Source organism: Vibrio sp. 1069 (genome assembly GCF_033340555.1).
This window is the reverse complement of sequence record NZ_JAWOWP010000014.1, coordinates 1-57,671: the sequence shown is the minus strand read 5'-3', so window position 1 is coordinate 57,671 and position 57,671 is coordinate 1. Positions and strand designations below refer to the sequence as shown.

52 protein-coding genes and 4 pseudogenes (1 of these 56 running past the window's edge) are annotated in these 57,671 nt (G+C 44.6%); 26 read left to right on the top strand and 30 right to left on the bottom strand.

The window, feature by feature from the left end:
- The 3 genes from atpD to glmU form a co-directional block, all read left to right on the top strand.
- Positions 1 to 967, top strand: partial view of a F0F1 ATP synthase subunit beta gene (gene atpD / locus R7040_RS18685; RefSeq protein ID WP_005378933.1) — the 3' portion only. Its footprint begins 437 nt before the window's first position; the window shows 967 of its 1,404 coding nt (coding positions 438–1,404); its start codon lies beyond the left edge, outside the window; its stop codon occupies positions 965 to 967.
- Between the two features lie 18 nt (positions 968 to 985).
- Positions 986 to 1,408 (top strand): F0F1 ATP synthase subunit epsilon, encoded by a 423-nt coding sequence (locus R7040_RS18680; RefSeq protein ID WP_005378937.1) that lies wholly within the window; start codon positions 986 to 988, stop codon positions 1,406 to 1,408.
- A gap of 149 nt (positions 1,409 to 1,557) precedes the next feature.
- Entirely contained in the window at positions 1,558 to 2,919 is a 1,362-nt protein-coding gene (gene glmU, locus R7040_RS18675; RefSeq protein WP_005378938.1) for a bifunctional UDP-N-acetylglucosamine diphosphorylase/glucosamine-1-phosphate N-acetyltransferase GlmU, read from the top strand.
- 69 nt (positions 2,920 to 2,988) lie between these two features.
- Here the strand turns inward: glmU and R7040_RS18670 are convergent, their stop codons facing one another.
- Positions 2,989 to 3,729, bottom strand: a complete 741-nt coding sequence (locus tag R7040_RS18670) for an amino acid ABC transporter permease (RefSeq protein ID WP_005383852.1) — start codon at positions 3,727 to 3,729, stop codon at positions 2,989 to 2,991.
- 115 nt (positions 3,730 to 3,844) lie between these two features.
- Here R7040_RS18670 and R7040_RS18665 point away from each other — a divergent pair, with 115 nt between their 5' ends.
- Positions 3,845 to 4,621, top strand: coding sequence for a transporter substrate-binding domain-containing protein (locus R7040_RS18665; RefSeq protein ID WP_062730792.1), 777 nt, complete (start codon positions 3,845 to 3,847; stop codon positions 4,619 to 4,621).
- Positions 4,622 to 4,665: 44 nt separating this feature from the next.
- Here the strand turns inward: R7040_RS18665 and punC are convergent, their stop codons facing one another.
- Positions 4,666 to 5,871, bottom strand: a complete 1,206-nt coding sequence (punC, locus tag R7040_RS18660; RefSeq protein ID WP_054579443.1) for a purine nucleoside transporter PunC — start codon at positions 5,869 to 5,871, stop codon at positions 4,666 to 4,668.
- 152 nt (positions 5,872 to 6,023) lie between these two features.
- Between punC and punR the strand changes: the two genes are divergently transcribed.
- The gene (gene punR, locus R7040_RS18655) at positions 6,024 to 6,926 is read left to right on the top strand and encodes a DNA-binding transcriptional activator PunR (RefSeq protein ID WP_005378948.1); all 903 of its coding nucleotides are present in this window, start codon (positions 6,024 to 6,026) and stop codon (positions 6,924 to 6,926) included.
- A 54-nt stretch (positions 6,927 to 6,980) separates the two neighbouring features.
- Here punR and ilvA read toward each other — a convergent pair whose 3' ends face one another.
- From ilvA to ilvG, 5 genes are read right to left on the bottom strand one after another with little or no spacing between them, the layout of a single operon-like run.
- Positions 6,981 to 8,528 carry a threonine ammonia-lyase, biosynthetic gene (gene ilvA / locus R7040_RS18650; protein WP_017635600.1) on the bottom strand — a complete coding sequence of 516 codons (1,548 nt, stop codon included), beginning with the start codon at positions 8,526 to 8,528 and terminating at the stop codon, positions 6,981 to 6,983.
- A 2-nt stretch (positions 8,529 to 8,530) separates the two neighbouring features.
- The gene (ilvD, locus tag R7040_RS18645; protein ID WP_132937262.1) at positions 8,531 to 10,372 is read right to left on the bottom strand and encodes a dihydroxy-acid dehydratase; all 1,842 of its coding nucleotides are present in this window, start codon (positions 10,370 to 10,372) and stop codon (positions 8,531 to 8,533) included.
- A 13-nt stretch (positions 10,373 to 10,385) separates the two neighbouring features.
- Positions 10,386 to 11,324, bottom strand: coding sequence for a branched-chain-amino-acid transaminase (gene ilvE, locus R7040_RS18640; protein WP_025768922.1), 939 nt, complete (start codon positions 11,322 to 11,324; stop codon positions 10,386 to 10,388).
- 12 nt (positions 11,325 to 11,336) lie between these two features.
- A complete protein-coding gene (ilvM, locus tag R7040_RS18635) occupies positions 11,337 to 11,621 on the bottom strand; it encodes an acetolactate synthase 2 small subunit (RefSeq protein ID WP_005378958.1) in 285 nt (94 codons plus the stop codon).
- A gap of 11 nt (positions 11,622 to 11,632) precedes the next feature.
- On the bottom strand, positions 11,633 to 13,279 hold the full coding sequence (gene ilvG / locus R7040_RS18630) for an acetolactate synthase 2 catalytic subunit (protein WP_005378960.1): 1,647 nt from the start codon (positions 13,277 to 13,279) through the stop codon (positions 11,633 to 11,635).
- Positions 13,280 to 13,743: 464 nt separating this feature from the next.
- On the opposite strand from ilvG, the pseudogene R7040_RS18625 reads away from it, so the two are divergent.
- The 5 genes and pseudogenes from R7040_RS18625 to R7040_RS18605 form a co-directional block, all read left to right on the top strand.
- Positions 13,744 to 14,655, top strand: a pseudogene (locus tag R7040_RS18625) (YifB family Mg chelatase-like AAA ATPase); the annotation flags it as partial.
- A 151-nt stretch (positions 14,656 to 14,806) separates the two neighbouring features.
- On the top strand, positions 14,807 to 17,149 hold the full coding sequence (locus R7040_RS18620; RefSeq protein WP_131170361.1) for a hypothetical protein: 2,343 nt from the start codon (positions 14,807 to 14,809) through the stop codon (positions 17,147 to 17,149).
- Complete coding sequence (locus R7040_RS18615; protein WP_157629942.1) at positions 17,143 to 19,554, top strand: integrase; 2,412 nt, start codon at positions 17,143 to 17,145, stop codon at positions 19,552 to 19,554. The genes R7040_RS18620 and R7040_RS18615 overlap by 7 nt, the downstream gene beginning before the upstream one ends.
- A gap of 11 nt (positions 19,555 to 19,565) precedes the next feature.
- Positions 19,566 to 20,093, top strand: a pseudogene (locus R7040_RS18610) (hypothetical protein); the annotation flags it as partial.
- Positions 20,094 to 20,152: 59 nt separating this feature from the next.
- Positions 20,153 to 21,520: a tyrosine-type recombinase/integrase gene (locus R7040_RS18605; RefSeq protein ID WP_131170363.1), complete on the top strand. Its 1,368-nt coding sequence runs from the start codon at positions 20,153 to 20,155 to the stop codon at positions 21,518 to 21,520.
- Positions 21,521 to 21,643: 123 nt separating this feature from the next.
- On the opposite strand, the gene R7040_RS18600 is transcribed toward R7040_RS18605, so the two are convergent.
- From R7040_RS18600 to R7040_RS18590, 3 genes are all read right to left on the bottom strand, one after another.
- The gene (locus tag R7040_RS18600) at positions 21,644 to 22,330 is read right to left on the bottom strand and encodes a hypothetical protein (protein WP_318096929.1); all 687 of its coding nucleotides are present in this window, start codon (positions 22,328 to 22,330) and stop codon (positions 21,644 to 21,646) included.
- A gap of 81 nt (positions 22,331 to 22,411) precedes the next feature.
- Positions 22,412 to 22,963, bottom strand: coding sequence for a YfbU family protein (locus R7040_RS18595; RefSeq protein ID WP_100661857.1), 552 nt, complete (start codon positions 22,961 to 22,963; stop codon positions 22,412 to 22,414).
- 13 nt (positions 22,964 to 22,976) lie between these two features.
- Positions 22,977 to 23,477 (bottom strand): hypothetical protein, encoded by a 501-nt coding sequence (locus R7040_RS18590; protein WP_100661858.1) that lies wholly within the window; start codon positions 23,475 to 23,477, stop codon positions 22,977 to 22,979.
- 271 nt (positions 23,478 to 23,748) lie between these two features.
- On the opposite strand from R7040_RS18590, the pseudogene R7040_RS18585 reads away from it, so the two are divergent.
- Positions 23,749 to 24,188 (top strand): annotated as a pseudogene (locus tag R7040_RS18585) (transposase); the annotation flags it as partial.
- An 87-nt stretch (positions 24,189 to 24,275) separates the two neighbouring features.
- Positions 24,276 to 24,737 carry a hypothetical protein gene (locus R7040_RS18580; RefSeq protein ID WP_318096928.1) on the top strand — a complete coding sequence of 154 codons (462 nt, stop codon included), beginning with the start codon at positions 24,276 to 24,278 and terminating at the stop codon, positions 24,735 to 24,737.
- Between the two features lie 231 nt (positions 24,738 to 24,968).
- On the opposite strand, the gene R7040_RS18575 is transcribed toward R7040_RS18580, so the two are convergent.
- Complete coding sequence (locus tag R7040_RS18575; protein ID WP_318096927.1) at positions 24,969 to 25,235, bottom strand: hypothetical protein; 267 nt, start codon at positions 25,233 to 25,235, stop codon at positions 24,969 to 24,971.
- 391 nt (positions 25,236 to 25,626) lie between these two features.
- Between R7040_RS18575 and R7040_RS18570 the strand changes: the two genes are divergently transcribed.
- Complete coding sequence (locus R7040_RS18570) at positions 25,627 to 27,264, top strand: P-loop NTPase fold protein (protein ID WP_023622828.1); 1,638 nt, start codon at positions 25,627 to 25,629, stop codon at positions 27,262 to 27,264.
- Positions 27,265 to 27,498: 234 nt separating this feature from the next.
- Here R7040_RS18570 and R7040_RS18565 read toward each other — a convergent pair whose 3' ends face one another.
- The gene (locus R7040_RS18565) at positions 27,499 to 27,798 is read right to left on the bottom strand and encodes a hypothetical protein (RefSeq protein ID WP_031858044.1); all 300 of its coding nucleotides are present in this window, start codon (positions 27,796 to 27,798) and stop codon (positions 27,499 to 27,501) included.
- A gap of 429 nt (positions 27,799 to 28,227) precedes the next feature.
- Between R7040_RS18565 and R7040_RS18560 the strand changes: the two genes are divergently transcribed.
- Positions 28,228 to 28,404: a hypothetical protein gene (locus tag R7040_RS18560; protein WP_153904563.1), complete on the top strand. Its 177-nt coding sequence runs from the start codon at positions 28,228 to 28,230 to the stop codon at positions 28,402 to 28,404.
- Positions 28,405 to 28,466: 62 nt separating this feature from the next.
- Here R7040_RS18560 and R7040_RS18555 read toward each other — a convergent pair whose 3' ends face one another.
- From R7040_RS18555 to R7040_RS18545, 3 genes are all read right to left on the bottom strand, one after another.
- A complete protein-coding gene (locus tag R7040_RS18555; protein ID WP_025767079.1) occupies positions 28,467 to 28,712 on the bottom strand; it encodes a DUF1040 family protein in 246 nt (81 codons plus the stop codon).
- A gap of 702 nt (positions 28,713 to 29,414) precedes the next feature.
- The gene (locus R7040_RS18550) at positions 29,415 to 31,205 is read right to left on the bottom strand and encodes a UvrD-helicase domain-containing protein (RefSeq protein ID WP_131170444.1); all 1,791 of its coding nucleotides are present in this window, start codon (positions 31,203 to 31,205) and stop codon (positions 29,415 to 29,417) included.
- 2 nt (positions 31,206 to 31,207) lie between these two features.
- Complete coding sequence (locus tag R7040_RS18545; RefSeq protein WP_131170443.1) at positions 31,208 to 33,418, bottom strand: ATP-dependent nuclease; 2,211 nt, start codon at positions 33,416 to 33,418, stop codon at positions 31,208 to 31,210.
- Positions 33,419 to 33,922: 504 nt separating this feature from the next.
- Here R7040_RS18545 and R7040_RS18540 point away from each other — a divergent pair.
- Positions 33,923 to 34,561: pseudogene (locus R7040_RS18540) on the top strand (ATP-binding protein); the annotation flags it as partial.
- 55 nt (positions 34,562 to 34,616) lie between these two features.
- On the opposite strand, the gene R7040_RS18535 reads toward R7040_RS18540, so the two are convergent.
- A complete protein-coding gene (locus R7040_RS18535) occupies positions 34,617 to 35,573 on the bottom strand; it encodes a DUF2860 domain-containing protein (RefSeq protein ID WP_005379034.1) in 957 nt (318 codons plus the stop codon).
- A 149-nt stretch (positions 35,574 to 35,722) separates the two neighbouring features.
- On the opposite strand from R7040_RS18535, the gene R7040_RS18530 reads away from it, so the two are divergent.
- Complete coding sequence (locus R7040_RS18530; protein ID WP_017821568.1) at positions 35,723 to 36,601, top strand: acyltransferase; 879 nt, start codon at positions 35,723 to 35,725, stop codon at positions 36,599 to 36,601.
- A gap of 46 nt (positions 36,602 to 36,647) precedes the next feature.
- Here R7040_RS18530 and R7040_RS18525 read toward each other — a convergent pair whose 3' ends face one another.
- From R7040_RS18525 to R7040_RS18505, 5 genes are all read right to left on the bottom strand, one after another.
- A complete protein-coding gene (locus tag R7040_RS18525; protein ID WP_005379036.1) occupies positions 36,648 to 37,250 on the bottom strand; it encodes a thiol:disulfide interchange protein DsbA/DsbL in 603 nt (200 codons plus the stop codon).
- Between the two features lie 34 nt (positions 37,251 to 37,284).
- A complete protein-coding gene (locus R7040_RS18520; RefSeq protein WP_005379037.1) occupies positions 37,285 to 38,271 on the bottom strand; it encodes a serine/threonine protein kinase in 987 nt (328 codons plus the stop codon).
- Between the two features lie 53 nt (positions 38,272 to 38,324).
- Positions 38,325 to 39,746: a cytochrome c oxidase accessory protein CcoG gene (gene ccoG, locus R7040_RS18515; protein WP_318081522.1), complete on the bottom strand. Its 1,422-nt coding sequence runs from the start codon at positions 39,744 to 39,746 to the stop codon at positions 38,325 to 38,327.
- 308 nt (positions 39,747 to 40,054) lie between these two features.
- Positions 40,055 to 40,321, bottom strand: coding sequence for a YihD family protein (locus R7040_RS18510; protein ID WP_005379040.1), 267 nt, complete (start codon positions 40,319 to 40,321; stop codon positions 40,055 to 40,057).
- Positions 40,322 to 40,487: 166 nt separating this feature from the next.
- Positions 40,488 to 40,655, bottom strand: coding sequence for a hypothetical protein (locus R7040_RS18505; protein WP_005379043.1), 168 nt, complete (start codon positions 40,653 to 40,655; stop codon positions 40,488 to 40,490).
- Between the two features lie 296 nt (positions 40,656 to 40,951).
- Between R7040_RS18505 and R7040_RS18500 the strand changes: the two genes are divergently transcribed.
- Together R7040_RS18500 and trhA are read left to right on the top strand one after the other, a co-directional pair.
- Positions 40,952 to 41,758, top strand: a complete 807-nt coding sequence (locus R7040_RS18500) for a sporulation protein (RefSeq protein WP_025768919.1) — start codon at positions 40,952 to 40,954, stop codon at positions 41,756 to 41,758.
- A 70-nt stretch (positions 41,759 to 41,828) separates the two neighbouring features.
- Positions 41,829 to 42,482 carry a PAQR family membrane homeostasis protein TrhA gene (gene trhA / locus R7040_RS18495; protein WP_025768918.1) on the top strand — a complete coding sequence of 218 codons (654 nt, stop codon included), beginning with the start codon at positions 41,829 to 41,831 and terminating at the stop codon, positions 42,480 to 42,482.
- 33 nt (positions 42,483 to 42,515) lie between these two features.
- On the opposite strand, the gene R7040_RS18490 is transcribed toward trhA, so the two are convergent.
- The 6 genes from R7040_RS18490 to def all read right to left on the bottom strand — a co-directional run bounded on the left by R7040_RS18490 (position 42,516) and on the right by def (position 48,887).
- Entirely contained in the window at positions 42,516 to 43,100 is a 585-nt protein-coding gene (locus R7040_RS18490) for a DUF3157 family protein (RefSeq protein WP_005379050.1), read from the bottom strand.
- 26 nt (positions 43,101 to 43,126) lie between these two features.
- Positions 43,127 to 44,572 (bottom strand): TrkH family potassium uptake protein, encoded by a 1,446-nt coding sequence (locus tag R7040_RS18485; protein ID WP_017821575.1) that lies wholly within the window; start codon positions 44,570 to 44,572, stop codon positions 43,127 to 43,129.
- Between the two features lie 9 nt (positions 44,573 to 44,581).
- Entirely contained in the window at positions 44,582 to 45,958 is a 1,377-nt protein-coding gene (gene trkA / locus R7040_RS18480; protein ID WP_005379062.1) for a Trk system potassium transporter TrkA, read from the bottom strand.
- Positions 45,959 to 46,021: 63 nt separating this feature from the next.
- A complete protein-coding gene (rsmB, locus tag R7040_RS18475; RefSeq protein WP_064354425.1) occupies positions 46,022 to 47,305 on the bottom strand; it encodes a 16S rRNA (cytosine(967)-C(5))-methyltransferase RsmB in 1,284 nt (427 codons plus the stop codon).
- An 82-nt stretch (positions 47,306 to 47,387) separates the two neighbouring features.
- Entirely contained in the window at positions 47,388 to 48,335 is a 948-nt protein-coding gene (fmt, locus tag R7040_RS18470; RefSeq protein ID WP_064354424.1) for a methionyl-tRNA formyltransferase, read from the bottom strand.
- A 33-nt stretch (positions 48,336 to 48,368) separates the two neighbouring features.
- Positions 48,369 to 48,887 carry a peptide deformylase gene (gene def / locus R7040_RS18465; protein WP_064354423.1) on the bottom strand — a complete coding sequence of 173 codons (519 nt, stop codon included), beginning with the start codon at positions 48,885 to 48,887 and terminating at the stop codon, positions 48,369 to 48,371.
- Positions 48,888 to 49,025: 138 nt separating this feature from the next.
- Between def and R7040_RS18460 the strand changes: the two genes are divergently transcribed.
- The 4 genes from R7040_RS18460 to R7040_RS18445 all read left to right on the top strand — a co-directional run bounded on the left by R7040_RS18460 (position 49,026) and on the right by R7040_RS18445 (position 52,343).
- The gene (locus tag R7040_RS18460) at positions 49,026 to 50,120 is read left to right on the top strand and encodes a LysM peptidoglycan-binding domain-containing protein (RefSeq protein WP_017821578.1); all 1,095 of its coding nucleotides are present in this window, start codon (positions 49,026 to 49,028) and stop codon (positions 50,118 to 50,120) included.
- Positions 50,104 to 51,213 carry a DNA-processing protein DprA gene (gene dprA / locus R7040_RS18455; RefSeq protein ID WP_149192458.1) on the top strand — a complete coding sequence of 370 codons (1,110 nt, stop codon included), beginning with the start codon at positions 50,104 to 50,106 and terminating at the stop codon, positions 51,211 to 51,213. The genes R7040_RS18460 and dprA overlap by 17 nt, the downstream gene beginning before the upstream one ends.
- Before the next feature lie 2 nt (positions 51,214 to 51,215).
- Positions 51,216 to 51,695 (top strand): DUF494 family protein, encoded by a 480-nt coding sequence (locus tag R7040_RS18450; RefSeq protein WP_031823674.1) that lies wholly within the window; start codon positions 51,216 to 51,218, stop codon positions 51,693 to 51,695.
- Between the two features lie 78 nt (positions 51,696 to 51,773).
- A complete protein-coding gene (locus tag R7040_RS18445) occupies positions 51,774 to 52,343 on the top strand; it encodes a type I DNA topoisomerase (RefSeq protein WP_213967861.1) in 570 nt (189 codons plus the stop codon).
- Positions 52,344 to 52,406: 63 nt separating this feature from the next.
- Here R7040_RS18445 and R7040_RS18440 read toward each other — a convergent pair whose 3' ends face one another.
- Together R7040_RS18440 and purE are read right to left on the bottom strand one after the other, a co-directional pair.
- The gene (locus tag R7040_RS18440) at positions 52,407 to 53,540 is read right to left on the bottom strand and encodes a 5-(carboxyamino)imidazole ribonucleotide synthase (RefSeq protein WP_213967860.1); all 1,134 of its coding nucleotides are present in this window, start codon (positions 53,538 to 53,540) and stop codon (positions 52,407 to 52,409) included.
- 4 nt (positions 53,541 to 53,544) lie between these two features.
- Positions 53,545 to 54,030 (bottom strand): 5-(carboxyamino)imidazole ribonucleotide mutase, encoded by a 486-nt coding sequence (purE, locus tag R7040_RS18435; protein WP_064354421.1) that lies wholly within the window; start codon positions 54,028 to 54,030, stop codon positions 53,545 to 53,547.
- A 199-nt stretch (positions 54,031 to 54,229) separates the two neighbouring features.
- Here purE and R7040_RS18430 point away from each other — a divergent pair, with 199 nt between their 5' ends.
- The 4 genes from R7040_RS18430 to R7040_RS18415 all read left to right on the top strand — a co-directional run bounded on the left by R7040_RS18430 (position 54,230) and on the right by R7040_RS18415 (position 56,954).
- A complete protein-coding gene (locus R7040_RS18430) occupies positions 54,230 to 54,787 on the top strand; it encodes an L-threonylcarbamoyladenylate synthase (RefSeq protein WP_005379084.1) in 558 nt (185 codons plus the stop codon).
- Positions 54,788 to 54,834: 47 nt separating this feature from the next.
- Positions 54,835 to 55,752 carry an oxygen-dependent coproporphyrinogen oxidase gene (hemF, locus tag R7040_RS18425; RefSeq protein WP_054579451.1) on the top strand — a complete coding sequence of 306 codons (918 nt, stop codon included), beginning with the start codon at positions 54,835 to 54,837 and terminating at the stop codon, positions 55,750 to 55,752.
- A gap of 101 nt (positions 55,753 to 55,853) precedes the next feature.
- Positions 55,854 to 56,687, top strand: a complete 834-nt coding sequence (gene aroE, locus R7040_RS18420) for a shikimate dehydrogenase (RefSeq protein WP_017821584.1) — start codon at positions 55,854 to 55,856, stop codon at positions 56,685 to 56,687.
- Positions 56,688 to 56,690: 3 nt separating this feature from the next.
- Positions 56,691 to 56,954, top strand: a complete 264-nt coding sequence (locus tag R7040_RS18415) for a DUF1488 domain-containing protein (RefSeq protein WP_064376867.1) — start codon at positions 56,691 to 56,693, stop codon at positions 56,952 to 56,954.
- A gap of 7 nt (positions 56,955 to 56,961) precedes the next feature.
- On the opposite strand, the gene R7040_RS18410 is transcribed toward R7040_RS18415, so the two are convergent.
- Complete coding sequence (locus R7040_RS18410; RefSeq protein WP_005379096.1) at positions 56,962 to 57,510, bottom strand: gamma carbonic anhydrase family protein; 549 nt, start codon at positions 57,508 to 57,510, stop codon at positions 56,962 to 56,964.
- Positions 57,511 to 57,671: the final 161 nt, after the last annotated feature.

Here is a 57,671-nt window from a genome sequence, read left to right as displayed (position 1 = left end):
CGGTCTATTCGGTGGTGCAGGTGTAGGTAAGACCGTTAACATGATGGAACTTATCAACAACATCGCACTACAGCACTCAGGTCTATCAGTATTTGCTGGTGTTGGTGAGCGTACTCGTGAAGGTAACGATTTCTACTACGAGATGCAGGAAGCGGGCGTTGTAAACGTTGAGAAGCCTGAAGAATCAAAAGTAGCGATGGTTTACGGTCAGATGAACGAGCCACCAGGTAACCGTCTACGTGTTGCACTGACTGGTCTAACAATGGCAGAGCGTTTCCGTGACGAAGGTCGTGACGTACTACTGTTCATTGATAACATCTACCGTTACACACTTGCAGGTACAGAGGTATCAGCACTACTAGGTCGTATGCCTTCTGCGGTAGGTTACCAGCCAACTCTTGCAGAAGAGATGGGTGTACTCCAGGAGCGTATCACGTCAACGAAATCAGGTTCTATCACGTCTGTACAGGCGGTATACGTACCAGCGGATGACTTGACTGACCCGTCTCCAGCAACAACGTTCGCGCACTTGGATGCAACGGTTGTACTTAACCGTAACATCGCTGCAATGGGTCTATACCCTGCGATCGACCCGCTAGATTCAACATCTCGTATGCTTGATCCACTAGTCGTTGGTCAAGATCACTACGAAGTTGCTCGTGGTGTTCAGCAGACTCTTCAGCGCTACAAAGAGCTGAAAGATATCATTGCTATCCTAGGTATGGACGAGCTATCTGAAGAAGATAAGCAAGTTGTATCTCGTGCACGTAAGATTGAGCGTTTCCTAACTCAGCCTTACCACGTAGCAGAAGTATTTACAGGTGACCCTGGTATTTACGTACCTCTAAAAGAGACTCTACGTGGCTTTAAAGGTCTACTAGCTGGTGAATACGACGACATTCCTGAGCAGGCATTTATGTACTGCGGTAGCATCGACGATGCTATTGAGAATGCGAAGAAGCTATAAGGCTAACTAGGAGGCGATATGGCAGCAATAACCTTTCACCTAGACGTAGTAAGCGCTGAGAAGAAAATCTTCTCTGGTCGTGTTGAAACGTTTCAGGTGACCGGTAGCGAAGGTGAACTTGGTATTTTCCATGGTCACACACCGCTGCTGACCGCTATCAAGCCTGGTATGGTGCGTATTGTGAAACAGCACGGCCACGAAGAAATTATTTATGTTTCTGGTGGTATGGTAGAGATTCAGCCTGGTACAGCGACTGTACTAGCTGATACAGCTATCCGTGGTGAAGAGCTAGACGCAGCGAAGGCAGAAGAAGCCAAACGCCGCGCTGAGGAGCAAATCCAGAATCAGCATGGTGACATGGACTTCGCACAAGCGGCCAGTGAACTGGCTAAAGCCATTGCTCAGCTACGAGTTATCGAGCTGACAAAAAAGCGTCGCTAAGCTCAATTAGCAACGTTGCATGAAAAAAGGCGGCCAATTGGTCGCCTTTTTGATTAATTTTAGTTGGAAATTTACATCCCACCATTAACTAATCCTTCCAAGGTGTTTAAAATAACGCCCAATTAAAATAGAACGTCAATAGGTTATTAATGAAATTCAGTGCTGTGATCCTTGCTGCGGGTAAAGGTACCCGTATGTATTCAAACATGCCTAAAGTGCTACACACTTTGGCAGGGAAGCCAATGGCAAAACATGTTATCGATACATGTACAGGTCTTGGCGCACAAAACATCCACTTAGTATATGGTCACGGTGGTGATCAAATGCAGCAAACGCTAGCAGAAGAGCCTGTAAACTGGGTACTGCAAGCGGAGCAACTAGGTACAGGTCATGCGGTTGATCAAGCGTCTCCGAAGTTTGAAGACGATGAAAAAGTACTGGTGCTTTACGGTGATGTTCCACTGATTTCAGCTGAAACGATTGAAAACCTATTAGATGCACAGCCAACAGGCGGTATTGCACTACTAACAGTGATTCTAGATAACCCGACAGGCTACGGTCGTATTATCCGTAAAAATGGTCCTGTTGTTGCGATCGTTGAGCAAAAAGATGCAACAGAAGAACAAAAACAAATTAAAGAGATCAACACTGGCGTGATGGTTGCGACTGGTGGGGATCTTAAGCGTTGGTTGTCTGGCTTAAACAACAACAACGCACAAGGCGAATACTACCTAACTGACGTTATTGCAGCTGCACACGATGAAGGTCGTGCCGTTGAGGCAGTACACCCAGTCAATGCCATTGAGGTGGAAGGGGTCAATGACCGCGCGCAGCTTGCTCGTCTAGAGCGTGCTTTCCAGTCAATGCAAGCTCAGAAGCTGCTAGAGCAAGGTGTCATGCTACGCGATCCAGCACGCTTTGATTTGCGTGGTGAGTTACAGTGCGGTATGGACTGTGAAATCGACGTGAATGTTATCATCGAAGGTAATGTTTCACTGGGTGATAACGTGGTTATCGGTGCGGGTTGTGTACTGAAAGATTGTGAAATCGACGACAACACCATCGTTCGCCCTTACAGTGTGATTGAAGGTGCAACGGTTGGTGAAGAATGTACGGTTGGTCCATTTACTCGCCTTCGTCCTGGGGCTGAAATGCGTAACGATTCCCATGTGGGTAACTTCGTTGAAGTGAAAAATGCGCGCATCGGAGAAGGTTCAAAAGCGAACCACCTAACTTACTTAGGTGATGCAGAGATCGGTCAACGTACTAACATCGGCGCAGGTACTATCACTTGTAACTACGATGGTGCGAACAAGTTTAAAACCATCATCGGTAATGATGTTTTTGTTGGTTCTGATAGCCAGCTGGTGGCGCCTGTCACTATCGCTGATGGCGCAACCATCGGTGCAGGCACGACACTAACAAAAGATGTTGAAGAAGGTGAGTTAGTAATTACTCGCGTCAAAGAGCGCAAAATTACTGGCTGGCAGCGTCCTGTAAAACAGAAATAAGCATTACCTACACTCTGTCAAAGCCGCTCAACAAGAGCGGCTTTGTTGTTTCTAGCTAAGGCTTCATCGCTAGTAGCTAGGAATGGCAATACGTTTTTCGAGCCAACGAACGGCTTGAGATACAAATAGGATGAGCAACAAGTACTCCAAAACGAGGAAGGTATAAATCTCTAAGGGTAAGTACTCATTCACCACCAGCTCATTAGCACGGCGAGTGAGATCGCTTAAACCAATCACGCTGACTAAAGAACTCATCTTGAGAATGTAGACAAATTGATTACCCAGTGGTGGGAGAATTTGCCGAAACGCTTGGGGAAGAATTACCAAGCGCATCTTTTGCCAATAGCTTAAGCCCAAAGATTCAGCCGCTTCATGCTGGCCACGGCTGATAGCTTGTATTCCACCGCGAAATACTTCCGCCATAAACGCGCTCTCAGCGATAGTCAGTGCAATAACACCCGCCCAAAAGTGATTGAGTGAGACATCCAATAGCGTAGGCATGCCGTAATACACCCAAAGTAGTAAGACTAAAACTGGCACTGAACGGATCACCTCGACATAAATACGGTTTATCCACTTCAGAGAGGCTGAGTCCGACAGAGCGGGTAACGCAACGATCAGGCCCAAGCTCATCGCAAATAACATACTGAGGAGTGATACCTGAATGGTGTCATTAAACCCAGCGATTAAAAACTTTAGATTGGTGAGTCCTTGATCCGTCGAAGGGTCAAGTACATACCAGCCCCATTGATAATCTGAACAACCAGTGAGTAATAGCAGTGAAAACAGCCATAGAGTTCGAAACGTCACATTTACTCCCTGAATTAACTAAAAAACTTCCTTTGTTGCTGCTATGTTATCAGTAGAGCTCTAATAAAGGTTAATTATTAAACCGTATAAGGTCATTATTTTTAAGGGAATAAAAATGAGAAAGATTTTACTAGTGCTAGGAATGTGTTTGCTTGCTGCGACTCAAGTCGCTCACGCTGAAAGCCGTCTTCAATCCATTTTAGACAATGGCGTACTCCGAGTTGGAACGACGGGAGATTGGAATCCGATGACGATGAAAGACCCCGCGACAAACAGTTATCGTGGCTTCGATATCGATGTAACAACAGAACTTGCTAAAGATCTCGGTGTAAAAGTGGAGTATGTGCCCACGGATTGGAAGACGCTAGTTAATGGCATTACCGCCAACAAATACGATATTACTGGCAGCGCATCTCTGAACATGTCTCGCGCGAAAGTAGCTGGATATAGCCAGCCATATTTCTACCTTGCCTTTGTACCTGTGGTGCAAAAGAAAGATCTCGCCAAATTCTCTGATTGGGCGGATTTTAATAAACCAGAAGTAAAAGTCGCGGCGACGTTAGGTACGGTACAAGAAAAAATGGTGAAAGAGTTCTTCCCGTCTGCTCAGCATATTGTTATTGAAGCGCCAGCGCGCGACTTCCAAGAACTACTATCTCGCAGGGCCGATGTATCGGTGACGTCCAATGTGGAAGCAGCGACGTTGGTGGATAAGTTTAAACAATTGGCGATAGTGCCAGTGACCGCACCGCGTAAACCAACCCCAATTGCTATGTTGTTGCCGCAAGACGATCAAGTATGGATTAATTACATCAATCACTGGGTAGAGTTGAAAAAGACTCAAGGCTTTTTTAAGCAGACTGCCAAGAAATGGGGGTTGAAAAGCTTATAAACAGAAAGAGCCGCATTGCGCGGCTCTTTTTATTATCTGAACGATTAAAGTTCGTCTTCACTCACGACTCGGGCGTTGTCAGGAGTCGTAAAGTGCTTGGATAATTCGCGATTCGACAGAATGTATCCCATCCACAGCCCACCCATACAGATGATGATTGCGATGCCAGTAACCATCTGAGCTTGGCTTGCCATTGCGGCTACCAATGCACTTGAGAAGCTACTTACACAGATTTGCAGGCTGTTTTGCAGACCTGCTGCTGTTGCAGGGCTCTGTTGTGCGCTGGCCAATGCACGGTTTACCACGATTGGGTACAGCGCGCCGTTAGCAACGGCAATCAAACAGAATGGCGCAAGAATAGGCCAAATCGATGACAGATCCCACTGTGAAGCAATGAAAATCATTAATGCCGCGACACTAAATAGGCCAATCAGTTGGCGCAGAACCTTTTCATCACCAAATTTTCGAACGCCTACTTTACCTAAGTAGCCACCAGCCATAAACGCGATGGTTTGTGGGATAAAGCTCAAACCAATATCTTTTGCTTCGTAGCCCAGTTGCGCCATGATTTCTGGCATCCCAGTTAGGTAAGCAAAGAATGCAGCTGAAGCCGTCGCAAACATAAACACGTTGCCAAGGTATTTTTTAGAACTCAGCAGCGCTTTGATGTCGGCAGACATACTGGTTTGTTTGATTTCTGCTTTCTCGTCTTTTTGTGCCATGGTCGCAAAGACCAAAAAGACACCAACCAGTGTTAGCGTAATAAAGATACTGTGCCAGCCGAAGTTATCTGCCAACACTACCCCTAATTGAGGTGCTAGTGCTGGTGATAGCGCGACGAGTGGCATGATTGTCGCAAAAATTTGTTGGCTACTGCTTGAGTAGCGTTTAATGACCATAGCCTGCCAGATCACGGCTGGTGCACACACACCGATAGCTTGGATAAAGCGCAGTGTGAGTAGTTGCCATACTTGATCACAGAAAGCCAAACCGAATGACGCGATAGTAAATAGCACCAACCCGGCTGCGAGTGTATTACGATGGCCAAATTTATCGGATGCCAATCCCCACATTAGCTGGCCAATCGCCATACCAACGAGGAATACCGTTAAAGAGAGCGCAATTTGCTCAGGGCCTGTTGCAAAGTCGATTTCCATCGCTTTGAATGCTGGCAGATACATATCGGTAGCAACGAAGCCAAGCATCGATAATGCTGCCAGATAAATGAGCTGTAGTTTTGAGATTTTCATGATTCAACCAGTCAAATTATTTAATCATTTTTTAATCAACATCAGTTGGCGCCAACCCTGATTTATTTACCTTATTATTCTATTTTTCGATTTTGAGAAAATAAAACGCTAAAATTGTTGGTTATCAATCAAATTTTTTGAAAGGTTAAATCATGTTCTCTAAAGCGTCTTTGGAAATGCTGGATACGGTTGCCCGTTTAGGCAGTTTCACCGCTGCGGCTGAGGTATTGCATAAAGTCCCCTCAGCCATCAGCTATGGAGTAAGGCAGGTCGAGCAAGATTTAGATGTGGTGCTGTTTCGACGTTTACCAAGGAAAGTCGAGCTAACTCCAGCGGGTGAACTTTTTATGGCCGAGGCGCGCTCTTTGCTGCGTCAAATGGAAGAGGTGAAAGCACAAACGCGGCGAGCGGCTCAAGGATGGAAAAGCACGTTAAAGCTGACCTTAGATAACGTGGTGAAGTTAGAAAAACTCAAACCTTTGGTGGAAGATTTCTATCGCGAGTTTGAATTTGCTGAATTGCAGATCAATATGGAGGTCTTCAATGGTTCTTGGGAAGCCATAGCACAAGGTCGAGCCGACATTGTCGTTGGCGCGACATCTGCGGTTCCCGTTGGGGGAGATTTTGAAGTCAAAGATATGGGCGTATTAGATTGGGCATTTGTAATGTCACCCGCTCATCCTTGCGTTCGACAACAAGTGCTTACTGAAGCGTTTGTGAGTCAATTTCCGGCGATCTGTCTTGATGATACTTCGAACGTGCTGCCAAAACGCCATACTGGCCATTATCCGCAACAGCGCCGATTATTATTGCCCAATTGGTATAGTGCGATTGAATGTTTAAAAAATGGGGTGGGCGTGGGTTACATGCCACGTCATATTGCAACACCCTTAATCAATGATGGTGTGCTGGTGGAGAAGGTCATGCCGGATGATAAACCGCTCAGTCACTGCTGCTTAGTATGGCGCAAAGATGATAATCATAAATTGATCCAGTGGATGGTGGACTATCTTGGGTCGCCTAATCAGCTACATAAAGATTGGTTACAGTCATAAAAAACACCTCGCATTAGCGAGGTGTTTTCATTGATATGTTTAAAATGTGGCGTTTTATGACAAGAAAAACTTATACGATGGGTTGTCTGTCTCGTCTTTGCATTGATAGCCAAGTTCACGTAAATGTGCAGAAAACTGAGCTAAATCGCTTTCATCTAACTCGAAACCACATAAAACACGTCCGTAGTCAGCGCCGTGGTTACGGTAGTTGAACAAGCTGATATTCCAATGAGTACCGAGTGTGCTTAAGAACTTGAGTAGCGCTCCCGGATATTCTGGGAATTCAAAGCTGTAGAGGCGCTCTTTAAGCGGCTTAGACGGCTTACCACCAATCATGTAGCGCACGTGCAGCTTCGCCATTTCATCATCAGACAAATCAACCACTGGGTAGCCACCATCACGTAAGTCGTGAATGATATGTTCTAGCTCTTCCTGACCGCCTTGCAAACGCACACCGACAAAGATATTTGCCAATGCGTCATCGTTGTAGCGGTAGTTAAACTCCGTTACGGCGCGGCCGCCAATGAGGTTACAGAACTCAAAGAAGGCACCTTGACGCTCAGGAATGGTGACGGCAAGCAAACCTTCACGTTTCTCACCAAGCTCGCAACGCTCAGAAACATAACGTAAGCCATGGAAGTTAGTGTTGGCACCAGACAGCACAGTACCTAAATTCTTACCTTGCAGTTTGTTTTGCTCAGCAAACTTCTTCAAACCCGCCAGAGCAAGCGCGCCAGAAGGCTCTGCAATCGCACGGGTGTCTTCAAAGATGTCTTTTACTGCTGCGCAGATTTCATCGCTAGAGACGGCAATATGGCCATCAATGTACTTTTGGCATAGACGGAAAGTCTCTTCGCCAATGCGTTTTACAGCGACGCCATCGGCAAACATGCTGACTTGGTCTAGTACTACTGGCTCACCAGCATCCAAAGCAGCTTTGAGGCATGACGAATCTTCTGGCTCAACTGCAATCACTTTGATTTCTGGCATGAGCTGCTTCACAAGTACCGCAACACCCGCAGCCAAACCGCCACCACCGACAGGGACGAAAATGTAATCAAGGTGACCATTTTGCTGCAGCATTTCCATGCCGATGGTGCCTTGACCTGCAATCACCAGTGGGTGATCGAAAGGAGGGACAAATGTGTACCCATGCAGATCAGAAAGGCGTTCCGCTTCCGCTTTTGCCTCATCAAAGTTGCTGCCGTGCAGCACTACATTGCCACCGAAGCCACGTACCGCATCGACTTTGATGTCTGGTGTGGTTTTAGGCATCACGATGGTGGTTTTGATGCCTAGCTTAGTACCAGAGAGCGCCATGCCTTGAGCGTGGTTACCTGCCGATGCTGCAATGACACCAGCGGCTTTTTGTGCTTCAGATAAACTCGCCACCATGTTGTATGCACCGCGCAATTTGAACGAGTGTACGGGTTGGCGATCTTCACGCTTGATCTGCACGTTATTCCCGATACGTGCAGATAAACGAGGCATTTCTTGCAGTGGCGTCACTGTTGCTACTTCATAAACAGGTGCGCGAAGGATTTGGCGCAGATAATCTGCGCCAGTTTGGTTCACTTGTTTTTCGGGTTGAGCTTCCATCATTGCTAGCCCTCTAGCTTCGACTTGTCTCGTACTGCACCCTTGTCAGCACTGGTTGCCATACTCGCGTACGCTTTGAGTGCAAATGAAACTTCACGTTGGCGGTCAACTGGTTTCCAGCCTAGTTCGTCTTGTTTTGCACGGCGCTCAGCAAGTTCTTGTTCAGACACTTGGAGTGAAATTGAACGGTTTGGAATATCAATTGCGATTATATCGCCTTCTTTTACCAGGCCAATTGCACCGCCGTTTGCTGCTTCAGGAGAGGCGTGGCCGATAGAAAGACCTGATGTGCCGCCAGAGAAACGGCCGTCAGTCAGAAGTGCACACTCTTTGCCAAGGCCCATCGATTTTAGATAAGTGGTTGGGTAAAGCATTTCTTGCATGCCCGGACCACCTTTAGGGCCTTCGTAACGGATAACAACCACGTCGCCAGCTTTTACTTTGCCGCCTAAGATGCCTTCTACGGCGTCTTCTTGGCTTTCGAAAACTACGGCTGGGCCAGTGAATTTATGAATGCTCTCATCCACACCAGCAGTCTTAACGATACAACCATCTAATGCGATGTTGCCTGATAGAACGGCTAGGCCACCTTCTTGGCTAAAGGCATGATCGATAGTACGAATACAGCCTTCCGCACGGTCGTCATCAAGGCGATCCCAGCGGCAATCTTGTGAGAACGCTTGAGTAGTACGAATTCCCGCAGGACCTGCGCGGTAGAACTTAAGTACTTCTTCGTCTTCAGTTTGGATGATGTCGTATTTCGCCAGCTGCTCTTTCATCGAAAGGCCAAGCACGGTGCGCGCATCATTGTGTAGAAGACCTGCACGATCTAACTCACCAAGAATTGCCATGACGCCACCAGCGCGGTGTACGTCTTCCATGTGATATTTCTGGGTAGATGGTGCCACTTTACATAGGTGTGGTACTTGGCGTGATAGGCGATCGATATCTTCCATATCGAAATCCACTTCACCTTCTTGCGCTGCAGCCAACAGGTGCAAAATGGTGTTGGTTGAGCCACCCATTGCAATATCCAGTGCCATCGCATTTTCGAACGCATCAAACGTAGCGATGTTGCGTGGCAGTGCTGATTCGTCATCTTGCTCGTAGTAACGACGAGTCAGTTCAACGATACGACGACCTGCATTAAGGAACAGTTGTTCACGGTCAGCGTGCGTTGCCAGCATAGAACCGTTACCTGGTTGAGAAAGACCCAGTGCTTCCGTTAGACAGTTCATTGAGTTTGCAGTGAACATGCCTGAACACGATCCACACGTTGGACATGCGCTGCGTTCGATCTGCTCGCTTTGCTCATCAGACACTTTTGGATCCGCGCCTTGGATCATCGCATCTACAAGGTCTAGTTTGATGATCTGATCAGAAAGCTTGGTTTTACCCGCTTCCATTGGACCACCAGAAACAAAGATAACCGGGATGTTGAGACGCATAGATGCCATCAACATTCCCGGAGTGATTTTGTCACAGTTAGAGATACATACCATGGCATCGGCACAGTGCGCGTTGACCATGTACTCCACAGAGTCTGCGATCAGTTCGCGTGAAGGCAGTGAGTACAGCATGCCGCCGTGACCCATTGCGATACCATCATCAACCGCGATGGTGTTGAATTCTTTTGCGATGCCGCCGGCTTTTTCGATTTCACGCGCTACAAGCTGGCCCATGTCTTTCAGGTGTACGTGACCCGGAACAAATTGAGTAAACGAGTTTACAACGGCGATGATTGGTTTACCGAAGTCTTCTTCTTTCACACCCGTTGCACGCCACAGTGCTCGTGCACCCGCCATGTTACGACCATGTGTGGTGGTAGCTGATCTATATTTTGGCATTTCCTAATCCTTCTTACTTCTGTTCTGGGTACACATAGTCTAACCAGCCCCACTTATCTTCCGTGGTGCCGTCAAATAGGCCAAAGTAGGCTGCTTGTAGTTCTTTAGTGATTGGGCCGCGTTTACCAGTGCCCACTTCAATCTTGTCGATGGTTGCCACTGGTACAATCTCAGCCGCAGTACCTGTCATGAAGACTTCATCGGCAAGGTAAAGGGCTTCACGAGCAATGTTCGCCTCACGTACTTTGTAGCCTTTATCGCGTGCAATTGTCATGATCGAGTCACGAGTGATGCCCGGTAGAATCGCGCTAGTTGCTGGTGGTGTAGTGATTACGCCATCTTTGATAACGAAGATGTTTTCACCAGCCCCTTCCGATAGGTAACCATCTACGCTTAGCGCAATACCTTCGTCGTAACCGTGACGACGCGCTTCACCACCAACCAGTAGTGAAGATAGGTAGTTACCGCCTGCTTTAGCCGCAGTTGGGATGGTGTTTGGCGCAGCGCGATTCCAGCTTGAAATCATCGCATCGACACCTTTTTCTAGCGCTTCTTCGCCTAAGTAAGAGCCCCAAGGAAATGCTGCAATGATTAGATCCATCTCAGTGCCAACTGGTGGACATACGCCTAAGCCAACATTCCCGACAAAACCCAATGGACGAATGTAAGCGCTGTCGAGTTTGTTTTGGCGCAGTGTTTCGCGGGTCGCTTCCATGATTTCTTCTACAGAGAAAGGGATCGGAAAGCGGTAAATCTTGGCAGAATCTTTTAGACGTTGTGCATGCTCACGGTGACGGAAGACAATTGGGCCTTTTGGTGTGTTGTAACAGCGCACGCCTTCAAACACGGATGTACCATAGTGCATTGCGTGAGTCAGAACGTGAACGTTCGCCTCTGCCCATGGAACCATCTCACCATTAAACCAAATGAAATCTGCAGTTTTCGTTGCCATTTGTTGCCTTCCTTATGCACTTACGTGTTGTTGTAAGTTGTGATTTGGCAGTTCATCGTTGCGGATTTTTAGCACCTCAACCTTACGAACGTCCCACAACTTCTCTATTTGATTGATCAAAAACGAGATTGGTCGATCGCTGTCGACGATGATCTCGACGCTGGCTACTTTGCTTTCGTGGTTTTGCGTAGCAGCGACTTGTTTGATCACGAAACCTCGGTGACGAATCACACGTAGAACGCGCTCCAACAGTACCGGTTTGTCATCGGCTTTGATGTCGAGTAAATATCTGTCCATGCGATTGTCTCCTATGTATTTTCCAACATATCACTGTTTGATGCGCCAGGTGGCACCAATGGCCACACGTTTTCTTCTTCATCAATCAAAACGTGAAGCATGTAAGAAGTTTCACTCGCTAGCATCTCTTTGAGAGCAGGTTCGACTTCTTCTTTCTTGGTGATGGTTTTGCCCGGGATATCGAATGCTTTTGCTAACATCACGAAATCTGGGTTGTCATCAAGAATGGTTTCACTGTGGCGACCGTCAAAGAACAATGACTGCCATTGGCGAACCATGCCAAGACGTTGGTTATTAAGAAGGACAATCTTCACTGGAATCTGCCGACGCTTCAGCGTGCCCAATTCCTGAACGTTCATCATAAATGAACCGTCACCTGTAATAAGGATAGACTGATCATCAGGACGTGCGACTGCAGCGCCCATCGCTGCTGGCAAGCCAAAGCCCATGGTGCCAAGGCCAGCAGAAGTGATAAAATTTTGTGGTTCGCGTGGCTGGATATGTTGCGCTGCCCACATCTGATGCTGACCGACGTCGGTCGAGACAATTGAGCTATCTGGCATCATGTCAGACAGTTGTTTAAGCAATAGCGGTGCGTAGATTAACTCGCCTGGGTGGTCGTAACGCCACTTAAAGCCGCTGCGCAGACTTTCACTGTGATGAACCCACGGTGAGATATCTTGAGTCAGCTCTAGCTGAGGAAGAATGGTGTTGATGTCGCCACGTAATGGTGCGTTGGCGTGGCGCAGTTTATGAATCTCCGCAGCATCAATGTCGATGTGAATCACTTTCGCATTTGGTGCAAACGTATCGAGCTTACCCGTCACACGGTCATCAAAACGCGCGCCAACCACGATCAATAGATCGGCTTCTTGAACCACTAGGTTGGCGGCTTTGGTGCCATGCATACCCAACATACCAAGATAGTGGGGATCATGGCGTTCAATGGTACCGAGGCCTTTTAATGTGCTAACTGCAGGCATTGGGTTTAAGCGAAGAAATTCGCGTACTGCATCGGTTGCTTTCGCAAGTTGCACGCCACCACCAACATACAACACTGGGCGAGTAGATGCTGCCAGCACATCTTGCGCACGTTTGATATCTTCAGCGCTGACATCTTCGATTGCTGGTGCTATGTATGGAGGAAGAAGGTCTGTAGGTGCTTGAGCGAGTTGAACGTCTTTGGCGATATCGACAATGACAGGACCCGGACGACCGGTTTTTGCGACCTCAAAGGCTTCGGCAAGTGTCGGAGCTAGATCTTCAATTTCGGTCACGAGATAGCTGTGCTTAGTACAGGCTAGGGACATTCCGATCACATCCATTTCTTGGAATGCATCGGTACCGATATGAGAGCTAGCAACCTGGCCTGTGATGGCAACTAGAGGTACGGAGTCAAGGAAAGCGTCGGCAAGGCCGGTAACAAGGTTAGTGGCTCCTGGGCCAGAAGTTGCCATGCACACAGCAACGTCTTGAGTGGAACGAGCCATCCCGATAGCTGCCATAGCGGCCCCTTGCTCGTGACGGCATAGGATGTGTTCCACCCCACCGTCATACAAAGCATCATAGATTGGCATGATGGCCCCGCCGGGGTAGCCAAAAACGGTTTCGATGCCTTGCTGTCTTAAAGCGGCTACGACAAGTTGTGCACCAGTCATCGTAAACCTCCTTTGCTACGTTGTGGCTCGTAGCGATTGCCATATTTATTGCACTTCATGTGCACTCCCATTCTTCCCGTTAAACTGTCCGAGGGTTAGACAGATGACAACTTGTAGTTGTAAAAAAACCCCCGGACTTTTCAGTGCGGGGGTTTTTTGTAATTTGTGGTTACCTTTCGCCCACAATACCCCGCGCGGTGCCAATAATGACCACGATAATCAGGGCTAGCAGTGCGTTGATATGAGCGAAAAGGTTCATCTGTCTGTCGTTCTTTTTTCGTTAAAAAATGTTGTGTAATGTTCTACGAAATTGTTTGCGTCATTAGTGGTATCACACAATTCCGCTGCATGACAAGCAAAAAGTCATTCTTTTTTCACATTAACTCTCAATTGGGACGCGGTATATAACATAACCAACTAGATAAAACATTTGTTTACAGAGTGTTCAAAAAATTGAGGAACGTATGGGGCTGGCAATCATTCATAGTCGAGCAAGCGTCGGGGTGCAAGCGCCATCGGTTAGTGTAGAAGTTCATATCAGCAACGGCATGCCAGGGTTTACCTTAGTAGGCTTGCCAGAGACAACGGTAAAAGAGTCCAAAGATCGCGTACGCAGTGCGATCATTAATTCTAACTTTCAATTTCCTGCTAAGCGGATCACCGTGAACTTGGCTCCGGCAGATCTACCCAAGGAGGGAGGGCGTTTTGATCTTCCTATTGCATTGGGAATTTTGGCCGCTTCGGAGCAAATCGCGACAGATAAGCTCAAAAACTACGAATTTGTTGGTGAGTTAGCGTTATCTGGTGGTCTGAGACCTGTAAAAGGTGTGCTGCCTGCTGCGCTGGAAGCCAGTAAGATTCAACGTCATTTGGTCGTCCCACATGTGAATGGCGATCAGGCGGCGCTGGTGGGGAAGGAACAACATAAATCGGCCCAATCATTACTGGAAGTATGTGCCGAGCTTTGTGGTCAACATCGACTGAATCTTTTTCAAACGCCTAAGCGAAAAACGATCGAAAAACATGGTCGAGACTTACAAGATATTATTGGCCAACAACAAGGTAAGCGAGCACTGGAGATTGCTGCCGCTGGAAACCACAACTTACTTTTCCTTGGCCCGCCAGGTACTGGAAAAACGATGTTGGCTTCGCGTTTGTGTGACTTATTACCGGAAATGAGTGACGAAGAAGCAATGGAAACCGCTTCGGTGGCATCGTTGACTCAGAGTGAAATTAATGAGCATAACTGGAAGTCGCGTCCGTTTCGTTCTCCGCATCATTCAAGTTCAATGGCGGCATTAGTCGGCGGTGGTTCGGTACCCAGACCAGGGGAGATCTCTTTAGCCCACAACGGGTTATTGTTTCTCGATGAAATGCTAGTAATCCTAATAACTAAAAATTATCAAATTCACATTAAATTATTGAATAAAAATAATTTAAATGCATTTTGGTGCCCTCAAATTACATTGATAACAATCACTCTGAAAATTAATATGGCTGTTAGTTGTCAATTTGTGAGGTTTGGTTGTGAATGTAAAAACACTAAATGAGCTTTCTTTATTAAAAACTGCACTGTCAGTCGAATACTCTAACTACCTAACACTTGCTGCTGAATCCTCAATCAATCCAAAGGAAATTCAGGCAGTGTTGAATCTTTATGCAGCTTACTGCTACTTGGTTAAACAAGGTAACTACAGTGCATTGGAAATACTGAATGATTCAAGCTCACTTAATGCACACTTCCAGTCGCTCATTGGCTTTTTTTATAGCAATGATGATATCACTATCAATCGCGGATATGACTTAGGCAATCAACTCAAAATCCTTTTCCGCTACATTGCGCAAGATAAACATTTAACTCTTGATGAAGTAAAGCTTTCGAGTTTTAAAATCACAGAAGACGTTTCGAGCTGTCTAGCTCAGTTCAGAGAGCTTAATATAGATAAAACAAAAGCAGTCTACCTTGATGGTTGGCAGGTGCTGTCAAAAGAAGGTAAAGAACATGAGGCTCATCTGGATACGCTTTATGTTAATTTTGGTGAGGCATTTACCAACAAGGTTCATCTAGCTCTTAAAAACTATGCATTTACACAAAAATCATCATCTCTGAACCGTGCATTAAATGAACTCAAAAAACTCTTTGTGGGCATCTCCACTGTTTATAACGACCGAGACGGACTAACAATAGAAACCCTTCTAAGTCGTAATCATGTGCAGCTACTTTTCCATAAGGTGTTTAAAGTGCTATTTGTGCGCTCCCAAGCTGAACAGAACTGCCCCAAGAATTTTTACACTAAATGGCGAGATACCATTAGCTATTATACCGAGTGCTTTATCAACGCAGGTGTTTTTGCTGAACCTCACAAACCATTCATCGTTCCAGACTGGAAAGATCCAAAAGATGCAGCGCCCACCTTTTCAATTGGTGGCAATGCTACGCAGCCAGAAAACCTTCGATGGTTTGCTAACATTCCACTCAAAATTAAAGATGAAGAGGCTGTTTCAATTATTCAGCAACGTGTAGACCGAGACATGGCGCATGTCAGGCATGTGTGTCTCTTGAAATTTGAAGAGCTTTTAGAGCGAGAAGATAGAAATAAAGCTTTTCAGAGCACAGGCTTAGTGAAACCATTAAGCGGCACGCTCGGTTATACACAATATGTGAACTTTGTCGGTGAAGATAAGTTAGATAATACAGTAGCAACCTTTTATGCGCACGGCATCGCTGCAAAAGATACTAGCTATTTATCATTTTTGGGGTTTGCAAGTGATGCTCGCCAACTCAACACAGAGTTAAATTTACCAACCAAATCAACACTGAATGTTCTTTTGACGCTTCTTGTGATGGAGCATCCTCTGATAACACCTTCTTGGTTAGCAAAATGGGACTTATTTGATGTAAATGGCAATATGGTGGGCTATAAGCAGGTTGGTAATCGGCATATTGCGGTCAGTTACAAATCACGCAAAGGGTCTACCAATGCGCAGCAAGAAGTAGTGCTCAGTGAGTTTTCTAAATCTATAGTTGAGTTCTTGATACAGCACACACGCATGAGCCGTGAACACCTGAAGCAGAAAGGGGATGTGAATTGGCGAAAGATGATTTTGACTGCAACCACTACCAATGTGATACGCCCAAGCCGTCTCAATACCACTCTTCACTCAGCAAATGATTTTTATGATTGGCTTCAAGATGAAACACTCTTTGATAAGAGCAGCGACATAACCTTGGAAGATGTCCAAGCCATCTCCGATATCCATTCGTTACGTTCCATCAGACGACACCGAGGCTTTCAAATTTATTTGGACACACGTTCAATGGATGCTGTTGCCGAGGCGCTTGGTCATGAAAAGAAGGATGCAAACCTACTGACATCTTACCTTCCTAAGCCGTTAATGGACTTCTTTAATGCACGTTGGATACGTCAGTTCCAGAACGCTATTTTACTTGAAGCCATGAAAGATTCAGTGCATCGACTTGATGCTGTGAACATGAGCGCTCAAGACATTGAGGAGTTCTTGAGTAATCACGGCATAAGCAACATTCCAGAGCATTTCGATCATGGCTTTACTCAGCAGACGACTACTGACAGTGAAGTTTCAGAATTATTAGGGTTTGACCGGTTAACATACACTATATCGACACCACTTTTGCAGTTGTTGATGGCGATACGCTTTGTTGTTGATAGTAGTGATGATGAGGAATCTTTTTTAGATATAGTCGCTCACTGGTATCAATCAGCAGTGTTTGTTTTAGATACCTTGAGTTCAGGCAAGCATAGTGCGGATGATGATTTAATGGGAATGCTTGATATTGCAACCAATAACACACTGGATACTGACTCGATTAAGGGAGCGCTGCTATGTTAAGTGTTGCTATCGACAATTCCTCTATTGCTAACCTCATTGAAAACATCGTGGAAGACCATTCGCTTTTGAATAGCCTAAGTGCCGAGACTCTTGAAGATATTATCAATTTCTCAGTAGCAAATGATGACTATCGAGCATTAGATATCATTACGAATATCCATACAGGCATCTACGGTTACGATGACAGACAGCCCGAATGGTTAGAATCCAGCTTTCCTGAAAACAAGTGGGTACTAACATTTGGCAAAACCCCAAAAACGATACATTGGGACACGGTTTACTTAGATGATGGTAAGAAACTCACGGATAAAAAACACCAAAAGCTGTTAAACAGCTTTAAATACTGGATTACGGTAGCAGATAATCCACTTGAGAACGGTGGGAAGATTTTTAGTCCAAGAACTGCTTATCAAAAAGTCACCAAAGTTATCGCTCTCATCAATGCCATCTTGCTGCACGCGAAAGAATTGAAGCTAGCAAAATATCATCTTCTGAATGTTAATGATGACTTTTGGCTGAACATCTTGACGAAGTACGCCGAGCACGGAAATTTTCAAGGTGTGTATGAGATTGAAAAACATACCAAGGTATTACTTAATAACGCTTCTCAAAGCATTTCTGATACAGACGCACAAGCGTTTAAAGAGAAGTTCCCCTACGTTACACAAGACATTGCGGAAGATGAAAGTTTCTTATTTTTAGCAGAGAGAGAGAAGGCGTGTGCTTGGCTTTTTGAGCAAGGTTATTATCACAATGGAGAAATGATAAAATACACTGGCAGCAGTGCTGCACTAGGTAAGCTGTTGTTTGATGGCAAGATGCTTTATCACGACATAAGCCTACCTAGTTATCCAGAGCTTCATATCAAAGCGGCAAGGCGAAACTCTGAGTATAGAGCGGTTGAGAATAAAGACACCTCAACAGGCACTATTCAAACGACTATCTCAGCATACATTGAAGCAATTCGATTGATTCATACCAACCTTGAGCGTGAAGATGCGGCAAACCCTTCAATCTTGTCCGAGCGTGTCAGTTCAGGCCACATTAGCCAGTTAGTTAGCTTAAAAAAAGCAGGACGCACTCGCACCTTACCGCCTGCCTTTGTGTTTAATTTAATTCGTCAGTGCTATGAGTTTGTCAAAGAGCATCTACCTACAGAGGAAGGTTCTACTACTTTACTCGATGAAACATTAAGTCTGCTGTCTACAGCAAGAAGCAAATCTACTGCAAAACATTCCAATACATTCCGACCACAACAAAGCGCCCTAGATTGGAATGAAGTATTGCATCGAGATATGTCTAGCACAGAGCGAGGGTACTGGTTTCAAACGGAGGCAATCAACTGCCTGAGTAGTGAATACCTTAAAAAAGGGGTAAAGCAGGTTCGAGCCTTTGCTCATAGCGTTGATAATCGCTTTGAGCGGATTCGAGCTAATGAGAGCTTGTTTGATTTGTTCTCGGTACTGCAAGGCGCAATACAAGTCTTAGTGGGTGCAATCATGGCTCGAAGACAAGATGAATTAATCAAGTTGAAGTCACATGGCAACCTTTCACCTAATGTAAGTCCCTTTTCAGAAGCGGGTGCAAAAACAGAGTACAGCCTGATATTTGGGGTAAAAAAAACTGGGTCAAAAGGAATAAATGCAACAATAGAAAGACCAATTCCCTTATCTATCGCAAGGTTCATTTGGCAATTGGAGCAATTTAACATTAAAGCGAGTGAGTTGGAGTTATGCAAAGGAAAGTTATCTTTGCTTAACAGCCTCAATTCAAATTACTCGCAGTTAAGTCAGGTTGCTCACACGACATATAATGCGCACCTAGATTCTGTATGCGATTACTTAGAAACGGACTTGGTGGAGTACGAAAACGGTGAGTATCGCCGTAATTATGTCCGTCAGCACCAATTGAGACGCTTCTTTGCTATGGCGTTCTTTTGGTCAAAAGGATTTGATGGAATGGATGCTCTTCGCTGGATGCTCGGACATTCAGATATGGAGCATCTATATCACTATATCTCTGAGTCGGAAACTGGGGCGGTATTAAATGGAGCTAAAGCCAGTGTAATTGTCCGTGGTGTGGTCGATTCTACTTCTGAACTTGCGAAGCTAGAAGGTATCGAAGAAGTTCGCAAAATCATTGCAGAGCGCCTGACAGGTGATAGTTCAACGCCCATCACTATAGAGTCAGTGAGTGAAGCCGCAGAAGATTACGATGATGAGTCTTATCTAACCGTCCCTCATATAAGCCAACTTCAAAAAGAGCAGGACATCGAAACAGAGGTTATTCAGCTTTTAGAAGAAGGTCGAATCACACTTGAACCAGAGTTCTTCACCATCGAAGGTGATGATGGAAAGACAACTCAAACCTTTAATCTAATTTTAAAAATCAAAGACCTTGATTGAGGATTGGGACAATGAAAGTTTTAGAGAAAAACCAAACGAAAATACTTGAGACAGAAAAGCTGTTAAGGGAAATCATCACAACCCCTGCTGAGTTTAAAAATGATGAAGAACTACTAAAGGCGCTCAAGTCTCAATCGGGTATCGCTAAATATCAGAATCAAGAGCGCAACATCACATCATGCTCATTAAACACGGTCAAAAGCATCTCAGAAGCACTTCTGGAAAGAGGTTTCTTATCATTAGATGAACTTCGCATTAATGCAAAACTGGCGATAGAGGCTGCACATCACGATGAGAAAGCTTCCAAAGGCAACAAGCAAACTGTCGTGGGTTTAAAGCACAAAGTTTCTGAGCTTGAATCGGAGTTAGATGCTGCACAGCGCAGCAATTTTCTAACGCTTGTGATTATTTCGGAATTACGCTCCAAGTTAAAACAACTCGCGGTACATGAAGGAACAGTGGAGGAGCGACTGGAGCTTTATCGAGATCACAACCGGAAGATTGAAGCAGAGTTGAGCCATATGCTGGATGGCGAACTTTTGAGTTCGAAGCTAGAACAGCTCGCGGATCTAATTGAAACTTTGAATGGAGAAGTTTAATGGCGGTTCGTAAGCTTAAAGACTTTGAGCAATGGAGTCATCTTGGGTTCGATGGCAAGCTTGTCTTTCGTAAACCTCTGGACATTCCTTTCATAACCTACAGTAATCATACTCCTTGCTATGAAGCCAATGCCTACATCCATAGTTTGATGGTGAGAAACTTAAAAAGTGACACTATTCGAGGGTATGCCCACGATATCATCCACTTGGTTCACTTTATTGAAAAACAGCCGCTATTGAGCCGATTTAGCCAACTTACAGACGCAACATTCACCCTTTTCGTTCAGTCACTGCAGGCAGAGAGAACGCCACTTGGCGAACTAAAACGCAAGAATAACTCCGTTATAAAGATTGCCCATACCTGTCTGGATTTTTTGCAGTTTATCCAAGCGTTTCATGATTTGAGTGCTTTTATTGGTAAAGACAAAGGCAATTCAATTCAGATACTTGAAAAGTATTACAAGCGCAAACAGGAAGGCTCTAAAGGGTTCATTGAAGGAACTAAAATTACGCACCCTGCTGTGCCAACTAAAGATGAGATCAAGAAACGTCATCCAGTTTCTTCTGATGATGCTTTGCGTGTTTGGGAACATATAAAGACTCAGGAAAACAAAGATAAACGTAGAAGAGACATGGCGTTATATACTGCAATGGAGCAGTTGGGTGGTCGAGTGTCCGAGCTTCATTTGATTAAAATTACCGATTACGAGGAAGCTAGACGCACAGGTATGCTCACTCTTACCACCTTAAAACGCAAAGATGATAACACCACTCGAAAGATACCTGTCCCACACCTTTTATTATCGGTGATTGCGGATTACATCAAAGTTCGCAAGAAAGTCATGAGGAAGAAAAAAGCTCAGCATGACTACCTCTTTATCAGCTTAAAAACAGGTCTACGCCTATCTGCCGATTCATGGACAACGTACATAAACGCATGGAAAAAAGAGCTTGGTATCGAAGGAGAACTGCACCCGCACTTGTGGAGACACGCTTTCATCACAGACAAGCTCAAAGAGCTTATTCTTGCCACTAAAGAAGTGAATGATAAGGACGAATTCCGAAAACATCTGCTTAATACACAAACATTTAAAATGCAGCTTAAGCAGTGGACAGGCCATACAAACCTTAGCTCTTTGGATACTTATATTGACCTTGCCTTTGCTGATATCCATGGCTACACAGAGGTTTATAATGCGGTATCTCTAAAGTCGAGTGTTGACTTAGCAAAGCGTCAGATTGAGTTGTTAGAAGAACAGATAGCAAGGAAGGAGTTAACGCCTACCGCAGCGCTCGGTGAGATGAAGAAACTATTGGCAGCTTTTCAATCTGATATAGATAAAAGCATAGTATCTTCGTCACAGTAAAAGCCATCACCAAGCGGTCATGTAACTCATTTTTGGACAGAAACGTTTTAGAACTGATGCTCTACAGATTTTCTGTAAGGTTAGGAAAAGTATGTTGAAGTTTTAGACGTTTGTATGTTTGAGCTAGATTTTACGGAACATTTTATCGAAATAGTCATAATCTCGATAACCATCAATCCCACTAAATCCAGCCAACATTTCCCAAAGCAACCGAGAAAGTTGCTTCAAGCTATCACCTTCAACACTAACGCCTTTGAAGGTAATAGATATAGTGTTTATCCTATGTAGAAATGAGAACACTTCGTCATCATCGACTTGTACGCTACCGAGTAAATAATATGTAGCGTCTTTAAATGCCTCAAATTCATTAAGAATGTCGACCAAGAGGTTTTTATCGATATTATTTAGGAACACATGCCAACGCTCTTGGTTTACTGTTACTTTTTCTTTGAAATAGACTTTAAATGCCTGAGGATCCATCAAATTTTCGATTAAATCAGCGCTGTCAGGCTCTCGGCATGCACCAACGATATGCATAATTAAATGACGTTTAAACTCTGCATATTGAGATATAAAGTGAGTTTTAACTCGCTTCTTGTTCTTTTGCTCCGGTAGCCAAACAACCAAAAAGTAAAACCAAATGCTTATGAGCATCCCACATGACAAGTTAAAAACAATCTCGTTCCCAAGTTTAAATTGCTGAAAAAGGAATCCAGCACTATCCAACAGGAGCTTTTCTTCACTACTTTTCAGAATTAGCAAGAGACAAAGAAAGCTAAGAAGCAGCAACCCTTTGTTCAAAAATTTCACTAACCATTTCCTCGAGAAACCTAACCCCCAAAGCAGCGAGCGCCGCTTTTTGGTGTCCGCTGCGTTTGCTTGTTAGGCATTTTATCTGTTGCTTGGATGAATTCGCTCTTTAAGAATGCGGATTAACTCATCAACAGATAATGGGCCAAAGTTCATGTTTTTTCGAATATCTTCGAAAACGGAAAGCATTCTTCCATGCCCATCCAAAGATGGACAATGAGAATTAAAATTTCTACCTTTGAACTCTTCGAATCGCTCTAAATCATTAACAATAAAAGATGCAATCCCCATATACGAAGATTCATTATTTCCGTCAAACCCAGGAAACTTAGGGTCTTTTCCAAACGGTTTCGCCGCCTCTTCTAAATGTACTTTTTCTTCGTCTGACAACTGCGCATAACTATGCTCAATAAAACTCCACATATCCAATATATCAAGGACCTCTCTAACAATTTCTGGATCATCTTGATCCTCAAAAGGTATCCCAGAATACTTCCATGGTATTGCCCATAAGTTATTACTAAAAATTGCGGACTGGATAAATTTTGGCTCAATTTCACCGTCTATTTCTAGGTTCTCATACAGTTCACTTAGCATCAGGAGTATTAGTTTTTCACCATCTGATATTTTCATATTACCTTCCAAGTTATTTAGCTGAGACAGGACGTTCCTGACGCTCGTCAGCGAGATCTTTCACAAAGGGCATGAAGCTATTAATCTTGTAATAAATCCTCTTCCCAACCTCTTTAATCGATTCTGGGTCAGAAGCATCTGATAACGCTTCAATATCCTCATTTAACTCATTACACAGTGCACTAGCTTTATTTACGAAGAGATCAGAGAAATTTGAGCTTTGCTCATTCAGAAACCTTGCATACTCCTCTACTTCCTTTGCGATGCCATGAAAGTCAACACCTTTTAGCTTTTTGATATTACATGACGGTCCTATCTTCGAAACAGCAGATAAAATTCTATCTGTTTGGGCATGAACTTTTGAAACTTCAACTAAACGTCTACGATCAATCATCTCGTCTCTAACTTGTACTGCCTGAGACGCGGAATCAGCAGCCTTACCAGCTTCGATAAATGCCCATATCGCAGCCCCAATAGATGCAACCGATCCTAGTATTGATAATATACTTTCCATTTTTTCCTCAGGTTGTTCTATAGGTCTTATCCTTCTTCCACTCACAAATTTCAGAATATGTCTGCATAATCGTAATGGTTCAACTAGGTTCATAATCTGCTATTAGTATATGTAGGTCAAGAATTGACATGAAAAAGTGTTCAACACGTCCGTACTAAACGATCTTGGGGCAAAGGCGTGTTTGCTATAGGCAGTTCATATCACCTCTGTCAACTTAAACCGACAGAGAAAAAAGTGACAAACTTTCTTGTAAATGAACGAACTATCAACAAAAGGGTTCCTGTTCTTGGTTGTCATTATCGACTGATATAACTGTAAGGTGTTGTCCTCGCGGTTATCGAACACCATGGGTACAAGTTTTATGTATCGTGGCTCTCGAAGAGGTGCTCCAATACTACGGACCACCCGATATCTTTATCCGATCAGGGCTGCGAGTTTACTAGCACTGAGTTCACACAGAGGTTGCTCAATCAGGGGGATATGGATCAACATGGACGGAAAAGGTCGCTGGATTGACAATCTTTTTTTTGAGCGACTATTGAGAAGTCTGTAATACGAGGAGATTTGCTTAAAAGATTACAGCACACCCCGTGAAGCAGAGCTTGAAATCGGGCACTACATGGTGTTTTATAATGAGGAGCGTAAACACCAGGTACTCAATGACCTCACCCTGATTAAGTCTACTTTGACAGACAGAGCTACGCTGCATGAGCTGGTTCAATCACTTAAGATATTGGCTTATGTGTCCAGCCATTGGGCTTCACTTCTCTAATCCGTTCATAAAAATAAGTTTCGTAGATGCGTAAAGATAACTTATACACCTTTGATAGCTGGCCTGTAGGTACGCCAGAACGCTTAATACACGGCTATTGGGAGTTGGGCGTAATGAGGCTTCACACATTTGATAGTGAATGCGGTAAAGAACTTCAAGATACGTACAATCGCATTAACCATGGACTGGGAGCTAATGTTGTGTACATCGACCTAACTTCAATGGGAGATGGTTATCGATACAAGTCAGAAATCTTAGATGTTATTCGAAGTGATCGGCAAACATGGGTGTGGTTCGTAGGCTGTAGAGCGCTTTTGGAGAGTTCGTTGGCGGGTTGGTTACGCTCTGTTTTGACGACATACAACCTAGACCACGTTCGAGTTGCTTTTGTGCTTGATAGCCGTGAGCAATTCAACCATATCTTTCAGGATTACTCAGCTCCGTTCTATCAATCTACCATAGCTCTGGATCTCTCAAAGAAGAGTTAGGCATATTCTTAGTTACTATTAAATATTTACTCTGCTCTTTAGCTCGTTCGTATAGATCCAGCCCTAAATGATCCAATTTAAGTGACTAAAGCGTAGCTTTTACGCTCATATCATCGCTAAATCTAACTTTTGTTATTTTTCGGTCGGGTGGCAATTCAAACAAATGAGAAGTTGATACACTTGGAGCATTTTTGATTCTGGTGATTAACTCCGAAACACAAACATACTGGTTCACAACTCTTCAATATCAACGTCAATTTCTGGGGAGTTTTCTCTTTGCTTAACTAGTTCTCGGTCTTGTTCATCTTCCTCAAATTCAATTCGGGAAGAGTCAAAAACATCACGTCGTTCAACTAGAAAGTCAATATCCGCCTTATCCGCACCTTCCGAATAAGCCCCCCAATCTTTTTCACTTGTAGTCACGAATTCATCGGTGTGCGCAGTATGACTTGTTAATCCTTCTAAAAGGTCTTTTTCTGACAGCAGTTTTTTACTCATAACTTACTTCTCGATTCAAAAATGACATTAGATAATTTATAGCATAGTGAGCAACTAGAAATTAGCTCTGAAACAAGGAAAGGGGCATTTCTGAGCTAGCGACATCAGTTAGCTCAAAGATGGACAGAAGCTATTTAGGACAAAAAAACGAATAGGACTAAAATCCATTAGTTATTATAGTGGGGGAAAGTGGGCAACAAGCTGTCCAGCAAAGTTCCCACCCTCTCTCCCCCTCTGTGGTTTTTTCTTCATGTGTTTTTCCCTGTTTTCACCCTTGCTGTACCCATGCTTACGACTGCTATCAAGTAAATGCATTGGGTTATATGCATCAGATTGATTTTTATGATGAAAAGTTAGACCATGCAGACAGTTAAAATGCATCGGAGTTTATATGCCAAACGACGTAGTTATTAATTGGAGTCAGCCAGTCGATATTGATGGTGCTCACTATCCCAAAGACACGCTAAACCGAGCTAAATACGCTCAGTACCTATCAAACTTTCTCGCATCTAAAGGCTATGACGAGAGCAGAGACGGTGAAGACAAGAAGCGTAATTACGTACTCAACCTGAACTCCGAATGGGGCAGCGGTAAGACGTACTTTCTTAAACGCTGGGCAGAAGACCTCAAAGCACATCATCCTGTTGTCTACGTTGATGCATGGCAACAGGACTATTCAGATGACCCGTTGATGACGGTGATTTCATCAATGGTAAGTCAGTTGAGAGAGCAAGCTGGTAGAGCTGAGAGCAATACTGCGATCAGTGTAATTGGTAAAGCTGGCGGTCTATTTAAGGCTCTAGCTCCAGCAGTAGTCGGTGGCGTGACTAAGAAGTTTACCGGTATTGATTTTGCTGCTGTTATGAATGACGCAGAAGGAGCAAGTGCTGAGTCAGACATCAAGGATGAAGACGGCAATGCTTTGGACATGAGTGCTGCTGCGTCTAAAGCTGTGCAGTACATGTTAGATGAACATGAAGGCAAGGCGAAAGCCATTTCTGCATTGAAACAGAGTGTGAGTCAGTGGCTGGAAGCAGTTAAAGGTTTTACGGATAAACAATATCCAGCCTTTGTCTTCATTGATGAATTAGACCGTTGTCGCCCTAGCTATGCCGTTGAAATGCTGGAGATTATTAAGCACATCTTCGACATTAAAGGCGTAGTGTTTGTTGTAGCAACTGATACAAGGCAGCTTCAGCATGCGGTGAGGGTAGTCTATGGACAGGGATTTGATGCAGATATCTATCTGGGGCGTTTCTTTAATACACGATACGCATTGAAGAAAATGCCGTTGAAAGAACTACTGTCAGTCCATTGTGATCTAGACAAGCTGTCATTGGACGCTTTGAGCCAAAAAGGAATTGGGATCTGGCCAATGCCTATGGATGGTAACGTGCACTTGGAAAACCTTTCCACCATTTATCACGCACTAAAGCTATCAGAAAGAGAATCAATTCAAATAACAGAACGACTGGTGTCCATTGTCGATAACCTAGGCTCTGAAAGGTCTTTAGATGTTTATTATTTGGCTGTTTTAATGTGTTTGAAGGAAAAACACTTTAATCTCTATGATCAGCTTCAGCATGTACCAATGATATCTAAAAACCTTGAGTACCAGGGTTCGCCAATGGAGAGGTTTGATCAACTACTTAACTGGGGCGGAGTAACGTTGAAGCTCGTTGTCGATGCTGATGATTACGCTTATTCCGCACTCTCAGACGTTCATCCGACCTATTTGTCTTTCCAAAACTCGGTCTACGACATCGAGGTTCGTTCCCTGTTTGAGAGGATACATACTCATCATTTTGATGCAGAGCTTGCGAGAGTTATCTGTACCAACGCAAAAGAAAATCTAAAGGCTACGGCTACTGAAGTGTCCGAACCAATAAGAGGGTCTGACAAGCGACGAGAAATATTCATCAAACATCAGGGAGATATTGTTTCGCTTGGTTTGAAGTATGAGGGGGTGGAAAGTAGATACTCATTCTACAAAGACCTCGTAGAACTCAGTACTGCTTTGGACATTTAACCCATGTTCTCCGGCTGTCAGACAAGGCATTTCACATTGCACCTGACAGCCTGTCCTTATTCTGTCTTCGGCACATGTTTGACATTAGGAAATCTAACGAAAATTATCGGTGTGAGGCTGATTTGATTCACTTTCGCCAACAAGAAATGGGGCATTTTTGATTTTGACTGATTTGTGCAACAGGCTGTTGCACAATTGGGAAACGGCTTTTTTCACTAACAAGCGAGTCTGATTTTAGCCACCAACAGGTTGTTGACCAAATTTTTCATCGGGAAGGTCTTGCTCATCATCGAACATCACAATGCTTCTACGATGCTCCTTTAGAGCAGATAATGCAACTTGAAAACAACTTTCACACATATCGAGGTGGTGGGTAATACCGTCCATTTTTGACCCAAATCCCCAGTTAGCAGTCAGTTCACCAACCTCTTCTAACTTAACGCCATTTGAATCGACGACCATCACACTAGTACCACAGATATCACAACATCGATCAACAACGACCTCTATCGTTTTTTGTCCATAAACTTTCATTGTGAACTCCTGTCGCTGATAAGATTAATCATTACTTAGTACCAAATAACAACTAAGTAGTAGCTGAAATTATAGCTGTCCTATAGGCAACTGAACAATTAACAAAGTCGCTAAATTTTCATTGTTACTCAGCGAAGTATCCTTCTTATGTAGACACGTTAAACGTATTAGTAAAAACTAAGTCATGAGGCAGAGCAAAAGGGAACAGGCTCAATTGACGCTGGCACAGAATGGGGCAAAGAAGATTTACGAAAGACGATGCATGTACTACTGCATCAATAATTTTCACGCTGAATTAGCAAAAAATCCAATTGCCGAACCTAAACTTAAGTGATGTAGATGAGTGTAGACACGTAACAATGTCAAAGCTATATTTACTTATCATCGTCATCGGATGAAATCCGCGGCTCGCCATCTAAGATATATGACATGAAACAAGAAACTAAAAAAATTCACCTTTCCGACCAACAGCGTCGTGAAGCAGTTACTCGCTTGATGAGTCGAGTTATTGTCAGTGAGCATCGTGCCCCCAAGATCAAGAAAGTCCGCCGTAATGTTATACAACAGATGTGCGTTGCATTTACTAAGGCAGTTCACGCTGAATAGCAATCACTAGTAATTCTTTCACAGCCTTCAAAGGTGTTTTGTTATCTAGCCAAAAACTAGCGCTATTGTTGCGTTAGCTTCCTCTCTAGAAATTGAATGAAAATGTCATCTTCTATGTAAAACAGATCATAACCAACATGCTGAATACCCTCTTGCGAGATTTCCGTGATTTGCCCTTTACCATCGTTCTCGAGTGAAAACTCTCGTTGAAGGTTATATATCAACTGATTGAACCGAAGGTCAGTATTGTTGCTCCAAAGTTCCTTCAAAAGTGAAAGCGTAGTTTCTATTCTTTTAGGGTCGCGCATTGATATGCTCCTTGTGGTCTAACGTCAAAATACATATTTGAATTAATTTTTATGATGTTAATTATCAGCGCCAAGGGGCAACACGTCTAGCGGACATACATCTTAATTGAGGTGTTCCCCAAAGTATTACTGTTTAAAACCAATACCAAAATTTAACTCTAGTTTTGGTATTTCACACTTTTCTGGTCGTGTATTTGAGCTCAAATACCAAAAGTAACGTTGAATTTAGTATATATACCAAAAATATGCATAAATTTTGGTATCGCATGTAGAAAATGCAGGATGCAATCTCCCTTCAACCAATTTGTATCTATTTTGTTTGTGCAGGAACCTGTTAGCACCTAAAGCGTTGAAGGCACTTTAGTCTAGAGGACGTGCCCCATAGATAAAAAGACAATATAAACCTGATTGGAACGATATCTTTACTTAGTTATTACTTGGTCTTTTCCACAAATAAGAGCAAACTCATCGCGCAAGTTGCGTCACGCAACCTGCGTGATGAGCTTTTTAGTTCGGAGAAGGAATCAAGAAAGGTTTGCCATTAATGCACAGCACACTCTTGGACAAAAATAACTTAGAGCCATCACTTAATTTAGCCGTTACTGAATTAGCTCAGGTATTGAAAACACCAATAAATAGATTGCGAGTTAGATATTGCCCATCTGTCTAAAGCTAGGCAACATCTAGTTTTAAGGCGATAAATTAATCGTATGTGTAGACTAAGTTGCACAGGACTTCTGTAGGCTGACGCTCGCTTCTATATCGACCAAAGCCAAACATTCTTCCTTTTTCTGAAATAAGGTGCAGATTTTTTCTAGCTCTAGAACCTATCACGTATAGCAGTTTCTTTGAACTTTCAACGGAAGAATCATTGAAATTTGGCACTAAACCTTGTAGCAGACCAAAAGAGATGACGACATCATATTCACCTCCTTTTACCCCATGTATCGTTGACACTTTAATACCAGTCCTAGGTTTAAACGCTCTGCGAAATGCCTCTATATCTGTAGCAAATAGTGCACTTTCGTTCCTCAGACGTTCAATTCGATTTTGTGTACTGTTAAAGAATGAATCATGATGTTCCTTTAACATTGGATATAAGGCAAAGTCTATTCCCAGAGCATGTAGTAATTCATCAAAAAATGAACGTAGATAAGTCAAACCATCGTCTTCATCTATTGAAATAGAGTTGATGGTTTTAAGTAGCTGTTTTGAGGTTATCGAGTTGACATCTACCTGTGCAAGTTCCATGTCAAATAAGATATCAGATGCCCACCGAAGACGCTTAACATACATGTTAGGTGATGGCTCTGTTAAAATGATTTGAGTCAACTTAAACCAAAAGTTATCAATATCTCTTGAGAATGGAACTAGACCCGGACCATCAAAGCTATATTGCGGTAATCGGTTTACTAAGTTACGGGTTAGCGCAGCCAAGTGCATCCACCAAGGTGCTATAACACAAATCTCTTTTTCCAAGATACCCAAATTCTCAACACTATGCTCAATATGCCTACTAACTTGCTCAACTAAATAATCCTTATGAGTAACCTGATCATAAGTAATAACACTCAGATGGTCTTTATACTTACCTTCAGCAACAGTTGCGCTAGGAATAACATTATAATTGCTGTAGTAATCAATAATCCTGCTTGAGCTTCTATAATTTTTATCTAAAGCCATTGGCGTAAATGATACTTCGGTTATTTGCTCAAGTTCCTGTTGTGTTATTGCGTAGCCCCCGAGTGAACCGTAAATAGCTTGATTTGGGTCTCCAACAATGAACGTTTTTACACCACCTCGGCTAGCTTTTATAACGCTAGCAACAATTGAATACTGTATCTCTTTGGTGTCTTGATACTCATCAATAAGAACATACGAGAATAGATTAGCTATTATCTTAGCGATCGCTGCATTACTGGCCAATATCTCATAAGAAAAATATAGAATCTGCTCAAAATCGATCTGACTATTGTCTTCAAGATGAAGGTGATAGTCACCTAATACCTGCCTAACTAGTGAAGTCTTATTTCCTGCGCAAGTCAGCTCTAAGCCCCTTGGTGTGTAGTAATGACTACACTCTCCATAGCGAATACGCTCGGTACGTATGTTAGAACATATTCGGGAAATAATTTCTTCAGAGTCATAAGAGTTGATTATTTTAAATCCGTGCTTCAGCTTGTCATGGTATAGACTGTATGGCTTCAATATCCACTCTAAACAAAATGCGTGAATTGTGCCTATCCACAGTTGTGATGTATCTACACCAAGAGTTTCAATGCGCTCACGTATCTCATCAGCAGCTCTATGCGTATAAGTAATAGCAACGACCCATTTGTTGATGGTGTCTAACCTCGAAAGCTCAAGAGCAATTTTGTAGGTAAGAGTCCGAGTTTTACCACTTCCCGGACATGCTACCAAAAACACATTATTCGGCTCACTAATCGCCGCTACTTGCTCATCGTTTAGGTCTTCCTCATCCCACACAAACATGATCAGATCCTTGTTAAAATGTCATTGTTTTCAGTAGGCAGGTCGTTCATCAGTTGAGCTTTTAGAACATTTATATCGCCACCTAATGGGTTAAAAGCTTCCCATTTAGGAGTAAATGCCGCTAAACCACTTTCATATGGAGCCAAGTATGCTTCCCATTCTTGTTTTAGGCTAACGTTGCCTTCTTCATCTAAACGCTCAATTATGTCCAGGCCATCTTTGACATGTTCAATAACTGATTCGTAACGGTGCTTGAGTATTTTGAAAGTGAGTTCTGCATTGAAGTCACCATGCGCAAACTTGATAGCATCGAAAATGTACTCAGGAATAGCTACTTTAAAGTCAATCACTTTACTAAGTGTAAGGGCAAACCAACCTTTACCTTGATAGTTCGCCATAGTTAATGCTCTTGAGCCTGAGATAGCAATATCAGTAGAAGATAGCTCTGTTGTAGCAGCATTTACAGTAGCTGGCTGAGTGTACACATCTCTGACAATCATCTTGAGGTAATCGCTGTTGGATGATTGTATGAAATCAACCTCAAAAGTATGTTTTGCATAAAAAATCGAAATCCAAGGGTTATTTTGACAGAAGCCATCAAGCCTTCCTTTACGAGCAAAGCCAGTTTCTTCAGAGCCGAGGGCTTTCTCTTTCTTCTTTCTATCTGCGTCACTATCTGTAGGATAAATCGTAGTATCAAAGAAGGTTTCATCTAGGTCGGTGATAATGCTGCAACGTTTTTTGATTCTTTCATTGTTAAATAACATTGCAATATTCTCGAAACCAGTGCTCCGAATATTAACTAAACTGATACCAATTTCGTCTAAACTTAACCCTAGAACCTTTTTCAGTAGAATAGGAATAAGAATCTCTTCAGCATCCCCCTCAACTAGCACGACACTTCGTGCGAATAGTAAGTTGCTTCGTATCGCATCTAGATATCGTTGTACAAAGCCAATTTGTTCATCACTAAGCCCCGATGACGGCTGAAATACCTCACAAACACCATTGACAAGACCAATGATGTTCATATTGTTGATATTACTTACTTCTGAAATATGTGAAGAGTGGGTTGAATAAATAATCTGAGTGTTTTCGTAGTTAATGTTGTCGAAAAGCGATTTTTGAATATGAGTATGTATGTGTGCTTCAGGTTCTTCAATCAACAAGAAATTTGCAATTGATTGGTTAGCCTTTTGGTACTTGAACTCTAGTAGCTTCAATGTGAGATACAGTAAGTTTGCACCGCCTAAGCTCATTTCATGGATAGCACCTTCATAACCATCACTAGACTCAGAGACAAAAAGCTTTAATGACCGGAAAAGTTGGTCTGACTCATCAGTCAAACTTGATCGAATAGAGATTGAATTTGGAGAATATGTATCGCCGACCGTATCTCCCACCGTAGTTACAATATCATCACGAATTGCACAGATGTCAGGTAGCCCTTCAATTTCATTGTTCAGTGTTCCAATCAGATCTGCAATAGGTTGGAAATCAGACTGAGTAATATCACCCGATTTACTTTTTAGTAGAGTGAGCAGAGGATTGGTTCTATTACTATTAAAGTCCGATACTACATCTCTTAGTGCCTTGATGAAGGTAAACGAAACTTCATTGGGCATATTAAGGATATTTGGTAAGCGTATACCAACAACTGGGTTATTTAACGCAGTAGGAAAATCTACCCTTTCAAAGTCACCAACTATACTCTTGTAGACACTGGGATCATTAAAATTAGCGACACTTTTGCCTGTTAGGACCGTTTCATAGTCATCGATAGTTATACTACCCAAGTAACTCTCTAATGCGGCTAGATCCCCTGTTGGAAGTTGTGCTAAAGCCTGTCTAACGTATGCCTTAGGCCTAAAAATAAGATTGTACGTTGCTCTAGAGACAACTTCATCTTCCGCATTTCCCACACCATGGAGGAATAAAGACTGACTGGCTTCATCACCCGCAATATCATCAAACTCAAGACTAATGATAATCCAATGACCACGCCAATCGCCAAGTGCTCTACAAAAATCGCCTTCTGCCAATTTCGTCGCGAAACGAGGCATTGAACTATCAAGCAACAATCTCATCGCTCGGAATAAGTTAGTCTTACCAGATCCATTCTCACCAATTATGGTGTTTATTCCCTTATTAAACAGAAGTTTAACATTATTAAAGTTTCTATAGTTGACTAGGGATAGTTTGGTGATGTGCATATGGCCTCAACAATCAATTTATACTCAAATAATTTTATATTATCGAGGTGCTATTTAAAACAAAATCAGCATATTAGAGTTGAATAGTAACGAACTTGTCATAAGGTTCATATTGATGTGCGCTTCGTACATTGCCCTAGCTAAGGCTGTAGTGGATTGGTATATTTGGTCACATAGTTAGATTAGAAAAATAAGTCAAATGAAGCCTTTGTGATGTATGTGTTGAATCGGTCGAAACAAGGAATGGGGCATAACTGTTTTAGTTGGTAGTTTCGTTCTCCATCTGAAATCTGTGATTGAATCAGTTGTTGCACCTGACGATTAAGTGAATATTCATTCATGGGAGGGGCTAAGTGAAGACGTCAGATTGAACGGATAACATAGCTACTTACTCGACTAAATAGAAAAATAAATGGCTTATCGTTCTGCTAGCATCTGAAGCGATGCGCTCCACTAACTCAGATATCAATCACAACACTCAATGCCTCAAATTGACAATATTTATTACTCAAACTCGATATTAGGAAAATGCCCGAATTTGATCGTAAAGTTCTGGACTCGTTACGCGAACCGCTCGAATCTGGAGAGATCATTATCTCTCGAGCGCAAGGTAAAACACGCTTTCCGGCTCGTTTCCAATTAGTCGGAGCCTTGAACCCAAGCCCGACAGGATATTACGAAGGCAATCAAGCGCGCACCAATCCACAAGCTATTTTGCGCTACCTTGGTCGATTATCTGGACCACTGTTAGATCGCTTTGATATGTCTTTAGAAATCCCAGCTTTGCCCAAAGGGACATTAGCAGAAGGTGGTGATCGCGGTGAGCCGACTGCTATCGTAAAAGCGCGTGTGAGCCATGCGCGTAACAATATGCTAAACCGCAGTGGTAAGGTCAATGCACTGCTAGGTAGTCGAGAAATTGAGGCGTTTTGTCCCTTGCATAAGAGTGATGCTGAGTTTCTTGAAACCGCTTTGCATCGTTTAGGGCTCTCGATTCGTGCATATCATCGTATTATCAAAGTGGCGCGAACAATCGCCGATCTGGATGGGGCGGAGCAAATTGAACGAACGCACTTGGCCGAGGCGCTTGGGTATCGAGCGATGGACCGTTTGCTGAAACAGCTTACGGCGCAAGCGGTATAGACAGCAAAGTGTCATCGCAACAAGTGTTGTAAGCACCTTGTTGCGATGAAGGACGTTAGAAGGTGTAGTTGAGACCAAGCGACAATAGGTACTCTTTCTCCTCATAAAACGTGATATTCGAGTCAGTTTGGCTATAGCCGGCTAAAGAAATGAACGACCAGTCTTGCCAGTCAAATACGTTTTGATATTCGTAGGCCGCAAATAGGCTGATGGTGTCGTCATTTCGTGTTTTAGCAAAAGTTTGGCTAGCTGCTTGATAGTCTTTCCATGCATAACCCGCGGTGAGGGCCAATCGATGACGGTTGATAAATTTAAACCAGCTAATGTCAAATCCGTACGAATCAAATGACTCCGCCTTACCGTCGGCATCTTGATTGATGTAGGTGAAAGCGGGTTGCAACATAGATGTTTGGTTGAGTGGAATGCGATAGTCGCCTTTGACATAGTAAAGGTTAGCATCGCGAGCAAGTGAGCGGTCTGTCACTTCCTCCTGCTCGATGTCTTTATCAGCATAAGCAAGATCAAGGTTGAAGTTCTTATCAATCAACCCTTTGATCTGAAAGCGATACGCATTGCCGTCAACATCCGTCTCTTTACGTGCGGTTCCTACTTGATAAGGGTTGCGCCAAGTTTCGCCTTTGAGTACCGTCGGCAGATAGGAAACATCGAGCACGGTGCCAGATTGTAGCTCGTGTTGATAGCCCAACTGAAAAGCGAGTGTACCTACCGCGACATCTGAGCGTGTGGTACCGGCGTAAACTTGGTGGTTGAGTCGGCTACCAAAGGTGTATGTCACACTCCCTAGCGGTGCAGCGATAACGGAACTGTCACTATCGGCACGCTTATCGAGAGAATCGATGGTGTTACTATTTTCTGTATTGAAATTGGATTCTGATGATATGAATCCGGCATTCAGCGAAATTTCACCGCCAAAACCTGCGGTTTCAGCGAGTTGAGCCTGAGCAGAACTGACGACAAAGGCCAAAGGCAAGAGAAGTAGCCTTGGTTTCATTCGTTATCTCCTTGTTGTCGAATGAGTGGTGCACATATTGGTTGCGGTAACAAATCTGACCATTTCCACGCATGTTCCAATGTGGCAAAGGCGCAGTATAATTACACGCTGTTTTATTCTTCACACATTATCACTGTTGTTTGACTATCATGTTGGCATATTTGTTATTTTTTTTTAACGCTTCTTTTGTGATTCTCAATTCTGCGGTTTGTTCACTCGCAATTTGTGTTATCGCAGTATTTAAAATATTGCTTCCTGGCGTAAAGCTAAAAGCGATAGCGACCGTTTGTGCCAATAAGGTGATGTGGTTATGGGCTACCGTTAATGCGTGCATTCTGGCGGTATCTAACCGTGTTGAGTGGGATGTTCAGGGCGGTGAAGCGCTTAAAAAAGACGGGTGGTATCTGCTGATCAGTAATCATCTCAGTTGGACAGATATTGTTGTGCTTTGCTGCGTGTTTAAAGACCGTATTCCCATGCCGAAGTTTTTCCTCAAGCAACAACTGCTGTATGTGCCTTTCATCGGGATGGCGTGTTGGGCGCTCGACATGCCATTTATGCGTCGCTATTCGCGAGAGTATCTGATCCGCAATCCTCATAAGCGAGGTCAAGATTTAGAAACGACACGTCGCTCGTGCGCTAAATTCAAACACACTCCAACCACAGTGGTTAACTATGTCGAAGGAACCCGATTTACCGAAGAAAAGCAACGTAAGAGTAAAGCAAACTATCAATATTTGCTGCAACCAAAATCGGGCGGGATTGCGTACACGTTAGCGGCGATGGGGGAACAGTTCGAGAGCATTATCGACGTTACGTTGGCGTACCCAGAAAATACGCATAAACCGTTCAAGGATTTATTGATGGGCCGCATGAGCAAGGTGGTTGTGCGTGTAAATGTGTTACCCGTTGATGAAAGAGTGCTTGGTGATTACTTCAACGATAAGCCCTATAAGCGGCAATTTCAACAATGGCTGAGTGATGTGTGGCAAGAAAAAGATCGGTTACTACAAGAGATTTACAAGTAAACAAAAGGGGAGCGACGTGCTCCCCTTTTGATTGATATCGATGTGCTTATTTTAGTGTCAGCAAGTAGTTCACCAGAGAGAAGTACTCATCCATCGTTTTGATGCTTTGTGCTTGAACTAGGTATTTGTTGTTAACGATAACCGCAGGAACGCCGGTTAGACCGCTGTTTTCAAATTGCTTGTCCATACGGCGAACCATTGAATCAACCGCGAAGCCTTTGAATGCAGAATCGAATTTTTTCGCATCTACACCTTCATCAAGGAAGATTTGACGAAGTTCTTCATCATTACGTGGTGCTTTCTTTAGATTGTGGATGCGGTTAAACATCACTGGCACCATTTTGTCTTCCACTTTTAATGCAACCATCGTTGCGTAGGCTTTGCTCATTGATGGGCCCATGTTGCCACCCATGAAAGAAACGTGGTTTTTTAATAGCTTAGTACCTTCTGGTAACTGCTTTTTCAGTTGCTGGATAACCGGTTCAAAGCTATTACAGTGCGGGCAGTAGAAAGAGAAAAACTCCGTCACAAGAGGTTTTTTTGATGCCTCAAGATCCAATACTTTGTAATGTTCACCTTCTTTGAATTGCGCTGCATGTGCCGACAGGCTTAACATCAGCATAGAAAACAGTGCGAACAGTTTTTTCATCGAAATATCTCCATTTTTGAATTTTTGGCCTGACTTACCACTGAGGCATTAAAGACAGCGGTGCTTCTTCTAAAGCGGCGATCTGCTCTTTAAATGCAAGGACCTGACCTTCCCAGTATTTTGGCTCATTAAACCATGGAAAAGCGAGAGGAAATGCAGGGTCATGCCAACGTTTTGCTAGCCATGCCATATAGTGCACCATTCGTAGACCGCGAAGTGGCTCGATTAGTTTCAATTCTGCAGGATTAAAGTCGCAAAACTCTTGGTAAGCCTCTAAAACAATATCCAACTGCATCAGTTTGTCTTGGCGTTCACCGTTCAATAGCATCCATAAGTCTTGTACTGCAGGGCCGTTACGAGCGTCATCCAAATCAACAAACATAGGGCCATCTCGCCACAAAATATTGCCTGGGTGGCAATCGCCATGCAAACGAATCATATTGAAGCCTTCTTGCCAGTGGCTTTCAATTGATTTGATCAGCATATCCAAGTCATTGAAGAAGCTGTTCTCCAAGTGCATTGGAATCATATTGGCGTTTTGCAGAATCTCTCTTGGTTGATACAGGTATTCTTGTAAGCCGATCGTAGGGCGATGTTGGAACGCTTGGCGGCTGCCGACTTTATGGATGCGGCCAAGGAAACGCCCTACACCTTCGAGCTGATCTAAATTGTCAACCTCGTATTGGCGACCACCCACGCTATCAAACAGCGCAAAAGCATAGCCTTGATAGTGATGCAGGGTTTCACCGTTGATGCGCACAGGTGGTGCGACGGGTATCTCATTGCCAATCAGCTCTAAAGTAAAGTCGTGCTCCTCTTGGATCTGTTCATTGCTCCAACGTTCAGGACGGTAAAACTTGACGACATAACGACGACGCTCTTCGTCAGTAAATTGATAAACACGGTTTTCGTAGCTATTGAGGGGAAGAAAGCCTGATTCTGCGCGAACGCCGATGCTTTCTAACGCGTACCACATAAAGTCTGGGGTAAGGGCGTCAAAGTTAAACATACTTTGGGACATATAAACAAAAAGGCTCATTACTGAGCCTTTTTCCGTTAGTCACTGAAGTAGCACTATAGTTTTTTAATAAAACGGCTTTCTACTTCAATGGTGAATTCGTTGCTCTTATCGGTGAGTATAAACTGAATTGTCGTAATCGCAGAGTTTAGCTTGTCAGGATCGGCACCAAGACTCATTGGCAGGTTTAATACCTCACCTGGCTGGACCTGAATTGTCTGCTTACCATACCAGCTTACATCGGATAGCCCTTCAACATCCAACGAGTACTCTTGCACTTGCTGAGTTTTGTTGATCACTTTGAGGGTGTAGGTGTTTTCTACTTCTCCCGAGCTATTAACGCGGAACAGTTGGTTACGGTCGCGAATAACACTCATGCCGGCTGGGTCTACCGCTGCAATTTGGGCAAAGAAAAGACCGACCATGACGAGTAGTACGACACCATAGCCTAGCAGCTTCGGACGCATGACTTTGGTACTCTTACCCGATAAGCGATGTTCGGTGGTGTAACTAATTAGGCCTTTCTCGTAGCCCATGCGATCCATGGTGTTGTCACACGCATCAATACAGGCGCCACAGTTGATACATTCATACTGCAAGCCGTCACGAATATCGATACCTGTTGGGCACACCTGCACACACAAATCACAATCAATACAATCACCCAAACCAAGCTGCTTTGGATCGGCTTTACGCGGACGTGGGCCACGTTTTTCCCCACGTTTTGCATCGTAGCCAACGATGAAGGTGTCTTTATCAAACATGGCAGACTGGAAGCGCGCGTAAGGACACATGTGAATACACATGATGGAACGCATCCAACCAGCATTACCATAAGTACAAATGGCAAAGAACATTACCCAAAAGACGGGCCAGAAGTTGGCGTTAAAGGTGAAAAAGTCGATAACCAATTGCTTCATTGGCACGAAGTAGCCAACAAAAGTAAAACCAGTGGCGAGTGCAATGGCAAACCAAGCTATATGTTTGACGGTTTTACGCATCGCTAAATTCGCCGTCAGCTTATTGGAGTCTTGTTTGCGGCGTTTATTGGCACTACCTTCCAGCTTCTCTTCAAACCAGATATACATGAAGGTCCAGACGGTTTGTGGGCAGAGATAGCCACACCAAACCCGACCCAAGAAGGTGGTAATAAAGAACAACCCAAACGCCGCGATCACAAACAGCAAGGCGAGTAGGGTAAGATCTTGTGGGTACAGGGTGGTACCGAAAAAGTTGAACTGCTGGTTGCCAATATCAAGCAAGATCGCTTGACGTTCACCGTAAGGAATCCACGGTATCAAAGCGAAGAGAAGCAGTAAGAACCAACCACCGTAACGACGCAGTTTCTGGTAAGTCCCTTTGCTTTCGCGTACATAGATGCGATTACTTGGGTTGAACCGATCCCCGTTTCCTTTATGGGTTTTGGGATTATAGGTTTTAGGAGTCACATCTTTGATATCGATCTTGTCCTGACTCATGCACTCATCCTTCTTAGGCTTTTATAATGTACGGCGTCATTTCTATTGATGTCGCTCGATGACATTGCTGCTCGTTCCGTCATAAAGATGACCGAACATAATTATTTTAGTAAATACTGATGAACGGCGATTATACAATCAATAACAATTCCGTTTCTTTAACGCAGTCAATGTTTAACAACAAAAATCAGTACAGTTAACCTGATAATTGGCTGAACAGTTATAACCAATTGTGGGACTAAAAACTTTGGTTATAAAAAAGCGACTCACAGAGAGAGTCGCTTAAAGAATACTGGCTGTTGAGCTGGTTATTTGATGATGCCACGAGCGCGTAGGATCGCCGTTTTAAAATCGTCCTCTTGGTCTTTTTTGAGTCCAGGGATCATTTCATCTTTGCTGCTATTACGCATTTTAAGGTGGTAGATCAGTACATCGTCGGTCAGATCTTCTAGCTTTCCTTTATAGCCTGCTTCTTTTGCCAGCTTAACGATGAACTGCAAGAGGTTCAGCTCTTGATCTTTATGCCATTCAGGCTCTAGTAGCTCAAGCAGCTCTTCAATGCGATGACACTTCATTTCTTTCTCCACAGAATTTATAGGTGTAATTAGCAGTAAAGGTACCAAATTGCTTTGCTAAGACCAAATAGGAAAAACGATCTCTTTCACTGTAGTTTGTTCTAAGTCTTTGAAGCTTTATGAGTCGCGTGCAAAGAAAAAAGCGCAGCTGGCGCCGCGCTTTTGATTAAGCTGCTTTGATAACTTTGGCCGGAACACTCGACATCATTGCTGTCTTCTCAACCAATGTCATTGCTGGCGCAACTTGCTTTGCCTTTGGTGCAGTAGTAAAGCCACTGCGGCGGCGCATTGCACTAGTATTAGTGTGTGCGAACCTGACTGTTGTTGGGCGCATTAATTTACCTAACTGTCAGGCATATCCATTGCCGATGTAATGGCCTGAATCATTATGAGCTAGGCTCCAACAAGATTGAAGAATCACTCTTCTGGCTCTCGCCAATCCAGTTAATGAGTCAGGAATACCGATATGCATGCATATCAAGTGTAAGATTAGCATCCTTGTAATAATTGGTCGATAGTTGAGCAATTGAATTGTTTAGATTTTGTCATTTTGTCGCGATGTTCGAGGCAATTTTTGTTTGATCCCACGATCAGCAGTAGTAGTATGAGATCTCGATGAAGGAGGTGCCTATGTCATTTTTGAAGAAGACACTTGCCAGTTTTGGGATTGGGAGCGCGAAGGTCGACTCAATCTTAAACCAAGACGTGCTATACCCAGGTCAAAGTGTGGATGTGTCTATCCATGTATATGGTGGTGCGACTGAACAAGCGATCGACAACATTGATTTAAAACTCTGTTGCCGCTACATCGCAGAAGCCCCTGATGACCGTGGTGCGCGAGAAGGACACAGCATGCGCCGAGTACCTCAAACTCATGTGCTTGCTAAGTGGAGTCTCCCTTACGCATTTACCATCCATTCCGGCGAAGAGCGTACCTTCGATGTTAAGCTCGATGTGCCTTGGAACACGCCTATCACCATTGGTGATGCCAAAGTATGGTTAGAAACCGGCTTAGACGTTGCCGCTGCTTTGGATCCGACTGATAAAGACATCCTCACCGTTCGACCTGATCCACTGATGGATGCGGTACTATCTGCATTTGAAGCGCAAGGTTTACGAATTCGCCAGGTGGAATGCGAGGAAGTGAAAGGATTCGATCTACCATTTGTGCAAGAGTTTGAACTGGTGCCAACCGACGGACCTTACCACGGCGTGTGGCGCGAATTAGAATTTGTTGCCCACCGCAGTGAGCAAGAGCTCAAGTTGTGGTTTGAAGTTGACCGCACACGCAAGGGGCAAGGTGGCATGCTCGCGAGCTTACTGAGTAGTGGCAAACTCAAGCGAGAGCTGACCATTCCTGCCACGACTAAGCCAGATCAAGTTGGCGAACTGGTACTCAATTATCTCGATCAAACTACTGCCGTTCATGAGTCTTAATTTAAGCTTACACGTGTAAGCCTAATGTGCCATACTAGAGCAAATTTCAAACTCTAGTATAGGCGCATTGATGTCCGAGCTGCAGAAACCTCAATACAGTCAACGTGAAGAACTGGCCAATACCATCACCCACGGTATAGGGATGATTTTTGGTATTGTTGGCTTGATACTGCTGTTAGTTAAAGCCATAGACCATCAAGCTGACACTTTAACGCTTACCAGTATGGCGATTTATGGTGCGAGTATTATCGTGCTATTTTTGGCCTCGACGCTCTATCATGCGATCCCTCATCCCAAAGCGAAACGTTGGCTAAAAACCTTCGACCACTGTGCTATTTACCTTTTGATAGCAGGCAGCTATACCCCTTTCTTGTTAGTCAGCTTAAGAACACCTCTAGCATTTGGGTTGATGATCGTTATTTGGAGCATTGCGTTGATCGGCATCATCATGAAAGTTGCGTTCGTCTATCGATTTAAAAAGCTTTCTTTGATGACGTATTTAGTGATGGGATGGTTATCGTTGATTGTGATTTATCAGTTGGCGATCAACTTGGACGTCGGCGGACTTACACTGCTTGCTGCTGGTGGAGTTGTGTATTCACTGGGCGTGATTTTCTACGTTGCGAAGCGCATTCCCTTTAACCATGCGATTTGGCACGGCTTTGTTTTGGCTGGCTGCGTGTGCCATTTCTTTGCGATTTATTACTTTGTTGAGCCTATCTAGCCGATAGGCTCAACAAAGAATATTAAACACGTATTAGCGAGTTTTTACCTCTAGCACTTTGGCAGAAAACTGGTATTGCTGTGATTGCGGTACAGCCAATTTAATGCTCTTACCTTGTTCCGCTTGCTGTGGTCGCAGGTAGGTATCCGCCATGCGCTTGATGGATTGCCAAACCGTCACGTTTTCTTTTGCCAGTTGCTGACCAGACATATCAAACACTTGCACCTCAACTTCCACTTGAATGACAGATTGAGAGCTTTGGTTAGTGATTGATGTAGGCAAAATAAGCTCACCGCTTTGATAGCTTGCTGAACCAATCAATACATCCACACCTGAATCTGATAGCTGCATGGTTGGCTTTTTGGCGTTTACCACCACGGTCGTGCCAACGGTTTTCGTTACCACTGGAATTGTCGCAATCGCAGGAGCTGCGATTGTTTCAACTACGCTTGCTGTTGTTTGTGTCTCCGTCGCTTGCTGCGCCGGTTTTTTCATGACGTATTCCCAGGTAAAGTCATCGTTCAACTTCACTTCTCGACCATCGGCTAAAGTGATGACCTCGGCGGCGTATGTGGATGAGGCGGCAAGTAGGGTCGCCAGAGTAATCCATGTTTTCATTGTTATACCTTTTAATTAGAGTCTGCTTAGCGGCGCCAAAACGCAGGAAAGAACAGTACAAGAATAGTCAGAATTTCCAAGCGGCCCATTAACATCCCAAAGCTTAAGAGCCATTTGGCAGTATCGGGCAGAGGCGCGAAGTTGCCTGTCGGGCCAATCACACTACCCATACCAGGGCCAACATTGGCAACGGCGGTGATTGAGCCAGAAATACTGGTCACAGGGTCGAGGCCAAGAGCACTTAAACAACCCGCGATAAAGATAATGGTGATAAAAAACATCAAGCCAAATGCCACCACTGAGCGAACAATATCATCATTCACCGGTCGCTGGTTATAACGCTGTACAAACACCCCTGAAGGGTGAATCAACTTCATCATTTGTTTGTTTAGCAGCGTCATCGCAATTTGGAAGCGGAAGATTTTGATCCCGCCAGACGTTGATCCTGAGCATGCTCCCGCCATCATTAAGAATGCGAAAAGAGTAGTGGGTAATGCGCCCCATGCGGTGAAGTCTTCTAAGCCAAAGCCAGTTGTGGTGACGACAGAGACAATATTAAACATCGACACTCGCAGGGCATCCAAAATGGTGTACCCATCTCGAATCACTAGCCAAGCTGAAATCACTAAGCTAGAGAATACGAACAGGTACGCAAATCCTCTAACTTGAGCGTCGTTAACCAACACATCAATACGGCGTTTACGTAACGCGGCGATAAAGAGCAAAAACGGCAAACCACCTAAGAACATAAAGGTAGTGGCCACCCAATGTGCGCCATTAGAGAAGTGGTTCATTGATCCATCAGACGTAGAGTATCCACCCGTCGATAGCGTAGTAAAGGCATGGTTGATTGCTTCGAACAGGTTCATGCCGGTGATCAAGTAGCCCAAAATACATAGGCCTGTTAGCATCAAATAAACCGCTACGATGTTTTTGGCGACCGTTTTCGCTCTTGGACTACTTTTATCCGACCAATCTGATGATTCGGTTTGGAATAGCTTCATACCACCGACATTCAGCATAGGTAGCACTGCTACCGCCATCACGATAAAACCAATGCCACCAAGCCACTGTAAAATAGAGCGCCACAACAATATACTCGGCGCCATGTTGTCTAGGCCACTGAGCACCGTTGAGCCCGTCGTGGTGATACCCGACATCGTTTCGAAGTAGGCGTCGGTGAAGCTGATGTGGTTGATAAACACAAATGGCAAGGCGGCAAACGCACTCGCGATGGTCCAAACCAAACTGGTGATGAGGAACATATCGCGTACGCTGAGTTTGAACTTGGCGGTTCGACCTATCGTTAGGCAGATGAAGGCGGCAAGGTGCGTGATCACAACGGCTTGGGCGAAATCGAGGAATCCCCCCGTACCGGTAAAGAAAGCGACCAAAGTCGGCACGTACATAAACAGGGCCAGTTTGGATAAAACCAGCCCGATAACAAACAGTACGGGACGTAAGTTGACCATAGGAAAATCCTAGAGGAAGAATGGACTCGGCTGGAATAGCGCTTCGACGTCTGATACGTATTTTTTGTTGACCAGGAACATCACCACATGGTCATCCTGCTCGATGACCGTACGGTCGTGGGCAATAAGAACTTCTTCGCCACGAACGATAGCACCAATGGTGGTCCCAGGTGGAAGTTTTATATCTCCAATCGCACGTCCAACCACTTTAGATGTACTTTCATCACCGTGAGCGACGGCTTCAATCGCTTCCGCAGCGCCGCGGCGAAGTGAGGACACGTTTACGATATCAGCGCGACGAACGTGCGTTAGCAAGGCTGAAATAGTGGCTTGCTGAGGTGAGATTGCTACATCAATTACGCCGCCTTGTACCAGGTCTACATAAGCGCCACGTTGGATCAGCACCATCACTTTTTTAGCGCCCATGCGTTTTGCCAACATTGCAGACATGATGTTGGTTTCATCTTCGTTGGTCAGCGCGATGAAGACGTCGACTTGGTCGATGTTCTCTTCCGAGAGAAGCTCTTGGTCTGCCGCATCACCGCAGAACACGATGGTGTTTTCTAGTTGCTCAGAGAGCTTTTCTGCACGCTGGTAGTTACGCTCAATCAGCTTCACGCTGTAAGTTTGCTCTAGGCGTTTAGCCAAGCTTGCGCCGATGTTACCCCCGCCAACAATCATGATGCGGCGGTACGGTTTTTCTAGACGCTGAAGCTCACTCATCACTGAGCGAATATGATTACTTGCTGCAACGAAGAACACTTCATCGTCGGCTTCAATAATCGTGGTGCCTTGTGGGCGAATCGGGCGACCCTGGCGGAAAATAGCCGCCACACGGGTATCGATGTGCGGCATGTGCTCACGCAAAGCAGACAGCGCATTACCCACCAGCGGGCCACCATAGTAGGCTTTCACCGCCACTAGGCTGACTTTCTGTTCAGCAAAGCTCACCACTTGCAGCGCGCCTGGGTATTGGATCAGACGTTCGATGTAGCTCGTGACGAGTTCTTCTGGTGCGATAAGGTGATCAACAGGAATAGCGCCAGATTTAAACAGGGCTTCTTTTTCTGCCAAGTATTCTGGAGAGCGAATACGTGCAACGCGGTTTGGGGTATTGAATAGAGTGAACGCGACCTGACAGGCAGCCATGTTGGTTTCATCAGTGTTGGTTACTGCGACGAGCATATCGGCGTCTTGCGCGCCAGCTTCATGCAGCACGTCTGGGTGGCTCGCATGGCCATTGACCACACGCAGGTCGTATTTGTCCTGCAATTCACGCAGTCGGTCGGCATTATTGTCGACGATGGTGATGTCGTTGTTTTCACCCACTAGGTTTTCTGCCAGTGTGCCGCCAACCTGACCTGCACCAAGAATAATGATCTTCATACTCTTTTCTCGTATCTGAAAAAGGCGATTGAAATCACTTCAATCGCCCTATTTAGCATGCTGTTACGCGTGTGTTTTAGTTAGCACTGCGTAGTAGAAACCATCCATATCTTCTTCGCCTGGTAGAATTTGACGACCAGGCTGGTCGGGATCAGAATCCAGCAGTTGCGCATCCGCGGTACGTGCTAAAAACGCTTTTACTTGCTCCACGTTTTCTTGCGGTGTGATTGAACAAGTCGCGTAAACCATGGTGCCGCCGGGCTTCAGTTGCGTCCACATGGCATCAAAAATTTCACTTTGCAGCTCTGCTAATGCGGTGATGTCGTCTGCACGACGTAGCCATTTGATGTCTGGGTGACGACGAATCACGCCAGTCGCAGAACATGGGGCATCCAGCAAAATGCGATCAAATTGCTCGCCTTGCCACCATTCTTGTGGATTACGCGCATCACCGCAAACCACTTTTGCCTGAAGGTTGAGACGCTTCAGGTTTTCATGCACACGTTTCAAGCGTGTGTCGTCGCAGTCAATCGCGACCACTTCACTGCCTGACGTGCGCTCTAGAATGTGCGCCGTCTTGCCACCTGGCGCTGCACAGCAATCTAAAATCAGTTCGCCGTCTTGTGGTTTTAGATAGTTGATCGAGAGCTGCGCCGCCGCATCTTGGACCGAAACCCAACCTTTTTCAAAACCAGGTAGCTTCATCACGTCACATGGTGCGGCCAATTTTATGGCGTCCATTGCTTCTGTGTGTGGCGTGCTATCAATGTTTTCATTTTTGAGTAGCGTTAGGTATTCATCACGAGTATGGTGCTGGTGGTTTACACGCAGCCACATTGGCGCTTTTTGGTTGTTGGTTTCAACAATGCTTTCCCACTGCTCTGGGTAAGCTTCTTGCAGCAGTTTAAGTAACCAGCTTGGGTGGCCGTACTTGCCCGAATTGTTGCTGACCGCCATTTGGTCTAGCTCTTCTTGGTTGCGCTGGTAGTTACGCAATACCGCGTTGATAAGACCGCGCAGACGAGGGCCTTTCAGCTCTTTAGTACCTTCAACCGTTTCACCGACTGCAGCGTGCGCAGGAATACGCATGAAGCTTAGTTGATAAATGCCAACCAAAATAAGGTGATGGAAAACGCGTTGTTTGCCTTTTAACGGCTTATCCATCAATTGGTTTGCAATCATTTCTAGGCGAGGGAGGTAACGTAGAGCGCCGTAACAGATCTCTTGTAGAAGAGCGTGGTCACGTGGTCGTACGTTTTGTTGAGCCGCTGGAAGAGCGCTTGAAAGTGAGTGGCCCTTGTCGACGACAAGATACAAGACGTTGGCAGCCGCAGCGCGAACATTCATGATGAGTACCTTAAAGTAAAGGAGGGCATCTCTGCCCTCTAAAAGTTCGTATTATTGGTCTTTGACACTATTGTCTGGCTTTTTAAACCAGTTGGGTGCCAACTTCAAACCAAGATGCACGTGAGTTCAAAATATCTTGAACTGACATGGCTTTTTTACCCGGAACTTGCAGTTGTTCCAGTACCAGTGTGCCATTGCCTGTCGCAACATAAATACCGGTTTTATCTGCTTGCACAATCGTGCCCGCTGGCTTGCCACTGCTTTGTTCTGCCACACGGCTTTGCCATACTTTGATGCTGTTTTCAGCCGCTTCAAAGTGGCTCATTGGCCATGGGTTGAATGCGCGAACGCAACGCTCAATGTGTGCCGCGTCGTCATTCCAATTAATGCGTGCTTCTTCTTTGCTTAGCTTCTTCGCGTAGTTTGCAAGCTCGTCATCTTGCTTTACTGGCTCAGCTTTACCTGTTGCGATGTCTGCTAGGCAGTCAATCAGAGCATCAGGGCCTAAGCCTGCAAGTTTTTCGTACATAGATGCGCTGGTGTCACTTGCTTCAATCGGCAATGTTGCGATTTTCAGCATGTCACCTGTATCCAAGCCAATGTCCATCTGCATGATGGTTACACCTGTTTCTGCATCACCAGCCCAAATTGAGCGTTGGATAGGAGCTGCACCACGCCAGCGAGGAAGAATCGAACCGTGCACGTTAATACAGCCCAGTTTAGGCGTATCTAGCACGACTTGTGGAAGCAATAGACCGTAAGCCACAACCACCATGATGTCGGCGTTCAGATCAGCAAGCTCTTGCTTGGCTTCATCTGATTTGAAGTTTTCTGGCTGGTATACCGGAATATCGTGCTCAAGCGCGATGGTTTTCACTGGGCTGGCAGTAAGCTTCTTACCACGACCTGCTGGGCGGTCTGGTTGAGTGTATACCGCAATTACTTCGTGCTCCGAAGACAACAACGCCGCCAAGTGACGGGCGGCGAAATCCGGAGTACCTGCAAAGACAATACGTAAAGACTGACTCAAGGTAGGCTTCCTTCTAATTAAATTGTATCGAGATTAAGCGTTTTGCTGTTTCTCGTTAAAGCGTTTGATTTTCGCTAGCTTGTCTTGAATACGCTTACGCTTAAGTGGCGATAGGTAATCAACGAACAGTTTACCCATTAGGTGGTCTAGTTCGTGTTGAACGCAGATTGCTAGCAGATCGTCAGCGTCAAATGTGTATTCTTTGCCGTCGCGATCTAGGGCTTTAACCGTAACTTCAGCAGCGCGAGGCACAAGTGCGCGAGCACCTGGTACCGATAGACAGCCTTCTTCGATGCCGTCTTCACCACGCTTTTCCAGAATCTCAGGGTTGATAAGCACCATCGGCTCATCGCGAGTTTCTGAAATATCAATCACTACGATACGTTTGTGGATATCAACCTGCGTTGCAGCAAGGCCAATACCTTCTTCGTCGTACATGGTTTCAATCATGTCATCGACGATTTTTTGAATCTCAGGTGTCACCGCTTCAACAGGCTTTGCGACTGTGCGCAGGCGATCATCCGGGAATGTTAATACTTGTAATACAGACATATTCACTCGAAATATTGAACTGTGCCGAAACAGCACAAACCTTGTTGTCTCAATTCTAGACATTTTATAGCCTAAATGACAGCATCCTTGCACCAATTTCCATTCTGGTTCCTGCTTAATAGATCAAGGACGAGGGTCATGAATCGAATTTTCCGCAACGTTGCCAGTGTTACGTTGCCGTTACTTTTCTCTTTCAACGCTGTAGCAAATGTGGATGCGAACCCACTGACTGTTAAAGATGATGCGCCACAAACATATGTAGTTGTGAAGGGCGATACGCTATGGGATATTTCGGCCATGTACTTGGATAGCCCGTGGTTGTGGCCTCGTTTATGGCAAGTAAACCCAGAAATCGATAACCCTCATTTAATTTATCCCGGAGACAAGCTGTCTTTGGTGTGGATTAACGGTCAGCCCGTGTTGAGCCTAAAACCGGTTAAGAAGCTGAGCCCGAAAGCTCGCATCACAGAAAAGAAAGCCGTACCAACGGTCGCGGAAGGTTTGGTGATGCCTTACCTCAAATCGGATCGGTTGCTAGATAAAGATTCGTTGAACAGAGCAGCAAAAGTGATGGGTAGCAGCAAAGGCAGTAAGTATCTGACTGCAGAAGATGTGCTGTATATCAATGGCAATCAGACCGCGACAGGTTGGGCTATTTACCGACCAGTAGCTACCTTTTCGCGTGACGATGTGTCCGAAGAGATTACCGCGCTGCGTTTGATTGCCAAAGGCGAGCTCGTTGAAGCTTCGAGTGATTATTCAGGTTTGAAGCTTACATCGCAAATGCAAGAAATCCTACGTAACGATATCGCGTTGCCAAATCAATCGGTTGAGAATACTGACTTCACGACTACGTTCTATCCGCTGCCGTCGCCACAAGGCAGTTCTGCAAAGTTGCTAGGTAATATCGAAGGTATTCGCTTTAGTTCAACTAACCAAGTCGTGGTGATTGATAAAGGCACGTCAGATAATCTCAAGCAAGGCAGTGTGTTTGATTTAAAAGAAGACGCGCACCCAGTTTACAAAGACGGCGATGAGTTCAAGAAAGAGTTTGGCGTGCTTGATAAGAAAATTACTTTGCCTCAAAGCAAAGTTGGTGAGTTGCTGGTCATTCGTCCTTATGAGTACTTTAGCTTGGCACTGATCACTAACAGTACGAAACCCATTAACCAAGATATTTCGGTGGTGTCACCGTTGGCGGACGAATTAACCATCGATGAATCGACGAAATAACGATGATCTCGTTGCCTGGTTAAAACTGAGTTGTTTACCAGGCATTGGCGGCGTCAAAATGAATAAGCTACTGGCAAGAGACACGCCATGTAACATCGTAAACTTCTCTCCTGAACAGCTACAACAACTTGGGTTAACAACTAAGCAAATTCAAGCTTGGGCTTCAACAGATAAAGAAGTCGATGCTTGTTTAAGCTGGCTTGAGGCTTCTACAAACCATCATATCCTGACACTGACTGACCCGCGTTATCCACCTCAACTCAAACAAATCGTTGCACCGCCACCTCTACTTTTTGTTCAAGGAAACCCTACTTGTCTTTCTCAGCCACAAATCGCGATGGTTGGCAGTCGAAATGCGAGTATTGATGGATTACAGCATGCACGTCAGTTTGCTGCAGAGTTTGTTCAGCACGATTTTATTGTCACCAGTGGTCTCGCTTTAGGCATTGATGGTCATGCGCATGATGGTGCGTTGCAAGCGGGTGGTAAGACGATTGCGGTGCTAGGATCTGGCTTAGAAAATATTTATCCGGCACGTCATCGTGGTTTAGCGCAACGTGTTATTGAACATGGGGCTTTGGTGTCTGAGTTTCGGCCTAATGCCAAGCCGCGCCCAGAAAACTTCCCGCGTCGTAATCGTATTATTAGTGGATTATCGCTTGGTGTGCTGGTCGTCGAGGCGGCGAAAAAGAGCGGCTCGTTAATTACAGCTCGTTACGCGCTTGAGCAAGGTCGAGAAGTATTTGCGCTGCCAGCGTCAATCAATGCCCCCAATGCCTGCGGTGGAAACCAGTTGATACGTCATGGCGCTTGCCTCGTAGAAAAGACGAAAGATGTCTTAGATGAAATACAGTCCTTGCTTGATTGGTCTATTAATCAGAGTACCGATTTATTTTCTACGTTAAATGATGAAGAAGAATTGCCATTTCCTCAGCTGTTAGCTAACGTAGGAAGTGAAGCTACACCGGTTGATATTCTTGCAAACAGGACCAATATACCTGTCCAAGAAGTCATGATGCAGCTCTTAGAGTTAGAACTCTCTGGGCATGTCGTTGCGGTTTCAGGTGGCTATATTCGAAAGGGGAGGGGCTAGCTATGATGATGGATATACTGATGTATCTATTCGAAACCTACATCCATAGCGATGCAGAGTTACAGGTCGAACAAGACGAGTTGGAAGAAGAATTGCTTCGCGCTGGCTTCCAACAAAAAGATATCTATAAAGCCCTTGTCTGGTTAGAAGAGCTCGCAGCGCTGCAGCAAAGTGATACATCTTCTGCGATTTCGGCTTGTATCGCGTCATCATCGACTCGTATCTACACTGCGAAAGAGATACAGCGTTTGGATTTGGAGTGCCGAGGTTTTTTATTGTTCCTTGAGCAAATCAATGTATTGACGACAGAAACTCGTGAAATGGTGATTGACCGAGTGATGGGGCTAGAAACGAGCGAGTTTGAGCTTGAAGACCTCAAATGGATCATTTTGATGGTGCTGTTTAATGTGCCTGGTAATGAAAACGCTTATACGCTAATGGAAGAGCTGTTGTACACCAAAGAACAAGGGATTCTTCACTAACCCAATCTAGGCAAGTTCGAGTTTAGCTAGCAAGAACGCGAGCTTGTCTTTTGGTGTGTTTTTCACGAAACGGTAAGTATGAGTAGTAAAATCGACAACACCCTTTTCTCTGCCCATGAACACTCATTGGAACACGAGCCGTGTCCTAAATGTGGCAGCGAGTTGACCCTCAAACATGGCAAACACGGTCCCTTTCTTGGCTGTAGCCACTACCCAAGCTGTGATTACATCAAAGCCCTGCACAACAATGATGGACACATCGTCAAAGAGCTTGGCGTTCCTTGTCCAGATTGTGGTAACGAGTTGGTATTACGCCAAGGGCGTTATGGCATGTTTGTTGGTTGCAGTAACTATCCGGCGTGCCATCATATTGAGTCGATTAATCAACCTGAGCCAGAAAAGCAGTCGCAAGAGCACCACGCGTGCCCTGAATGCGGTAAAGGTCATTTAGTTGAACGTAAGACGCGTTTTGGTAAAACTTTCTACGCATGTGATAACTACCCTAAATGCAAATTTGCTGTGAACCTTGCTCCGGTCAAGGGGCGATGCGAAGAATGTGGTTTTACGTTGTTGGTGGAGAAGAAACTCGCCAGTGGTGTGAAATTGCAATGTGCCAACCGTAAGTGCCAGCACACTCAACAAGGGTAAATACATCAAAGGAATTAAAAAGGGTCGCATCGTGCGACCCTTTGTGGTTTTTGGGGCTAGATTTTAGCGTTGTGCTTGTTTCGCAAACTCGTGCACGGCTGGGAAAGCCTGTTCATCCAATACGTCTGCTAATGCACAAAGTTTACGATTAAGTTCGCCAGTGTAGTCACCACATACGTTGATGTGGCCCATCTTGCGACCCGCACGTTTTTCTTTGCCGTACCAATGAATGTGGCAACCATCCATCGCTAGCAATGCTTCTGGTAGTGTGTCTTCACCAAGAATATTAATCATCGAGGTTTCACGAACCAACTTCGTGCTACCCAAAGGCATGCCGCACACGGCGCGTAGATGATTCTCAAATTGACAGGTTTCTGCACCCTGTTGAGTCCAATGACCAGAGTTGTGTACGCGTGGTGCGATTTCATTGACTAGCAAAGTACCGTCAACATCGAAGAACTCCAGCGTTAGCACACCAACGTAATTCAAGCTGTTGGCAACGGCCGTGAACATCTGTTTTGCTTGCTCTTGCAACTCTGGTGCATCAATCGCAGTAGAAAGGCTCAATACACCATTGGTGTGGACGTTCTCTGCCAGAGGGTACACTTCAACGCTGCCATCTTTACCGCGAGCACCAACCAGTGAAACTTCGCGGTTAAAAGGGACAAATTCCTCAGCAACAATCGCTTGAGTTGGTGTTGCGGCAATGCACTCTGCCATCTCAGTCCAAATGTCGTCGACTTGAGAAGCTTCTTTTAAGCGCCATTGGCCTTTACCATCGTAGCCACCCAATGCACTTTTCAGAACCATTGGCATACCAACGTGTTCAATTGCGCGCTCAAAGTCTTCACGAGTTTCAATGACGTAGTATTTCGCGTTGCGCACGCCAGCATCATCAAGCAGTGCTTTTTCAATACGGCGATCACCACCTGCTTTGATGGCTTGCGTACTTGGTAGGAACTTGCCGCTCGCTTCGCAAACCTTGAGCACGTCATGTGGAATATGCTCGAACTCGGCAGTAATCACATCAACTTGCGTAATCGCATTTTCCAAGCCATGGCTAAGTACCTGTTGAGTTAAAGGGTGAACGACATCACCGCTGCTGACATCGTAAGCTGAAATTTGAATATTCAGTGGCGCACCAGCCAGAGACATCATACGAGCCAACTGACCCGCACCAAGAACCAGTACATGCATCTGATTAATCCTCTGCAGGGTTTGCATTTGCGAGAACTGTTTCCGTTTGCTCATTACGGAATGCTTCTACCTTCGCCATGATGTTTTCATCATGAGTGCCTAGGATTTGCGCAGCTAGGATACCGGCGTTTGCTGCGCCCGCTTCGCCAATCGCCAATGTACCAACCGCAATTCCCTTTGGCATCTGTACAATAGAAAGCAGTGAATCCATACCTTTCAGTGCACGAGACTGAACGGGAACCCCAAGCACTGGCAAACTAGTAAACGCCGCCGCCATACCAGGTAGGTGGGCTGCACCACCTGCGCCTGCGATGATAACTTTGATGCCGCGTTCTTTTGCGCCACTGGCGTAGTCAGCCAGTAATTGAGGAGTTCGGTGTGCTGACACGACTTTTGTTTCGTAAGGCACGCCAAATTGATCTAGCATGTCCGCTGCTAGTTTCATGGTTGGCCAATCGGATTTAGAACCCATGATGATACCGACTTTCATCTCAAACTCCTTTAAGCTGCAAAAATTAGGTGAGCTATAAATTTGTGCGCATTATACGGGGATTTTTATCTCAAGCAAACGTTTGCGTCTTGTTGTTGGCGCTATTGATACATTTTATAAAAAAATTGCTTTAGTGTCTGAGAATGAATATTTGTACACTTAGTGAAAACAACACAGTCAAACAAATAGGAAGTAATCGGTGGATAACTTTGAACAAGTGCTCAACGCACTCAAGCAAGGCGAAGTGATTGCCTATCCAACAGAAGGGGTTTTTGGTGTCGGATGTGATCCAGATAACCCAGAAGCAATTCAAAAGCTATTAGAGCTCAAGCAGCGTCCGGTAGAAAAAGGGCTGATTCTCATCGCTGCAAGTTACGATCAGCTCTTGCCTTATATTGATGAATCTCAGTTGACTGAAGAACAATTACAGACTGTTCATGCCACTTGGCCAGGCCCATACACTTGGATCATGCCAGCGAGCGATAAAGTATCCAACTGGGTTTCAGGGCAGTTTGATTCAATTGCGGTTCGTGTGACTGATCATCCTTTGGTGCAAAAAATGTGTAATGCATTCGGAAAGCCGTTAACCTCTACCAGCGCGAATCTTTCCGGCTTACCACCGTGTATGACCACGGAAGAAGTCGAAGAACAGTTGGGTGATAAGCTGGTCGCCATTCTTCGTGGCGAGACCAGCGGTCGTGATAAACCCAGCGAGATTCGTGACGCCAAAACTTCACAAATATTAAGACAGGGTTAACCCTGCTAGCCAGCCATCATTAGGTTTCACGTAATAGGTAATAACGTATGTCAGCGATCGATAAGCACGCCGTAAAGCAGTTCTTGATGTCACTTCAGGACTCCATTTGTCAGCAGTTAGAACAAGAAGATGGAAAGGCCGTCTTTGTCGAAGATGCATGGCAACGTGAAAAAGGAGAGCGTCTGGGTGGCGGTGGTCGCTCACGTGTTTTGCGTGATGGCCTTGTTTTCGAGCAGGGAGGCGTGAACTTCTCGCATGTGGAAGGGAAAGAAATGCCAGCATCTGCGACAGCGCATCGCCCAGAGCTAGCGGGTCGTCGTTTTGAAGCGATGGGTGTTTCTTTGGTTATTCACCCTAAAAACCCTTACGTACCGACTTCACACGCCAATGTCCGCTTCTTTATTGCAGAAAAAGATGGCGAAGACCCAATTTGGTGGTTTGGTGGTGGTTTTGACCTAACGCCGTTCTATCCATTTGAAGAAGATTGCCAATCATGGCACGACACTGCAAAACTGCTTTGTGCGCCATTTGGTGACGATGTTTACCAAGAGCATAAAGCATGGTGTGACAAATACTTCTTCCTACCACATCGTAATGAAACTCGCGGTGTTGGCGGTTTGTTCTTTGATGATCTAAACCAGTGGGAATTTGATAAGTGTTTTGCTTACATCAAAGCAGTGGGTGAAGGCTATTGCCAGGCTTACTTGCCGATCGTTTCTCGTCGTAAAGAGATCAAGTATGGTGAGCGTGAGCGTGAATTCCAACTATATCGTCGCGGCCGTTACGTAGAGTTCAACTTAGTGTATGACCGTGGCACCTTATTTGGTTTACAAAGTGGTGGGCGTACTGAGTCGATTCTGATGTCAATGCCGCCGCTCGCTCGCTGGGAGTACTGCTACGAGCCAGAAGCGGGATCGCCAGAAGCTGAACTTTACGAGCGATACCTAACGGCCCGAGAGTGGTAAGCACGGAATCTCCTTTTCTATATAGATAGATAGTGATAGGGTCATCTGTAATCAGGTGGCCCTGTTTTCTCTATATCTAAGTAAGGAACAAAGGTAAGGAAATGACCCAGCAAATCGATCGCTATGCCGTGTTTGGTAATCCTATCGGACACAGTAAGTCGCCATTCATTCACACCTTGTTTGCTCGTCAAACTAATCAATCTTTGGTGTATACCGCAGAAAGTGCACCTGTTGATGGTTTTATTGACGCGGCGAAGGTGTTTTTTGCTGAAGGTGGCAAGGGGTGCAACATCACTATGCCATTTAAAGAAGATGCTTATCAATTTGCTAGTCGATTGACAGAACGGGCTCAGTTAGCAGGCGCGGTAAATACCCTCAAGAAGTTAGACGATGGTGAAATCATCGGTGACAACACTGATGGTGCAGGTTTAGTGCAAGATCTGCTTCAGCATCAGGTTGTATTGGAAGGCGCGCGAATCCTAATTATTGGCGCTGGTGGTGCCGCTCGTGGTGTTATTAAGCCACTACTTGATCAAAAGCCGACCTCTTTAACCATTACCAACCGTACCTTTAGTAAAGCACAGGAGCTCGCAGAGCTGTTTGTCTCTCACGGTCCTATCCTCGCCAAAGAGATGGCAAGTATTGATGAAGAGTATGATGTCATCATTAACTCCACATCCGCTTCTCTTAGTGGTGAACTGCCGACTATTTCATCTTCCATCTTTGCCGCTAACAGTACAAGCTATGACATGATTTATGGCAAAGGGGTGACGAGCTTTAACTTATGGGCAAAAGAGAATGGTGCCGCTCATGCGTATGACGGTCTTGGAATGTTAGTTGGGCAGGCTGCGGAAAGCTTTATGCTCTGGCGTGGCTTACGTCCTGGTGCCAAACAAATTCTCAGAGAACTAAGAAAGAACCTTGAAGGTCAATAAGCGATGAATCAATCCATCTTATTCCCAGATATTCAATCATGGGATGAAGTATCACAATCGGTAAACTTTTCGGCGCAACAATCAGGCGCACTAATAGAGTGCTTTGTGACGAAACAAAAGTTAGAAAAGCTCAGTGGTTCACTGATTGAAACTGAGCAAGCGGCAATTAAAGTGTTTACTGATTACCGATTCGACCTAGAAGAAATGGCTGAAGAGCTAATAGAAGATGAAGCCTTCAACGAAGAAGGCTATATCATCATCGGTTAACAGGGCTTTAGTTCAAGTCTTTTACTTCATTTAAGTAGTCGTTTTTGTTCTGCACATAGTTGTTGGCAGACTTTTGCAAGAAAGCTCGTTCTTTTTCTGATAGAGGGCGAGCTTGTTTTACTGGGCTTCCAACATATAAGTAGCCACTTTCTAATACTTTCCCAGGTGGCACTAAACTGCCTGCTCCGATCATCACCTCTGACTCAATTACAACAGCATCTAAAACAATAGCTCCCATACCAACCAAAACACGATCGTGGATCTCACAACCGTGCAGCATCACTTTGTGGCCAATCGTAACGTCATTACCAATAATCAATGGGTAGCCGTTTGGGTTTTCGGCGTTCTTATGGGTGACATGCAAAACACTGCCATCTTGAATATTCGTTCGATCACCAATGTGAATGTGGTTTACATCGCCTCGCGCTGCTACCAATGGCCAAATGCTAGAATCATCGCCAATTCGGATATCACCGACTAAAACAGAGGTTGGGTCAACGTAAACACGCTCACCAAGTTCAGGCTTTATACCTTTGTAGCTTCTCATTGAGCTCATCTTTTTTCCTTATTCAGGGCGATTACAGGGTGTATGGAGGTAGAATAGTAGTGAAAACTCGCCTTTTAGAATAAAAAACACCCAAACGATAAAAAAATCAAAAAAAACGAGAAAAAGGGCTTGCCAATGTGATCGCAATCTCTATAATGCCACCTCGCTGA

What these genes read in the sequence shown, in the direction of transcription:
- R7040_RS18680 (WP_005378937.1), top strand. Translation starts at nt 986, where the DNA reads ATGGCAGCAATAACCTTTCACCTAGACGTAGTAAGCGCTGAGAAGAAA.
- glmU (WP_005378938.1), top strand. Translation starts at nt 1,558, where the DNA reads ATGAAATTCAGTGCTGTGATCCTTGCTGCGGGTAAAGGTACCCGTATG.
- R7040_RS18665 (WP_062730792.1), top strand. Translation starts at nt 3,845, where the DNA reads ATGAGAAAGATTTTACTAGTGCTAGGAATGTGTTTGCTTGCTGCGACT.
- punC (WP_054579443.1), bottom strand. Translation starts at nt 5,871, where the DNA reads ATGAAAATCTCAAAACTACAGCTCATTTATCTGGCAGCATTATCGATG.
- punR (WP_005378948.1), top strand. Translation starts at nt 6,024, where the DNA reads ATGTTCTCTAAAGCGTCTTTGGAAATGCTGGATACGGTTGCCCGTTTA.
- ilvA (WP_017635600.1), bottom strand. Translation starts at nt 8,528, where the DNA reads ATGATGGAAGCTCAACCCGAAAAACAAGTGAACCAAACTGGCGCAGAT.
- ilvD (WP_132937262.1), bottom strand. Translation starts at nt 10,372, where the DNA reads ATGCCAAAATATAGATCAGCTACCACCACACATGGTCGTAACATGGCG.
- ilvE (WP_025768922.1), bottom strand. Translation starts at nt 11,324, where the DNA reads ATGGCAACGAAAACTGCAGATTTCATTTGGTTTAATGGTGAGATGGTT.
- ilvM (WP_005378958.1), bottom strand. Translation starts at nt 11,621, where the DNA reads ATGGACAGATATTTACTCGACATCAAAGCCGATGACAAACCGGTACTG.
- ilvG (WP_005378960.1), bottom strand. Translation starts at nt 13,279, where the DNA reads ATGACTGGTGCACAACTTGTCGTAGCCGCTTTAAGACAGCAAGGCATC.
- R7040_RS18615 (WP_157629942.1), top strand. Translation starts at nt 17,143, where the DNA reads ATGTTAAGTGTTGCTATCGACAATTCCTCTATTGCTAACCTCATTGAA.
- R7040_RS18605 (WP_131170363.1), top strand. Translation starts at nt 20,153, where the DNA reads ATGGCGGTTCGTAAGCTTAAAGACTTTGAGCAATGGAGTCATCTTGGG.
- R7040_RS18595 (WP_100661857.1), bottom strand. Translation starts at nt 22,963, where the DNA reads ATGAAAATATCAGATGGTGAAAAACTAATACTCCTGATGCTAAGTGAA.
- R7040_RS18590 (WP_100661858.1), bottom strand. Translation starts at nt 23,477, where the DNA reads ATGGAAAGTATATTATCAATACTAGGATCGGTTGCATCTATTGGGGCT.
- R7040_RS18580 (WP_318096928.1), top strand. Translation starts at nt 24,276, where the DNA reads ATGCGTAAAGATAACTTATACACCTTTGATAGCTGGCCTGTAGGTACG.
- R7040_RS18575 (WP_318096927.1), bottom strand. Translation starts at nt 25,235, where the DNA reads ATGAGTAAAAAACTGCTGTCAGAAAAAGACCTTTTAGAAGGATTAACA.
- R7040_RS18570 (WP_023622828.1), top strand. Translation starts at nt 25,627, where the DNA reads ATGCCAAACGACGTAGTTATTAATTGGAGTCAGCCAGTCGATATTGAT.
- R7040_RS18565 (WP_031858044.1), bottom strand. Translation starts at nt 27,798, where the DNA reads ATGAAAGTTTATGGACAAAAAACGATAGAGGTCGTTGTTGATCGATGT.
- R7040_RS18560 (WP_153904563.1), top strand. Translation starts at nt 28,228, where the DNA reads ATGAAACAAGAAACTAAAAAAATTCACCTTTCCGACCAACAGCGTCGT.
- R7040_RS18555 (WP_025767079.1), bottom strand. Translation starts at nt 28,712, where the DNA reads ATGCGCGACCCTAAAAGAATAGAAACTACGCTTTCACTTTTGAAGGAA.
- R7040_RS18550 (WP_131170444.1), bottom strand. Translation starts at nt 31,205, where the DNA reads ATGTTTGTGTGGGATGAGGAAGACCTAAACGATGAGCAAGTAGCGGCG.
- R7040_RS18545 (WP_131170443.1), bottom strand. Translation starts at nt 33,418, where the DNA reads ATGCACATCACCAAACTATCCCTAGTCAACTATAGAAACTTTAATAAT.
- R7040_RS18535 (WP_005379034.1), bottom strand. Translation starts at nt 35,573, where the DNA reads ATGAAACCAAGGCTACTTCTCTTGCCTTTGGCCTTTGTCGTCAGTTCT.
- R7040_RS18530 (WP_017821568.1), top strand. Translation starts at nt 35,723, where the DNA reads ATGTTGGCATATTTGTTATTTTTTTTTAACGCTTCTTTTGTGATTCTC.
- R7040_RS18525 (WP_005379036.1), bottom strand. Translation starts at nt 37,250, where the DNA reads ATGAAAAAACTGTTCGCACTGTTTTCTATGCTGATGTTAAGCCTGTCG.
- R7040_RS18520 (WP_005379037.1), bottom strand. Translation starts at nt 38,271, where the DNA reads ATGTCCCAAAGTATGTTTAACTTTGACGCCCTTACCCCAGACTTTATG.
- ccoG (WP_318081522.1), bottom strand. Translation starts at nt 39,746, where the DNA reads ATGAGTCAGGACAAGATCGATATCAAAGATGTGACTCCTAAAACCTAT.
- R7040_RS18510 (WP_005379040.1), bottom strand. Translation starts at nt 40,321, where the DNA reads ATGAAGTGTCATCGCATTGAAGAGCTGCTTGAGCTACTAGAGCCTGAA.
- R7040_RS18505 (WP_005379043.1), bottom strand. Translation starts at nt 40,655, where the DNA reads ATGCGCCCAACAACAGTCAGGTTCGCACACACTAATACTAGTGCAATG.
- R7040_RS18500 (WP_025768919.1), top strand. Translation starts at nt 40,952, where the DNA reads ATGTCATTTTTGAAGAAGACACTTGCCAGTTTTGGGATTGGGAGCGCG.
- trhA (WP_025768918.1), top strand. Translation starts at nt 41,829, where the DNA reads ATGTCCGAGCTGCAGAAACCTCAATACAGTCAACGTGAAGAACTGGCC.
- R7040_RS18490 (WP_005379050.1), bottom strand. Translation starts at nt 43,100, where the DNA reads ATGAAAACATGGATTACTCTGGCGACCCTACTTGCCGCCTCATCCACA.
- R7040_RS18485 (WP_017821575.1), bottom strand. Translation starts at nt 44,572, where the DNA reads ATGGTCAACTTACGTCCCGTACTGTTTGTTATCGGGCTGGTTTTATCC.
- trkA (WP_005379062.1), bottom strand. Translation starts at nt 45,958, where the DNA reads ATGAAGATCATTATTCTTGGTGCAGGTCAGGTTGGCGGCACACTGGCA.
- rsmB (WP_064354425.1), bottom strand. Translation starts at nt 47,305, where the DNA reads ATGAATGTTCGCGCTGCGGCTGCCAACGTCTTGTATCTTGTCGTCGAC.
- def (WP_064354423.1), bottom strand. Translation starts at nt 48,887, where the DNA reads ATGTCTGTATTACAAGTATTAACATTCCCGGATGATCGCCTGCGCACA.
- R7040_RS18460 (WP_017821578.1), top strand. Translation starts at nt 49,026, where the DNA reads ATGAATCGAATTTTCCGCAACGTTGCCAGTGTTACGTTGCCGTTACTT.
- dprA (WP_149192458.1), top strand. Translation starts at nt 50,104, where the DNA reads ATGAATCGACGAAATAACGATGATCTCGTTGCCTGGTTAAAACTGAGT.
- R7040_RS18450 (WP_031823674.1), top strand. Translation starts at nt 51,216, where the DNA reads ATGATGATGGATATACTGATGTATCTATTCGAAACCTACATCCATAGC.
- R7040_RS18445 (WP_213967861.1), top strand. Translation starts at nt 51,774, where the DNA reads ATGAGTAGTAAAATCGACAACACCCTTTTCTCTGCCCATGAACACTCA.
- R7040_RS18440 (WP_213967860.1), bottom strand. Translation starts at nt 53,540, where the DNA reads ATGCATGTACTGGTTCTTGGTGCGGGTCAGTTGGCTCGTATGATGTCT.
- purE (WP_064354421.1), bottom strand. Translation starts at nt 54,030, where the DNA reads ATGAAAGTCGGTATCATCATGGGTTCTAAATCCGATTGGCCAACCATG.
- hemF (WP_054579451.1), top strand. Translation starts at nt 54,835, where the DNA reads ATGTCAGCGATCGATAAGCACGCCGTAAAGCAGTTCTTGATGTCACTT.
- aroE (WP_017821584.1), top strand. Translation starts at nt 55,854, where the DNA reads ATGACCCAGCAAATCGATCGCTATGCCGTGTTTGGTAATCCTATCGGA.
- R7040_RS18415 (WP_064376867.1), top strand. Translation starts at nt 56,691, where the DNA reads ATGAATCAATCCATCTTATTCCCAGATATTCAATCATGGGATGAAGTA.
- R7040_RS18410 (WP_005379096.1), bottom strand. Translation starts at nt 57,510, where the DNA reads ATGAGCTCAATGAGAAGCTACAAAGGTATAAAGCCTGAACTTGGTGAG.